The sequence below is a fragment of the Enterococcus sp. C53 genome (assembly GCF_040887425.1).
GTDB classification, from domain to species: Bacteria; Bacillota; Bacilli; order Lactobacillales; family Enterococcaceae; genus Enterococcus_B; species Enterococcus_B hirae.
In genome coordinates this window covers 1-57,671 of sequence record NZ_JBFOFT010000009.1, presented here as the reverse complement: position 1 = coordinate 57,671, position 57,671 = coordinate 1, and the positions used below count along the sequence as shown (strand labels likewise).

The 57,671-nt window shown below is 37.6% G+C and carries 45 protein-coding genes, 6 tRNA genes, 1 pseudogene, 1 riboswitch and 1 other annotated feature (1 of these 54 running past the window's edge); of the genes and pseudogenes, 7 read left to right on the top strand and 45 right to left on the bottom strand.

From position 1 onward, the window contains the following. The 11 genes from AB3I42_RS11275 to AB3I42_RS11225 all read right to left on the bottom strand — a co-directional run. On the bottom strand, window positions 1–865 hold the 5' portion of the coding sequence (locus tag AB3I42_RS11275; protein WP_081123429.1) for an ABC transporter substrate-binding protein. The gene continues 590 nt to the left of window position 1, outside the view; 865 of the gene's 1,455 nt are visible here — the first part of the coding sequence; it begins with the start codon at window positions 863–865; its stop codon lies beyond the left edge, outside the window. 37 nt (window positions 866–902) lie between these two features. Beyond that, window positions 903–1,823, bottom strand: coding sequence for a carbohydrate ABC transporter permease (locus tag AB3I42_RS11270; protein ID WP_010721014.1), 921 nt, complete (start codon window positions 1,821–1,823; stop codon window positions 903–905). A 13-nt stretch (window positions 1,824–1,836) separates the two neighbouring features. Next, window positions 1,837–2,784: a sugar ABC transporter permease gene (locus tag AB3I42_RS11265; protein ID WP_010721015.1), complete on the bottom strand. Its 948-nt coding sequence runs from the start codon at window positions 2,782–2,784 to the stop codon at window positions 1,837–1,839. A gap of 801 nt (window positions 2,785–3,585) precedes the next feature. Then, entirely contained in the window at window positions 3,586–3,867 is a 282-nt protein-coding gene (locus tag AB3I42_RS11260) for a hypothetical protein (RefSeq protein ID WP_368022504.1), read from the bottom strand. Between the two features lie 62 nt (window positions 3,868–3,929). After that, window positions 3,930–5,036 carry a DeoR family transcriptional regulator gene (locus tag AB3I42_RS11255; RefSeq protein ID WP_258924869.1) on the bottom strand — a complete coding sequence of 369 codons (1,107 nt, stop codon included), beginning with the start codon at window positions 5,034–5,036 and terminating at the stop codon, window positions 3,930–3,932. An 87-nt stretch (window positions 5,037–5,123) separates the two neighbouring features. Continuing rightward, window positions 5,124–5,534: a hypothetical protein gene (locus AB3I42_RS11250; RefSeq protein ID WP_010736990.1), complete on the bottom strand. Its 411-nt coding sequence runs from the start codon at window positions 5,532–5,534 to the stop codon at window positions 5,124–5,126. Window positions 5,535–5,602: 68 nt separating this feature from the next. Further along, complete coding sequence (locus AB3I42_RS11245; protein WP_368022503.1) at window positions 5,603–6,727, bottom strand: BspA family leucine-rich repeat surface protein; 1,125 nt, start codon at window positions 6,725–6,727, stop codon at window positions 5,603–5,605. Between the two features lie 249 nt (window positions 6,728–6,976). Continuing rightward, a complete protein-coding gene (locus AB3I42_RS11240; RefSeq protein ID WP_368022502.1) occupies window positions 6,977–7,453 on the bottom strand; it encodes a hypothetical protein in 477 nt (158 codons plus the stop codon). 234 nt (window positions 7,454–7,687) lie between these two features. Then, a complete protein-coding gene (locus tag AB3I42_RS11235) occupies window positions 7,688–8,131 on the bottom strand; it encodes an LPXTG cell wall anchor domain-containing protein (RefSeq protein WP_368022501.1) in 444 nt (147 codons plus the stop codon). A gap of 98 nt (window positions 8,132–8,229) precedes the next feature. Beyond that, entirely contained in the window at window positions 8,230–9,177 is a 948-nt protein-coding gene (locus tag AB3I42_RS11230; RefSeq protein ID WP_181914665.1) for a DUF916 and DUF3324 domain-containing protein, read from the bottom strand. 310 nt (window positions 9,178–9,487) lie between these two features. Further along, the gene (locus AB3I42_RS11225) at window positions 9,488–9,616 is read right to left on the bottom strand and encodes a hypothetical protein (RefSeq protein ID WP_368022500.1); all 129 of its coding nucleotides are present in this window, start codon (window positions 9,614–9,616) and stop codon (window positions 9,488–9,490) included. A 746-nt stretch (window positions 9,617–10,362) separates the two neighbouring features. On the opposite strand from AB3I42_RS11225, the pseudogene AB3I42_RS11220 reads away from it, so the two are divergent. Further along, window positions 10,363–10,505 (top strand): annotated as a pseudogene (locus AB3I42_RS11220) (ISL3 family transposase); the annotation flags it as partial. 104 nt (window positions 10,506–10,609) lie between these two features. Here the strand turns inward: AB3I42_RS11220 and AB3I42_RS11215 are convergent. The 8 genes from AB3I42_RS11215 to AB3I42_RS11180 form a co-directional block, all read right to left on the bottom strand. Next, window positions 10,610–11,425 (bottom strand): MurR/RpiR family transcriptional regulator, encoded by an 816-nt coding sequence (locus AB3I42_RS11215; protein WP_010736985.1) that lies wholly within the window; start codon window positions 11,423–11,425, stop codon window positions 10,610–10,612. Further along, entirely contained in the window at window positions 11,403–12,320 is a 918-nt protein-coding gene (locus AB3I42_RS11210; RefSeq protein WP_010736984.1) for an N-acetylglucosamine kinase, read from the bottom strand. The genes AB3I42_RS11215 and AB3I42_RS11210 overlap by 23 nt, the downstream gene beginning before the upstream one ends. A gap of 53 nt (window positions 12,321–12,373) precedes the next feature. Further along, the gene (locus tag AB3I42_RS11205; RefSeq protein ID WP_223603559.1) at window positions 12,374–12,703 is read right to left on the bottom strand and encodes a PTS lactose/cellobiose transporter subunit IIA; all 330 of its coding nucleotides are present in this window, start codon (window positions 12,701–12,703) and stop codon (window positions 12,374–12,376) included. A gap of 284 nt (window positions 12,704–12,987) precedes the next feature. Further along, window positions 12,988–14,247 carry a PTS sugar transporter subunit IIC gene (locus AB3I42_RS11200; RefSeq protein ID WP_010736981.1) on the bottom strand — a complete coding sequence of 420 codons (1,260 nt, stop codon included), beginning with the start codon at window positions 14,245–14,247 and terminating at the stop codon, window positions 12,988–12,990. A 25-nt stretch (window positions 14,248–14,272) separates the two neighbouring features. Continuing rightward, on the bottom strand, window positions 14,273–14,578 hold the full coding sequence (locus AB3I42_RS11195) for a PTS sugar transporter subunit IIB (RefSeq protein ID WP_010736980.1): 306 nt from the start codon (window positions 14,576–14,578) through the stop codon (window positions 14,273–14,275). 16 nt (window positions 14,579–14,594) lie between these two features. After that, on the bottom strand, window positions 14,595–16,016 hold the full coding sequence (locus AB3I42_RS11190) for a glycoside hydrolase family 1 protein (RefSeq protein ID WP_034686410.1): 1,422 nt from the start codon (window positions 16,014–16,016) through the stop codon (window positions 14,595–14,597). 518 nt (window positions 16,017–16,534) lie between these two features. After that, window positions 16,535–17,260, bottom strand: a complete 726-nt coding sequence (locus AB3I42_RS11185; protein WP_010736978.1) for a pseudouridine synthase — start codon at window positions 17,258–17,260, stop codon at window positions 16,535–16,537. A gap of 83 nt (window positions 17,261–17,343) precedes the next feature. Next, complete coding sequence (locus tag AB3I42_RS11180) at window positions 17,344–18,990, bottom strand: polysaccharide biosynthesis protein (protein WP_010736977.1); 1,647 nt, start codon at window positions 18,988–18,990, stop codon at window positions 17,344–17,346. Window positions 18,991–19,231: 241 nt separating this feature from the next. Here AB3I42_RS11180 and AB3I42_RS11175 point away from each other — a divergent pair, with 241 nt between their 5' ends. Together AB3I42_RS11175 and AB3I42_RS11170 are read left to right on the top strand one after the other, a co-directional pair. Beyond that, entirely contained in the window at window positions 19,232–19,825 is a 594-nt protein-coding gene (locus tag AB3I42_RS11175) for a YitT family protein (RefSeq protein ID WP_010736976.1), read from the top strand. A 278-nt stretch (window positions 19,826–20,103) separates the two neighbouring features. Continuing rightward, the gene (locus tag AB3I42_RS11170) at window positions 20,104–21,606 is read left to right on the top strand and encodes a UDP-N-acetylmuramoyl-L-alanyl-D-glutamate--L-lysine ligase (RefSeq protein WP_034700494.1); all 1,503 of its coding nucleotides are present in this window, start codon (window positions 20,104–20,106) and stop codon (window positions 21,604–21,606) included. A 157-nt stretch (window positions 21,607–21,763) separates the two neighbouring features. On the opposite strand, the gene celB is transcribed toward AB3I42_RS11170, so the two are convergent. The 8 genes from celB to AB3I42_RS11130 all read right to left on the bottom strand — a co-directional run bounded on the left by celB (window position 21,764) and on the right by AB3I42_RS11130 (window position 36,121). Then, entirely contained in the window at window positions 21,764–23,107 is a 1,344-nt protein-coding gene (gene celB, locus AB3I42_RS11165; RefSeq protein ID WP_010721020.1) for a PTS cellobiose transporter subunit IIC, read from the bottom strand. After that, entirely contained in the window at window positions 23,107–23,625 is a 519-nt protein-coding gene (locus AB3I42_RS11160) for a hypothetical protein (RefSeq protein WP_010736974.1), read from the bottom strand. The genes celB and AB3I42_RS11160 overlap by 1 nt, the downstream gene beginning before the upstream one ends. 14 nt (window positions 23,626–23,639) lie before the next feature. Beyond that, the gene (locus AB3I42_RS11155) at window positions 23,640–23,966 is read right to left on the bottom strand and encodes a PTS cellobiose transporter subunit IIA (RefSeq protein WP_010721022.1); all 327 of its coding nucleotides are present in this window, start codon (window positions 23,964–23,966) and stop codon (window positions 23,640–23,642) included. A gap of 12 nt (window positions 23,967–23,978) precedes the next feature. Then, on the bottom strand, window positions 23,979–25,958 hold the full coding sequence (locus AB3I42_RS11150) for a transcription antiterminator (RefSeq protein ID WP_306690501.1): 1,980 nt from the start codon (window positions 25,956–25,958) through the stop codon (window positions 23,979–23,981). Window positions 25,959–25,974: 16 nt separating this feature from the next. Next, the gene (locus AB3I42_RS11145; protein WP_010736972.1) at window positions 25,975–26,289 is read right to left on the bottom strand and encodes a PTS cellobiose transporter subunit IIB; all 315 of its coding nucleotides are present in this window, start codon (window positions 26,287–26,289) and stop codon (window positions 25,975–25,977) included. Between the two features lie 221 nt (window positions 26,290–26,510). Beyond that, a complete protein-coding gene (locus AB3I42_RS11140) occupies window positions 26,511–30,200 on the bottom strand; it encodes a hypothetical protein (protein ID WP_368022499.1) in 3,690 nt (1,229 codons plus the stop codon). A 1,070-nt stretch (window positions 30,201–31,270) separates the two neighbouring features. Continuing rightward, entirely contained in the window at window positions 31,271–33,685 is a 2,415-nt protein-coding gene (leuS, locus tag AB3I42_RS11135) for a leucine--tRNA ligase (RefSeq protein ID WP_034868000.1), read from the bottom strand. A 125-nt stretch (window positions 33,686–33,810) separates the two neighbouring features. Then, window positions 33,811–34,021: a binding site (T-box leader), on the bottom strand. 99 nt (window positions 34,022–34,120) lie between these two features. Further along, entirely contained in the window at window positions 34,121–36,121 is a 2,001-nt protein-coding gene (locus tag AB3I42_RS11130; RefSeq protein ID WP_368022498.1) for a muramidase-2, read from the bottom strand. Window positions 36,122–36,502: 381 nt separating this feature from the next. On the opposite strand from AB3I42_RS11130, the gene AB3I42_RS11125 reads away from it, so the two are divergent. The 3 genes from AB3I42_RS11125 to AB3I42_RS11115 all read left to right on the top strand — a co-directional run bounded on the left by AB3I42_RS11125 (window position 36,503) and on the right by AB3I42_RS11115 (window position 38,925). Next, complete coding sequence (locus AB3I42_RS11125; protein ID WP_010721028.1) at window positions 36,503–37,153, top strand: phosphatase PAP2 family protein; 651 nt, start codon at window positions 36,503–36,505, stop codon at window positions 37,151–37,153. Window positions 37,154–37,399: 246 nt separating this feature from the next. Further along, complete coding sequence (locus tag AB3I42_RS11120) at window positions 37,400–38,356, top strand: TIGR01212 family radical SAM protein (RefSeq protein ID WP_010736968.1); 957 nt, start codon at window positions 37,400–37,402, stop codon at window positions 38,354–38,356. Beyond that, complete coding sequence (locus AB3I42_RS11115; protein WP_010736967.1) at window positions 38,356–38,925, top strand: class I SAM-dependent methyltransferase; 570 nt, start codon at window positions 38,356–38,358, stop codon at window positions 38,923–38,925. The genes AB3I42_RS11120 and AB3I42_RS11115 overlap by 1 nt, the downstream gene beginning before the upstream one ends. A 180-nt stretch (window positions 38,926–39,105) precedes the next feature. On the opposite strand, the gene AB3I42_RS11110 is transcribed toward AB3I42_RS11115, so the two are convergent. From AB3I42_RS11110 to AB3I42_RS11075, 8 genes are all read right to left on the bottom strand, one after another. Further along, window positions 39,106–39,324, bottom strand: coding sequence for a hypothetical protein (locus AB3I42_RS11110; protein WP_368022497.1), 219 nt, complete (start codon window positions 39,322–39,324; stop codon window positions 39,106–39,108). Then, a complete protein-coding gene (locus tag AB3I42_RS11105; protein WP_242623580.1) occupies window positions 39,321–39,935 on the bottom strand; it encodes a class C sortase in 615 nt (204 codons plus the stop codon). The genes AB3I42_RS11110 and AB3I42_RS11105 overlap by 4 nt, the downstream gene beginning before the upstream one ends. Window positions 39,936–39,961: 26 nt before the next feature. Continuing rightward, window positions 39,962–41,476 (bottom strand): SpaH/EbpB family LPXTG-anchored major pilin, encoded by a 1,515-nt coding sequence (locus AB3I42_RS11100; protein WP_218656969.1) that lies wholly within the window; start codon window positions 41,474–41,476, stop codon window positions 39,962–39,964. Further along, window positions 41,469–42,746 carry a pilin N-terminal domain-containing protein gene (locus AB3I42_RS11095; protein WP_104325246.1) on the bottom strand — a complete coding sequence of 426 codons (1,278 nt, stop codon included), beginning with the start codon at window positions 42,744–42,746 and terminating at the stop codon, window positions 41,469–41,471. The genes AB3I42_RS11100 and AB3I42_RS11095 overlap by 8 nt, the downstream gene beginning before the upstream one ends. Window positions 42,747–42,813: 67 nt before the next feature. Beyond that, a complete protein-coding gene (locus AB3I42_RS11090) occupies window positions 42,814–43,152 on the bottom strand; it encodes a hypothetical protein (protein WP_258924871.1) in 339 nt (112 codons plus the stop codon). 36 nt (window positions 43,153–43,188) lie between these two features. Continuing rightward, on the bottom strand, window positions 43,189–47,622 hold the full coding sequence (locus AB3I42_RS11085; protein WP_368022496.1) for a prealbumin-like fold domain-containing protein: 4,434 nt from the start codon (window positions 47,620–47,622) through the stop codon (window positions 43,189–43,191). A 235-nt stretch (window positions 47,623–47,857) separates the two neighbouring features. Then, window positions 47,858–49,627: an ABC transporter ATP-binding protein gene (locus AB3I42_RS11080; RefSeq protein WP_010736962.1), complete on the bottom strand. Its 1,770-nt coding sequence runs from the start codon at window positions 49,625–49,627 to the stop codon at window positions 47,858–47,860. Between the two features lie 2 nt (window positions 49,628–49,629). Continuing rightward, window positions 49,630–51,342: an ABC transporter ATP-binding protein gene (locus AB3I42_RS11075; protein ID WP_034868009.1), complete on the bottom strand. Its 1,713-nt coding sequence runs from the start codon at window positions 51,340–51,342 to the stop codon at window positions 49,630–49,632. Between the two features lie 117 nt (window positions 51,343–51,459). Between AB3I42_RS11075 and AB3I42_RS11070 the strand changes: the two genes are divergently transcribed. Next, the gene (locus AB3I42_RS11070) at window positions 51,460–52,116 is read left to right on the top strand and encodes a TetR family transcriptional regulator (protein WP_010736960.1); all 657 of its coding nucleotides are present in this window, start codon (window positions 51,460–51,462) and stop codon (window positions 52,114–52,116) included. A gap of 154 nt (window positions 52,117–52,270) precedes the next feature. Here AB3I42_RS11070 and AB3I42_RS11065 read toward each other — a convergent pair whose 3' ends face one another. From AB3I42_RS11065 to AB3I42_RS11020, 10 genes are all read right to left on the bottom strand, one after another. Beyond that, entirely contained in the window at window positions 52,271–52,816 is a 546-nt protein-coding gene (locus AB3I42_RS11065) for an acyl-CoA thioesterase (RefSeq protein WP_010736958.1), read from the bottom strand. A 131-nt stretch (window positions 52,817–52,947) separates the two neighbouring features. After that, window positions 52,948–53,736: an alpha/beta hydrolase family protein gene (locus tag AB3I42_RS11060; protein ID WP_010736957.1), complete on the bottom strand. Its 789-nt coding sequence runs from the start codon at window positions 53,734–53,736 to the stop codon at window positions 52,948–52,950. Between the two features lie 154 nt (window positions 53,737–53,890). After that, on the bottom strand, window positions 53,891–55,366 hold the full coding sequence (locus AB3I42_RS11055) for an MDR family MFS transporter (protein ID WP_010736956.1): 1,476 nt from the start codon (window positions 55,364–55,366) through the stop codon (window positions 53,891–53,893). 168 nt (window positions 55,367–55,534) lie between these two features. Then, window positions 55,535–56,728 carry a methionine adenosyltransferase gene (metK, locus tag AB3I42_RS11050; protein ID WP_034868017.1) on the bottom strand — a complete coding sequence of 398 codons (1,194 nt, stop codon included), beginning with the start codon at window positions 56,726–56,728 and terminating at the stop codon, window positions 55,535–55,537. Then, window positions 56,726–56,804, bottom strand: a riboswitch (SMK box riboswitch). Its footprint overlaps the gene before it by 3 nt. A gap of 342 nt (window positions 56,805–57,146) precedes the next feature. Then, window positions 57,147–57,218: transfer RNA gene (locus AB3I42_RS11045), tRNA-Glu, on the bottom strand. A gap of 12 nt (window positions 57,219–57,230) precedes the next feature. Then, window positions 57,231–57,304, bottom strand: a tRNA-Ile gene (locus tag AB3I42_RS11040). Window positions 57,305–57,319: 15 nt separating this feature from the next. After that, window positions 57,320–57,390: transfer RNA gene (locus AB3I42_RS11035), tRNA-Gly, on the bottom strand. 4 nt (window positions 57,391–57,394) lie between these two features. Beyond that, window positions 57,395–57,467: transfer RNA gene (locus tag AB3I42_RS11030), tRNA-Phe, on the bottom strand. Between the two features lie 3 nt (window positions 57,468–57,470). Beyond that, window positions 57,471–57,544: transfer RNA gene (locus AB3I42_RS11025), tRNA-Asp, on the bottom strand. A gap of 43 nt (window positions 57,545–57,587) precedes the next feature. After that, a tRNA-Met gene (locus AB3I42_RS11020) sits at window positions 57,588–57,661 on the bottom strand. Window positions 57,662–57,671 lie beyond the last annotated feature (10 nt).

Genomic DNA, 57,671 nt, shown 5'->3' with positions numbered 1-57,671 from the left:
TATCGCCATAATCGTATGGTCCTTGCGTTTCGCCACGCATTAACCAAGTATTCCCTTCAAGTGGGTAATCTTTATTACTAGTAGCAGCATCGCTAGGAATCAATCCTTGTTTATACCAGCTGTGCATCGTACGTAATAATTCGATAAACGTTTTGTTGTCGTATTGATTGATGATCTTAGTGTCATCGCCGTTCAAATCAACCGCAAATGGTAATGTATTCCCTAATGGATAATCGAAATCTCCTTGGACCTTAAATCCTTGTCCAATCGCAAAAGCAGCTGTATTTGGGTCTTTTTTATGGAATTCTTGTAACACTTTTTCCGCATCCTGATAAGATTCGATCCCATCAATCGATAAATTGTATTTATCTAATAACGGCTTGTTGAAAGTCAACACTTGTTGGGCAAACACATTGCCATTCACTGGAAAGGCATACAATTTTCCGTTAACTAAATTTCCTTTGATATACGCTTCATCTAAAGAATCATACGCTTCTTTCGCATATTTTGGTGCTAATTCTGTCAAATCAGTAAATGCACCCTTTTGCGCATTTGATACATAGTTGTTGGCAAAGGCAATATCGTAGTTTTCACCAGAAGAGATAATGACATTCATTTTCTTCTCGTAATCGCCCCAACCGATGTAGTTGATATTGACTTTGACTCCGATTTTATCTTCGATCCGTTTATTTGCAATGTCCATTAACTGATCGAAATTCTCTGGTTTATCACCGATTTGATACATTTGAAGGGTTGTTGAATCACTTGCTTCAGCTTTTTCTTTTGTCCCCGATCCGCAGGCTGCCAATGTTCCAACCATCATTGCAGAAACGCCAGTAAAGGCTAATTTCTTCCATAACTTCATTTTTCTTCCTCCTAAATTGTTTTATATTTTTATTGCATTACTCTTTTACTCCACCAATCGTTAATCCTTTAACAAAATGTTTCTGGAAGAATGGATAGCTGATCGCAATCGGTAAAGTAGAAATCACGACGATCGCCATTCGAGCTGATTCTCCCGGAACAGAAGCAAGTCCGCCTGTCAATTGACTGCCCGCTCCTGAATTTTGTGTCAAATATTGAATATTGCTTTGGATCTTCATCAATAAATATTGCAAAGGAACCAGTTTATCATCTTGAATGTAAAGCAACGCATTAAACCAATCATTCCAATACCCTAAGGCAGCAAACAAACTGATCGTTGCAATCCCTGGAATTGCCAGCGGTAAAACGATTTGCACAAAGATTCGCAGCTCACTAGCCCCATCAATTCTTGCAGATTCAATGATCGAATCTGAAACCGAGCGTTTGAAGAACGTTCGCATCACGATGATATTGAACGGGCTGACCGCCATTGGCAAAATCAATGCCCAGATCGTATCTTTTAACTGCAAGAGATTCGTCATTACTAAATAGTTCGCAACCATCCCTGGTGAGAACAACATCGTGATCAAACAAAATACGGTAAAGAAGCGCCGAAATGGGAAGTTTGATCGTGAAATCGCATAAGCGTATAAAGAAGTCGCTGTACTATTGATCAAAGTCCCTAGAACAGTGACAAGGATCGTCACAAATAAAGCTTGGAAAATCTTGTCTTGCATTTGACCGAATAAGTAAGTATACCCAAATGTACTAAATTCTTTTGGCCAAAAACTGTAGCCATATTGTGTCAAAGCGGATTCTTTCGTAAAAGAAATCGCAATCACGAATAGAAACGGTAAGATGCAAGAAAGAGCAAACAATGCGATCAACAAGTTAGAGAAAAAATTGGTTGTTTTGTTAAATGAACGAATTTGTACTCGTTCGACTTTCTTTTTTTTCATTTCTTTTTCCTCCCTAGAACAATGCTGATTCGCTGTCGAAACGACGAGCAATCGTATTTGTGATCATCAATAGAACAAACCCGACAACGGATTGATACAATCCCGCTGCAGCTGTCATTCCAAAGTCACCAGTAGAGGTCAAGCCATTATAAATGTAAGTATCCAATACTTGTGTGACATCATAAAGTGCCCCGGAATTTCTCGGGATATTGTAGAATAAACCAAAGTCTGCTCGGAAAATATTCCCGACAGCTAGAATCGTTAAGATCGTCATCAACGGAATCAATTGTGGAATCGTCACATGTTTGATTTGTTGCCATTTGCTGGCACCATCCACCATCGCTGCTTCATAATAAGTAGGATCGATCCCCATAACAGAAGCAAAATAAATGATACTGTTATAGCCAATCCCTTTCCACGTACCGATAAAGACAAGAATAAACGGCCAATACTTCGGTTCGTTATACCAGTTGATCGCTTCTCCACCATGCCCAGTGATCCACTGATTAAAGATTCCTTTGTCAGGACTCAAGAAGGCATAAACAAAATACCCAATGATGACCCATGATAGAAAGTAAGGAAGTAACGACATTGTTTGGTAAACTTTTACCAGTCGTTTATTCCGTAATTCACTCATAATGATGGCAAAAACAACGGAAATCAATAAATTCAAAAGAATAAAAGTAACATTATATAAAATGGTGTTTTTAGTGATCAAGAAAGCTTGATCAGAAGTAAATAAGAAGCGGAAATTTTCCCAACCAACCCAAGGGCTTTCTCTTAAACTAGCTAAAAACCCGTCAGCAGAAATATGGAAGTTTTTAAATGCTACTACGTTTGCTAATACTGGGATATAAAAGAAAAAAATCATCCATAGCATCCCCGGCACAGCCATTAGTACTAAAGCTTTGTAGCGCCATAGATTAGCAAAAAAATGATTTAACCCCTTTCTTTTTTTCATCGTAAAACTCCTTTCGTGTCATTCACAAGCCAATTATAGCGCTTACAACAAAAGGAATAAATAAACAAATTATAGATAAAATGATACAAAATATAGATAACAAAATTAGGCAGAGGTTCAATTTTAGCGATCAATTTTTTCAAAAAATCGTTGGCTAATGGCAGTAATTTCTAAATAAACACGGATGAAATGAGCATAAAAAAGGGTGTTAGGTATAGAAAAACCGATAAATAAGTCGAACATGCAAAAAAAACAGCCGCTCATTAGAATGAAAATCACTGATATTCTAGTAGGTACTTAAGTTGCTACTGTACAAGTTATATTCGTTTTGAGATAGACAATACTCACGATTAGTTGAACAGGAGTTTTGAACAGACGATCAATCCTATACTGCTTCTATTCACTCTTTTGTTAACAGCAACTATGTTGCTTTATATAAACTAAAGTGATGTGGCTGTAATATAAATAAGAAGGGTCAAAAACTTAAAAGTTTTTGACCCTTGACATTGTTGCGTACACCATTTTGTTTATAAAATCCATCAACCTTTTCTTAATAAATTCATACGACCCTTACTATTCGAACAAGTAAAGAAAATGTTGGAAATATCATAACTCCTATGACTAGATACCATAAATCCATGATTAGATTCCCCAATGTAAACGGTACAATTATACCTGTGAATAAAATAAATGCTACTATTATTAGATTTAAAAAGTAGAAGCAACTCGCAGTATATAAGACCGTGTGATTTCTTAGTACTCAGTTTCTATAAACCAATGGTGGGGAAATCATAAATTAATTTAACGGATTAGATTTAAACTTTCTGTCAATATTACTTTTAAATCCTCTCCAACGGAATAACGGGAGATAGGAAAAAGATTGGGAAGATCTAATTCAGTTTCGGCCAATACCGAGCGATCACAGATAATTATATGAGGATTTCTTTTTATATATTCTGGTAATTGATCCACAGAATAATATAGATACGAATCGATCATATTGTAATCCAGATTAAGCCAGTGAATAAGTAATTCCCGATAAATGATATGTGCCTCTTCACTTTCTGCCACAACAAAGTACACTCTCTTTTGTTTCTCTCTAAAAATAAGACTCGAAGACACTTGTGCAGTGAACCACTCAATTGCTACATCACTAAAAATAAAAGGCGGTTCTGGCCATACCTCTTCTTTCCATTGAATAAAAATTTTTTTATTCTTGGTAAAAGTTGCAATTGTTCTTCACTTAGATAATGATGACGATACAACAAAAAATGTTGTAAGCTATTCCAAGTGGAATAACAAAAAGTAATGAGTGGACGTTCAAAAATAATTTGTGAAAATAAGTTATTTTTGAATTCCTCTTCAAAATGAAAGACCAAACTTTGGACTTCACGAATATTTTCAATGACATGTTCTCGTTCATACTGGTAATTGAGTTGAATTGTCATAAAGCTATCAGAATTTAGTGAGATGTTTTTATAAATAGTAGTCAAAAAAAGCAATTCATTGTTATCTAAATCATATTCTTTAAAAAACAATTTTACATTTGTTTGAATTTTCTTAAACGTTAAGCTTTCTTCTAATTTGTATTTTATTGAACTTTTCTGTACTGGATGGTCTTCGTATCTTGTGATGGTTAGATAAACAGCTAACGTCAAAAACGTGTATTCACGATCATTTTTCTCATAACAATTCGCTAAATCAAAAAATAACTTTTCTACAAATTCTTGTGATTGCTTCATTTTTTCTTTATCTAATGTATGACAATTAAGAGGTTTTCTAGCCAATACCGTTAATGTCACTAGTCTAAAGGTTATTTCATCATTTAACCAAGCTTTATTTTCATCTAAAAGACCTATCTCTATAAAATATTGTTCAACATTTTTTTTTAGCTGAAAAGCCTTTGTCACTGAAACAAATTCATTTTCTACTATAGTTAAATAATTAGTTTCATCAGTCAAATAAAGTAGACATACATTTAAAAATTTCGAATAACTATAAATTTGTTTGATTAAATCATATCTTGTATAGATGGTATCAAACCAGACGGTCATGTGTGTTTTAGTGATTTCGTAGCTTACAATGTAATCTTCTAACTGGAAGACCAATCTATCAAAATCTCTTTTTATCGTATTGAAACTAACATCCAAGCGTTTTGCTACATCTGAAATCACTAATTTTTTACACTCGTATAGGTATTCTGTTAATTTCACCTGCCGCATAATTTCTTTCTCAATATAATTTTCGATCATACCAATCCTGCCCCCAATCACTACTTTCATTATAAGTTTTTTTCTCAAAGAATAGCATTAAACTGCCTTTCTCTTCTCCAAAAGAAATCAATTTTCCGTATTTGAAACTGTTTTAATATAAAATTGTGGTAAAATCCCTATATTTTGAAAATCTTTTGCATAATATTGAATATCCTCGATATACTCTCTATAAGTATATTCTGATTCTCGCTCTAAATAGGCAGCCAATGTCTGTTGATCGGAAAAATCACTATACGTCACCACCCCAATAACATTAATGATTTCGGCTTCTGTTTTTAAAAGATATAAAATACTTTCGATGCCTTTCGATTTCGAATATTGGATCTTCTGTAGACATTCTTGCTTTAAGGAATCAATTTTTTCCAATGCTAGTGTAATATTTTGTTTTACTTCTTTATTATTTTCGTCGTTATATTCTCGTTTTCTTAGTGCTAGAATTAACTGTTCAATTTCTTTTATATCCATCCATTTGTCCATAAGCTATCACCTCACTTACTAGATGAAACAAGCAAAGTAATTACTTACTTTGCTTGTAGGTATTACAATTATGGTGCTTTCACTAAATTCCAATTAACTTGTCCTGCATACTGATTCGCTTGTACCTGTGCCACTTCTGGGATCACTAATTCGGCATCCCCTAAAGCAAAATCGTAAACACCAGATGGTACGTTTTGGTTCACTTGCATGACGCAAACTTCAGCACCCGTTCCAATCTGAAGGTTGGCTGTACCAGTAACCTCTGAAATTGGTGTGAAATCTGACTCTTGTACGGGTGATTGGCCATTATTATTATTCTTATATACTTGCCCATTGGTATTTTTTGATTTAATATAACTCCCTTCAATTCCTGGTGTATTCCAAACCAACTGCGCATTCAACTGCCAAGTTGAACCAGAGTTTTGATCCTTGACTCCAATATGAAATCCGGAACCATTTTCTAATGGAATACTTTGTTGTCCACTTTCTTGGAGTTGCGTGGTAGGTATATTAAAGGACTTTGGAAGATAAGCTAAAGCTAAATTTTCTTTGCTATCAGGATTTGGTTTGATACTTTCCCCTGGTACATTCGGCTCTGTTACTTTTTTCCATGTTGGTTTATAGGTCGAATTAGTAATTGCAAATAAATCTTTTCCTGGGGCTATAGTCCATGGGTTAGTGAAGTTGACTTCCCAGCCAGCAAATTCATAGCCAGCTCGTAGGGGTTGATTTTCTTGCATCCATCTATTTATCGCATCCAGTGATCCTTGCTTAGAATCAACTGCAACTGTATTGAAATATTTTTTAATTCCTGTTGTTCCATCAGGATATTGCCCGTCGCCACTACTTATATTTAATAACGCTGGCGTTTGAGTAAATTTATACTCATTAAGTAAATGTGGATCATCTGTAACAACCAAGAATCTGCCGCCTGCATAGGTAGTACCAGAAAACATATGTGTAGTATTTGCTCCATTTGTTCTGAGATTCGGAATATATAGAACTTCTAAGCTCGAACCAGCGAACATGTTAGACATGTCCTTTACGGATGATGTATCCCAAGTCGATATTCCAATTTCTTTTATATAGTTTAAGTCTGAAAAAGCATTATTCATATTTGTAACATTCGATACATCTAAATTATTTAAATCTAAAACCTTAAGATATCTCCTGTTACTGCAGATCTTTTCCATTGAATCTCCTGCATATTTTACTTTAGAACCATTTGAACTAACTCTTAAGATATTAGTACTGTTATCAGTAAATGCTGCTGCTCTGTTAATAGCAATCTTCTCAATAAACACCTCTGTACATTGAGCATACTTCATTGGATCTAATGCTTGTAGATCTTCCAAAGTAGGAATTACTCTCTTAGCTCTAGTTATGTTTACTGGTCCTACATATTTATTAATTGTAGCTGTAGACCCTGTTACTGTAATATCTCAATCCGCTAATACAATTTCTGGATCAGCTGTTCCTGTTGCTGTTGCTGTTGCTTTTTCATTTCCCGTTTCTTTAGTTTTAGAAGAATCGGTTTGCGCCTTTTCTTCTGCTTGTTTCTCTGTTGTATCACTCGTTTCTGAAGACGAGCTAGATTCTGTTTCACTTGTCTCAATCGTTTCTGCTTCCTTTTGCTCCGTTTCTTCATTCTCAGAAGAAGCAGTCAGATTTTCAGAAGTAGTTTGGGAAGATGCTCCTTCTGGGGATATTTCTTGGTCTTCCTCCAGACCATTTTCCTCACTTTGAACTGTTTTCAGTGGATCCAATGGATTTAGGACTAAATCCTTTTCTTCTGAGTAATTCTGAGTTACTTGAGTATCCGATGGGTTTGTTGCTTGTGCACACACATTTGTTGTGATCAAACATAGGTTACTAGCTAAAATTGCAGAACATAGTCCAACAACTTTTGTTGCTTTCATGTAATACAGACTCCCTTCTTTCTTATAATTGGTTATTAAGGATAAATACATATATGATAGATAAAACCGCTACACTCAATGAACTGATCAAACCACAATAGTTTATATATATATATACATTTAACTTAGATGGTTCTACTTCACTTGCTTGTTTATAATGAATCAAGAAATAACGAATCTGAATCATTAAAAAGACAACAGCCATAATTAGCAAACAAATAGGCAATACATACATTATTCTTCCTTCTCCTTTCTTCGTTTTGGTTTACAAATATAAAACAAGAAGATTGACACAATCAGTCCTATACCACCGCAGAGCAACCAATTATTTTTAACGGCTCCAGTTTCCGGTAAAAATGATGTTTTTAAAAAATGATTTTCTCCTTTTCCTTGGTCGAGTGAACTAGTGCCTTTGCCTGCTATAGTGAGTGAAGAATCTGCTGTATTCTCGCTTCTATCATTACTCAGATCATTGGTTGTATTATTTGTTGTATCATTCGTTGTATTATTTGTTTCGTCACTCACTGTTTCTCCAGGTAATTTATCTGGCATGATTTTTTTGTATAAAGTAATCTTAAGATCTGTCTCTGTTTGCTCTTGTGCCTCTGCTTCTACTCCTGTTGAAGTACCAGGAATTAGCATTGAGCCGAGAAATAAGCTACACATTAAACCAGTCAATATACATTTCTTTTTTATTCTTTTCCTCCTTTAACAAATAAAATATATAAAGTACTAATCAATGAGGTGATCACCATGATCCACAAACTCCATATTAACTAGGACGGAATTTGAACCTTAAAGGTAGATTCCTTGTTGATTATTTTTGTTTGCTCCTCTGAAATAGTAAATTTTTGTGTAAATTCCCAAGTATTTTTCTCTGAAATCACACGACCTTTAAAAATATAGTCTCCAGGCTTGAGCTCTTCCTTTTTCCAATCAAATTGGAAAGGGTAGACAGAGTAAGGAGCCATTCGAACATTTTCTGTTTTGTGTGTTTGTACAACTTTTTCGCCCTCTGCTTGAAGAATTTCTCCTTCTACTGTTGATTTTTCAAGAATATAAGGATTTGGATTCACAATATCTGATTGAACCACTTTTTTTCCTGCAACTAATTTAGCCTCTACGTTTTCTAATGTTAAATCCACTCCCTCATTGACACTCATAACCGGATCTGCTTCTTGGTTGGTTAATACCACACCTAGTGTGTAACTATAAGTATTTTCCACTGACAATTGTTTATTTGAAGTATCTTTATTAGTTAAGTCTGATACTACAATTCCACCAAGAATGATCCCTTCTTGTTCTTTTTCCGGCATTTTTAAATCTAATGTCGCAATTGCTTCCCCATTAGCTGGTACCTTCACTTCCTCTTCTTGTGGTTTCAAAAGAGACGTCAAAGGAGTGTTTAACGTCTTATGGTCAGCTAACTTTCCTGTGTAATCAATCAAACCATTCGCATTCGTATTTCCATTGGTTACTTTCACATGTAGTGTTTTTTCAGCATCCGATTGGTTGATCAATTTCACTTTTAATTGATCAACTGCCCCAGGTTCTTCTCTCAAATAGAAATAACTAACATTAGGATCGATTTGGTGTTCATTCGCAACACCTTCAATCGTATATCCACCATTTGCTTGCGCTGTCTCATCTGCTTTTACGTTTATACCTAGCCAACTACTTACACAAACCAATAACGTGAAAAAAATAATCTTACTTTTTTTCATCTATCTACTCTATCCTTTCTATTTATTTTTCTATATACTTAAATACCTAAAAAATTTTCCCAATTAAAGTTGCTCTTTTCATTACGTGTGTTTAATGTATTTTTCTCACTTTCCAACTAAGGTCGATCATTTGATTAATAGCACTAACTATAGTCCCAGAGCGTATAAAACGAGAAGTTGAACATGCTACTTGTTTCTTCATTTATCCTCTCCTTATTCATTGGCTTATATCCTAAAGAAACAAGGTTTTAGTATAAAACCTTGTTTCCTTAGGAATAAAACCATATCGTTTTATTCCTAATAAGCTAAATTAAGGATTTGGAGCAATAGTTAAGTTCCAATCAATTGTTCCTGTATAGCTACCAGCCAGTACTACACTGGCATTTGGAATATTAATTTTAAAGTTCTCTACAGAGTAATCATATATTCCATCTTTCATACTACCTTCTTTAGTTTCCATAATAGTTGTAGCTGTGTTACTAATTGTTAAATCCTTTGCAGTGGTAGTAACTACATCGTTAGCAATAGTAGAAAGGTTTCCTTTACCATCATTTTCTTGAACAGTGCCGTTGGTACCTTTAATTGTGACACCTGTAAAATCACTCGCATGTTGATTTTATAAGTTTTTTTCTACAAATCAATCGAAAAAATACAAAACAAACCTTAGGTGAACGCCCTCTTTTCCCCCAAAAAAAGTAAATAAACAGTTTTTTTGTTTGTTTTGTTTTTCAAATATTAAGCAAAAAAAAAAAACTAAAAATAAAAACCACAATAGAAAATTCTATTTAAATAAAGGGAGTAATCTATAAAACATACTTATTCAATTGATTTAATCAAGTCTTCTGCGGTATTTTATTTCTCTTCATTTTTATCGAATAATGGTTTTTATGGTCGTTTGTTTAATCACATTCAATACCTTTTTGGATCTTAACTAGGAAATCGACTATGATGACGGTACCATTTTTTGTTAAGTACATGATTCTTAATGAATAGAGAGTAATTATCGACCACTTGTTTAAAAAATTATTGACTGTTCTCTCTATAAGTATCTCTATTATTAATATAGGCTATACTTTTTGATATTCGTGCAATTCGCAACATCTTTTTTAAGATTCAAAAAATAGAAAAGACACCTTGAACTCCTTTAGAATTAATTTCGCGAACCAATTCATAAGAGGATTCAAGATGTCTTATACTAAGTTTATCAAAGATAGCTAAATACCCCAGACCCAACTATCCATTTTTAGAAAAATTGTTTAACCAAAGAAAAATATAAAGGACATATTTGCTTGATTTATAAAGATGTTCTTCAGTACAAGCCAGAAGAATAGCCACATTCTCCAACATATGGGAAGTACTTTTTTAAACTACCGAATGAAGGAAAACAATGCACTGCTTATGTTTTTTTGAAATATGAAGCTTTTGATTATCTTCATATAGTATTTACACTTCTAGAATATTTCAAATAGAAGAAATAGACGATATCAATGGTCAACAGTTGTAGTAATAACGAATGCGTAGCGCCACTTCCATAATGGCCATTTTCTATATTGTCTGTACGAGAAGTTTGAAGCACATATTGCACTGCCTTCTCTAAATCTGACCCACCCAACTGAGTCATTCCAATTGTTGTTATATCATTCTTTCTGGCTTCTCTAATCAATTGTAAGACTTCTCTGTTTTTCCCTGAATGAGAAATCCCCCAAAAAACGATCTTGTTATACTCTAAATCATTTTTTATTTGTTCCAAAATCAATGATTTGTCTTTTTCAAAGATAACCATTTTCCCAATTTTCAACCACTTTTGTCGTATATCTTCTGCAGCTATTCCAGAAGTTCCTACGCCAAATACATAAATCTTGTCTGCATCATAAATTTCTTTGACAATTCTGTTAATAGTTTTTTCATCTAATAGTTCCCCTATAGAATCCACAACCAACTTGTCATTAATTAATATTTTATTTTTAGTAACTTCAAATGATTCATCAAACGAAATATAATTGTATTCATTTCTAACTTGTTTTTCAATTGAACGAGAAACAGCTAATTTAAAATCAGAATATTTTTTATAACCTATTTTTCTTGAAAAACGAATAACAGTAGCTGGGCTTGTTTCTGATAGATCTGCTAATTTTTGAGCAGTCATGTGTGGAATATCACCAAGATTAGCTAATATGTAACTAGCTAATTTCTCTTCAGTCATGGACAACTCATTTTGAACATTCTCAATGTTTTTTATAAGACTCATTTTTTTCTCCTTTGTTTCTTCTATAGTAATAATACACAGCCTTCGTATTAAAATCTTGGGATATAGGCAACACTCTAATATTTTTTTGTGCTAGTCTTCCTATCAATGATTCTCTAATGAATTCATTTTTTTCTAACACAGAACCGGCAAAAGCAATTTCCATATTTTCTTGTTTCGCTTTCATTTTATGAATCAAACTATCTAACAATAAATTTAATGCTTCTATAGAATCTGTCAAAATTTTGGATTTTACATCCCCATCTTTCGCATACATGGCAACAAACAAGGCTGCGTCTGCAATTTCTTTTTTGCTTTTTTCATAAAATCGACTAATAGCTTTCATTGAATCTTTTTCACCAATATATTCCAAAAATTCTAAAGAAAAATCAGTTAGTTCCAATCCAGCATCTAATTCATTTACTAATTGTTTGTAACAAGCCAAACCAATAGAATAAGCACTTCCCTCATCTCCTAAAAGATGCCCCCACCCACCTACTCGATAAAAAGTAGCATGCTGCAAACCATAGCCAACTGATCCCGTTCCTGAAATGATCAGTCCGCCATCATTTCCTTTTAGTTTATTAATTAGTGCCAATTTCGCATCACTCATTACAATGAATGGACAGTTATATAATGCTTTTAATTTGTTTTCAATATCATTTTGAAGCCCACTTGTTTCTATTCCTGCAATCCCCACAAGAATCATTTTAACTTCATTATGATATTTAGTTAATAAAAAATTTAACCCTTGTTGAATAATCGACCACGCATACTCTTTTTGGACAACAATATTTGCTGCATCCAAGTTAAAATCTTTAACCAAAACACCATTTACATCGTACATACTAAATTTTGTTTTTGTTCCGCCAGCATCTACCCCAATGAGATATTCCATACCTACACTCCTCATAAAAAGAGGACTTTATAACTAAGCCCTCTTTTAACGTATTAATTATTTTCATTAATTTGCTTTTGCATTTTGATTAATCGCTCAATCAATGCTTGTTCACTCATAACCGTCATTAATTGATCTTGGGCATGAATCAATAGTAAACTAATTTCGCCTTTACCCGCCAGATTATCTTGAATCAATTGAGTTTGAATATTATGTGCTATATTCATCTCCTCTTTTGCCTTGTTTAACAAATTATCTATTTCGTCATATTTTTTATTCTCTGCACATTCTAACGCTTCAAACAACGATCCGCGTGCATTCCCACTATGAACAATCAAATCAAAAATGATTGTTTCTAATTCTTCCATATTTTTCACATCCATTAATATTTAATTCTGTTAATAAAGACGATAAATAAATAGATTACAAATCATAAACATTACTACAAATGTAAGAAAAGTAAAATAAATATACCGCTTCCATTTAAACGGTTCTTTTTTTTCAAAGTATAAAATGATCATTGGAAATACAAAGCTTATTGCTAAAATATTTCCCCAAAATAAAAGTTTTTTTGAATTATAAATAGTACTAAAATAAATAAGAATGATGTTTATGATTAATAAACACAAAACATAAACAAAAGCATTTAAAAAACGGGATTTATCTCTCATTCTTCTTCCAACTCAAGTTGTAATTGTTTTTTGTCATAAATTTTAAAGAACGGATAATAAATAAAAGTTGATATCAAAATATTTATAATCACTAACACAATCGCACGCCAATCTCCGCCAGTTGCTAAAAAAGCGCCAATTGGTGCAGGTAATGTCCATGGTGGTTGTACGTACATCAAATGAATAAATTCTAATTTAAACGCAAACCACGTTACAATAGTCATAATTACTGGTGATAAAACAAACGGAATAAAGAATAGTGGATTAAGCATGATCGGGAATCCAAATATAACTGGTTCATTGATATTAAAAATACTTGGGATCAAGCATGCTCGACTAATTGACTTCGTATATTTGGCACGGCCAAATATAATAGCGCAAATAATCAATCCTAAAGTAGCTCCCGATCCGCCAATCCAAATAAACCATTGAAAAAATGTTTCTGGAGCAATATGTGTAGGTGTCTGATGGTTCGCCACTTTTTCAGCATTTTCAGTAAAATATTGTAACCAAATTGGACGCGCCACAGAACCAACGATTGAATCTCCATGAATCCCAAACAGCCACAAAAATGTTACTAACAAGACTGGAACTAACACACCTAAAAAGGTATCCCCTGCTTTAACTAAAGGAGAAAATAAAACTTGTATTACTTGTTCCAAGTTGATTTTAAACACTACATTAATTGTACCAATGACAGCAATTACAATGGCAGCTGGAATAACTGCTTCAAAAGAATGCGCCACCGAACTAGGAACTTGTTCAGGCATCTTAAACATCACATTTTTTTCTTTACAAAAACGTAAAACTTCCACTGCAAAAATTGCTAAAATCATACATGGAAAAATTCCAACTGAACCTAAAGATTCCATGGGTAACATTAGCCCTTCATCAAATTGAACTGGCATAATGCTTAATAAAAAAGCAGCTACTGATAATTGCCCCCCTGTCAATGGATCCAAGTCATAACTTTTAGCCAAATTATAACCTATACCAAAACAGATATATAAAGACATAATCCAAAAAGTCATTCGATAAGGAATTAATATTTCACTAATGTGTTCGGCTGCCCATTGATGAATTCCCCAGGTTTCTGGAACTGGCGGAAAAGCAATAATTAAAAAGAAACTTCCTACGATAATGAATGGTATCGCCGAGACAACGCCATCCCGCAAAGCTCGTAAATGACGTTGCTCTGAAATTTTTGACATAGGCAATGCCACTTTTTCCTCTAAAACTTCAAAAAAACGGTTCATATTCTGTCTACAACCTTTCTTTTAATTAGTTTTGTTCAATTAAAGCTAATAAATGTTTTCCTCCCAGTGGACTATAATCTCTAGGTTGAATCAATTCAATTGGCAAATTCATTTCATCTGCTACCTCTTTAAATAATTTAAATCGGTGTTTCACTTGCGGGGCAACTAAAATGATGTCCCATTTCTTTGATTTCATTGCATGCTCTGCTTCGCCACTTCCAACTGCGGAACTTTCTAATTCAACATTATTTTTTTCTGCTTCCTTTTCTAAAGCTTTTTCTACAATCGCACTAGACATTCCACCAGAGCAAATAAATAAAACGTGTTTCATAACAATTACCTCCAACTTAAATTTTATTTGTTTGTTTCTTTATAAAATCTTGATACCAATAAAAACTGTCTTTCTTGTATCGACGGTATGTTCCGTTTCCTTCATTATCCCCATCAACATAAATTACCCCATACCGCTTATCCATTTCACAACTACCAGCAGAAACAATATCAATGATGCCCCAAGCAATATATGCACGAATATCCACTTTGTCTTCTTTTTCTGCCTTAATGATCTCGTTAAAATGAGAATCAAAATAATTGATTCGATATAAATCATGAACTTGTTCTTTTTCCAATACATCCTTCGCGCCAAAACCATTTTCAGCAATAATGACAGGACAATTATAGCGATCATAAACTTTATTCAAGGTTGTACGTAACCCTATTGCATCAATCTGCCATCCCCACTCACTAGCTTGAAGATAAGGATTTTTAGTTGTAATAACTAAATTACCAGCAGTTTTCTCCACTTCTTCTGTAGTGACAACACTTGAAGAATAATAAGAAAATGAAATAAACTCACAAGGAAATTCACTCAATACTTTTTTATCGTCTTTAGTTATATTCAAGTTAACCTTATTTTTTTCAAAAAAATCGTCCATGTAATAAGGATATTTCCCTTTCATTAGCACATCACTACAAAACCATTGATTAACTTGTTCTTCCTTCACTAATTTGAAATTATCTTCTGGTTTTGGCGTAAATGGGTAATAACAAAAACATGAAATCATTGCACCAAACTCCCCAGATACCTTCAATTTTTTTGCTAACTGGATCGTTTTCGCATTCGCAACAAACTGATGATGCAAAGATTCAAAAACTTTTTGCATATCATAGCCTTCACTTTCCGGCTTAATTAAACCGGTTCCATTATATGGGCTAAAGTAACCAGCATTTATCTCATTAAAAGGTAACCAATAATCAACATAACTCCCCCAACGCTCAAATACAAAATTCGCAAAATTCAAATAGTAGCGAATCATATTTCTATTCGTCCATCCACCATAATTTTCGACCAGATACAAAGGTACAGCATAATGATTCATTGTTAGAAAAATTTTAATATTATTCTGTTTACAAAATTCAAAAATCTGATCGTAGTACTGAACGCCCTCCATATCTGGTTTTTCTTCAATTCCTTTTGGAAATAGCCTTGCCCAACTTAATGAAAAACGATAAATTTGAATACCTAATTCTTTCAATAAGTTTAAATCTTCTTCTACATACTCATAACCTTTCGTTCCAACTCTAAATGGATAATACAGCTTACTTTCTTCATCTTTCGATTCTTGAATCACTTGTTTGGTTAATAATCTCGTCTGCATAGTTGCATTACTATTTCTTGGCAAATATGGTCTACAATCTTGAGTATCGATTCCTTTTTTTTTGTCAAAACCTCCTTCATATTGACTTGCCGCAGTAGCTCCTCCCCACATGATCACTTTTGTAACCCCTTTCTTTTAGCGGTAAAAAAAAATTATAATTCTAATCACAAATACTAGACGACCAATTAAACATAGAATCATAATTACATAGCTAATCATACATCCCACGAATTTTTATTTCAACATTTTTATAAAAAATAAGATTTTTTATTCCAAAAAGAACAGCCGTTAAAATTCTATTTTACTAGTACAATAATCAAATTTCTCTCTTAATCCATCGATTCAATAACATTAAATAATAATAAAAAAACTAATACAAAAGCTATTAACTTTATTGGTTCTATACTTTTTAATGAAAGTGCAGATCGCCAACATCTTTTATATGATGGAAAAATATAGAAAAGACACCTTGAACTCCTTTAGAATTAATTTCGCGAACTAATTCATAGGAGGTTTCAAGATGTCTTTTACTTAGCTTATCAAAGATACCCTAACTATCATTTTATCATTTGACAATGAGCCTAAAAACAGGCTAGCTGGCTTTTGTTTCTTCATTGTATTTTGTTTGATTACATTTCCTTTCCCTCTAACTGCTTGACTTCTTCAGCTGTCATTGGTCGATACTCGCCGAGTGCTAAGTCTTCTGGGAGCAGGAAGTTCCCCATTCGGATTCTTTTAAGATAAGTGACTTCTTTTCCTACGGCTTTGACCATCCGTTTGACTTGATGGAATTTTCCTTCATGTAGGATCAAGTGAATCACTGATGTTTCATCTTCCGAATTGACTGAAACAATCGATAACTGAGCAGGTCTGGTTTCTTCGCCACCATCAATCGTCAATCCTTGACTAAATGCCTGTACATCAGCTTCGGTCATGATACCGTTAACTTCAGCGAAGTACTCTTTTTCGACGTGTTTTTTTGGGGAAAGTAAACGGTGCGCCAAGCCGCCATCATTTGTCACAACCAATAAGCCTTCTGTATCTTTATCTAAACGCCCGACTGGAAAAAGGTCTTCCCGATAAGAAGTATCATCGAATAGATCAAGCACTGTTTGATCGTAGTTGTCTTGAGTGGCTGAAATTACTCCAGCTGGTTTATTGAGGATATAATAAAAATCTTTTTGGTAAATGAACTGTTCGCCTTCATAAGTCACTTGATCCTTCCATTCATCTACTTGGAATTTGTCACTTTTAATGGTTTGATCGTTCACTTTGATGTGCCCTTTTTTGATCAGTGCCTTGACTTCTTTGCGACTGCCTAATCCGACATCCGCTAAAAATTTGTCTAATCGCATGCTTTTCCTCCATTTGATTGAAAAAAGAAGTTAAGGGATAATAGGGAACATTATTCCTAACTTCTTTTTTCAAATTTTATTTACTACTTGATTCTTAATCGATGGCGTAATCGAACCATACTTGGTCCTAAAAGACGTTCAGCTAATCGAATTTTTAACGCTAAGTATGCGTACACCGTACCGCCAACACCAGCTACAAATAAAATCAAGAACAATGACTGAATTTTACTATCTTGATTGAGGAATAAACCGAAAACAGATTTCGTGACCCCAGCTGCTGCCAGCATGATCAGTGTCAAAATAAAAATCAATAGTGTTCTCCGCCAAACAAAACTTGGTTTGAAACGTGCCACTTGACGCATCTTTTTTAAAATCAACGTGCAAGAAACAGCAAAACCGATCATCGTCGCAAATAATGGACCATAGACTTCAAACAGACGGATCGCTGGATATTGCAAGATCACCTTCACGACAAAACCGATTGCAAGATAACGGATCGCTGCGGCATTTTCAAACATCCCTTGAAGCATATTGGAAACTAACATATATAGACCAAGGAACAGCCCCACAAAACTGGCTTGGATCAACACGTGACTTCCTAGTTTATCAGGTGCATAAAACAACGTATTTAAAGGATAGGCTAGCAAGATCACGCCAAAGGTAGCAGGAAACATAAAGAACGAAAACAATTGTAAATTGCCACTTGTCAGTTTCGCTAAACCACGGTGATCTTTGATCGTCACTGCTTCGGTGATCAACGGCAACCCAGTAGAAGCGATGGAAGTAGCAAGCGCAATCACGACCATCGTCAATTTATCTGGGTTTGCACTGAAAATTGAAAAGAGATCCAATAACTGATCTTTGGAATATTCAGTCGTTGCTGACATGATTTTAATAAAGGTAAACTGATCTACTAATTTAAAGATCGTCACTCCTGACCCAACAATAATAAACGGAATCGCTTCTTTGATCGTATCTAGTAACAATTCTTTTGTCGCTACGTTGACTTGGTTATGACTATACTGGACACGTGCCGCTGAATACGCCTGTTGTTTTTTCAAAAAATACAACAAAACCAAAATACTTGCTAACATTCCGATAAATGCAGCAAAAGTCGACTGAGTAACTGCTGTGACATAATCGCCTTTCATGACTTTCATAATAATAAAGGTCGCAAGCAACATGTAAAAGATCCGTGCGACTTGTTCCACGATTTGGGAAAGTGCATACGGCATCATTTCTTGGTTTCCTTGGAAATACCCTCGTATAACACTCATACAAGGAAAAACAAGTACCGCGATACTGAGTGATCGCATCGTTGGAATCAATTCTGCTCCGCCACCAGAAGCATGTGCGAGCCAAGGCGAAGCCACATACATAAATAATGAAAATAAGAGTCCTAGTACACCCATCATCTGTAATGCTCGAATAAATAAACGCCGAGAAGTCCCATATTCATTTAATGAATTGTAGCGAGCGGTTTGCTTGGCGATCGCCGCCGGAATCCCAGCTGTCGAAATCAGTAGGAACAAAGCATAAATATTGTAGCCCATATTGAATAATCCATTAGCAGCTTTCGCATTCTCCCCCATCCAAGCGTACCAAGGGATAATGTAGATCGCACCGAGTAACCGGGAAATGATATTACTAGCTGTCATCCAAGCAGAGCCACGAGCCATTTTTTCTTGAGGTGTTAAATTTTCCATTGCTGGTTTTCGTTGATTAGTCATCGATCAGATTCCAACTTTCTTCAAAACATTACTAACAGTTTAATAGTAAAAAGGGAAACTGGCAATCTTTTTTGTGTGATTTTTCTGTAAATTCAACATTTTTAAGATAACGTTTTCTTTCTAGCTATCATAAAGTTCCTCCTCAATAATGTTCGTTATTATTTAACATTTATAATTACTAACGAGTTGTTTTTTTCTTATGCTATACTAGTTCTATAATTAGCGAACGGAGGATGCGCTTATGCTGAAAGAATTGAAAAAAACACCGATCATTTTACTAGGTGTCGTTTTTATTGCCATTGGTTTGAATTGGTTTTTACTGCCACATGACATTGCTTCAGCAGGAGTCGGAGCGATCGGACATTTAGTTGAGACTGCCTTTTTGATTCCACGATCCATCACGGTTTGGTCAGTGAATGTCATCATGCTGCTATTAGCTATACTCTTATTAGGAAAAATGATCTTCATTAAAGCAGTATTTGGTAGTTTGCTCTTTCCACTTGTGTTAGATGTGATTCCTAAAACACCGATTTTTTATTCTCATCTTCTTTCGTTGATCATGGGAAGTCTACTTTTTAGTACGGGTGTCTATACGCTTTATACAGTTGGTGCATCAAACGGTGGCGTGACAATCCCACCAATCATCCTCCAAAAGTTCTTCCGTATCCCGGTTTCTAAAGGATTACTCTTAACGAATCTAATCATTGTTTGGTTGAATTATCTTGTGTTTGGATTACGGGAAACCCTCTATGTCTTATTTTCTATCGTTTTAAGTTCACTATTCTTAAAGCTATTGGGACGGATCTATCCGATCACAAATGATCTAGAGGCGTGATGCTCTCACTGTTGATTCAAGAATTACGTGCAAAAAAATCAAGAACTGTTCTGTTGGAACAATGTGTTATGCATTCGTTTCGGATAGGTCAGTAATGCTAGACAAGTAACAAGCAATTTTTATATAAAAAAGAGAAAAAGCTCAACACGTTCGGTCGTTTTGAGTTTTTTTCTCTTTCCTATTCTCTTTTGAGATAGCTGATTCCCTTTTTAGCAACTCTTTTGAAGTATGCTATAATAAATCAGAACCCAATGAATAATAAAGTGAGGGATGATTCAATGAGCTTCTCTTTAGAAGATATCCGTAAATTATTGATCAAAGAAAATTTATTAAAAGAATTTGTTTCTGTTCAAGGTTGGCATTTAGATGCTCCTGAGCAATTTGTATTCAAAAAGTTAAGTTATGACTCACGCCAAGTAGATCATGAGACGTTGTTTTTTTGTAAAGGTCTGAATTTCAAAGAAGAGTATTTAACAAGTGCGATCTCGAATGGTTTGAGCTACTACGTCGCTGAACAGCCTTACGAAAATACAGCAACTGGTATCATCGTGACTGATATTCGCAAAGCGATGGCGATCCTTTCCATGGCTTTTTATCAGTATCCCCAAAAACAATTGCAAGTGATCGGCTACACTGGAACTAAGGGAAAAACGACAGCAGCCTATTTTACCAAAGCCATTTTAGATCATGCGACAAACAACAAAACAGCGTTGCTTTCAACAATGAACACGACTTTAGATGGACAAACTTTTTTTAAATCCCATTTAACAACGCCTGAATCGTTAGACTTGTATCGCATGATGGCGGAAGCGGTAAAAAACGGTATGACACACTTAGTGATGGAAGTTTCCTCACAGGCTTACAAAACACAACGGGTATATGGTTTAACGCTAGATGTAGGAATCTTCCTGAACATCTCTCCTGATCATATCAGCCCCATTGAACATCCAACTTTTGATGATTATTTCTATTGCAAACGTCAACTGATTTTAAATTCTAAAACTGTGATTTTAGATCATGAAAGTGATCATTTCGATCTTTTACAGGAAACGGCTGAGTTAGCAAACGTCCCTTACATCACTTATGGACGTTCTGCCGAATCTGATTATGAAGTAAAAAGTTTAACTTCAGGGAACCATGCCTTTCACTTGATCAAACACAACGGAAAACTTGATATCGAAGCAGACTATGAGATCCAATTAGCCGGTGATTTCAACCAAGAAAATGCAGCAAGTGCTATCATTGCGGCTGCGTTGACTGGCGCTTCCATCGAGGATGCCCAAAAAGGACTCAAAGCAGCACGTGTGCCTGGACGGATGGATCAGTTGATCCAAAAAAATGGCAGTCATGTTTATGTCGATTATGCACATAATTATCTCAGTTTAAAAACATTATTAGAATTTGCCAAAAAAGAACATCCGAAGGGTCGGGTCATCGTTGTTCTAGGTAGCCCCGGAAACAAAGCAGTTTCTCGCCGTCAGGATTTCGGAAAAGTATTATCAGAAACGGCTGACGTCGTCTTTTTAACAGCGGATGATCCAGCGTTTGAAGATCCACAAAAAATCGCTGAAGAAATCAATGCAGCTATCACTAATGCTGAGCTTGAGGTTCACTATGAAATGGATCGTCCAGAAGCGATCAGACAAGCATTAGCGATCAGCAATCCTGAAGATTCCGTTGTAGTCGCTGGAAAAGGAGTCGATCCTTATCAAAAAATCAATGGGATAGATGTTCCTTATAAAGGCGATTATGAAGTCGTCAAAGAACTGATTGAAGACTGAGTATTTCAATGAATACCACTTATTTACAATAAAAAATACGAGATGCGAAACGTATTGAAGCGACCTCCAAAAATTAGATTTTTTGAAGGTCGCTTCACATTTATCGTAGTTTTCTATCTTTGTTTTTATTGAATTAATTGAAGCAAATCACATGGCTTTATTCCGCAGCTAATTCGGCTGCTTTTTCTCTTTCTTCAGTCAATAGTTTATTGTCATAGTATTTGATGAATGGTAACCAAATGAAGAACGCTAAAATTGCACATAATACTGCTAAAACAGCCGCCTTCCAGTCTCCCCCACTACCGACAAATGCGCCCACACCAACTGGCGAAGGCCAAGGCATTTGCGCCAGCATTGGCTTAACGATCTCGAAGCGAATGGCAAAATAAGCTAGTGAAGCCGATGCCATCGGTGCTAGGAAAAATGGAACAGCCAGATACGGATTATAAACAATTGGCATCCCAAAAATAATTGGCTCATTGATATTAAAGATACCTGGAACTAGTGAAGCTTTCCCTAGTACTTTTAATTGATCGGATTTAGCCAAAAAGGCAATGAAGAAGATCAATCCTAATGTGGCCCCTGATCCTCCTACTGTTACATAGGAATTATTAAATTCGCCAGCAAGCGGGAAATTCGCTCCCTGTGCATTTGCTGCCATGTTCGCTAATACGATCGGTGTCAAGAAAGAAGTAATGATATTGGCGCCGTGGATACCCACGATCCATAGTGCATGGATCAAGAAATAGATCACCATGATCCCTAACCATGTGTTCGTTAATTGAGTAACAAACCCGAATGGGATCGCAATCATTTTGAAGATATCTGTTCCTAATACAACCAACAGACCATTAACAAGCATCACGACGAAGCCAATCACAAATGTAGGGATCAAAGCTGTAAAGGAACGAGAAACACCTGGAGGTACTACATCAGGCATCTTGATGACCCAATTCCGTTTGACACAGATGCAATATAATTCAACAGCTATATATGACATGATGATTGCTGTAAAGATACCGGAAGTGCCTAGCCGCTCGACAAATGAGCCCATCCGAATCCCGTTCACAACAGTTTCCGTATCTGAGATACTAGCGATCAAGCTTACTTTCCCATCGGATAACACTAATTCCGGAATACACATGAAGAAAGCAAATACCGCAAGCAGCGAACCAGTTAAAGGATTGACATTCAACCCTTGTTCATCTCGTTCGATTGAAGTCAGTTCATAAGCAAAAACAATAGCAAAATAAATGGATAAAATCCCCATGGTCATCGTGTTGATGATCATGTACAAATCACTGACTTTAAAAAATGTAGCGTTGAAAAACCCTTCAAGAAATGGAAATGGTAAAGGTAAGATATTCAAAACCAAAAACATCGACCCGACAATCGTAAATGGAATCGAAGCCATCCCTGCTGCCATTACCGCCCGAACGATTTTCATTTGTGCAATTTTTCCCATCGGTCCCATCAAATACTTTTCCAAAAATTTAAACATTAGTTACTCCCCTTCCCTAATTGTGAAATCTTTTCATATTGTTTAACACGTTGATATTGACGGTCTTGATTACGTTCAATTTTTTCTAAGCGGAACCAGCAAAAGCCACAAACAAAGATACCGCTTACAAATAATGCGAGTAAAAATAGCTTGGTGCTATGATCATTAGACATAAATGGAAAAAATGAGCGATACCATGGGGTAAGTAGTAAGCCACTGATTCCTACGTTCATCATTCCTTGAATCTTAAAATAATTGCTCGTCCAAGGTGCTCGGTTCGTGTGCGTACGATAAAGTATGACTTGTTCACCGATAGCAGGAACGATCAAAGCCAGCAAGCTAAGCGGCAGTAGCCAGGCACTGCTTCTTGCGATTAATAGTAGTACTAGCCAATTAAGATTGATGAAAAAGAAAAAGGCTGTCAAATAACGAATCACAAGATAACGATTGAAGTACATGATTTTCAAACTAAATTGTTTCTTTTCTAAAGCTAATTGTTGCTTCTTAGTTTCATCCACCTTAATCTCCTCTTTCAAGCTTTTTGTTGATACAAATAACTCATTTCATTTGCGACTTCTAAAAGGGTCATTGTTGTCATTAAATGATCTTGGGCATGGACCATGATGATCTCCATCTCGATTTTTTGCCCACTTGCATATTCTTTTAGCAAGTTTGTCTGGGCTTTATGCGCTTCTAAAATAGCTTCATTTGCTTTATCTAATTGTTGACTTGCTTCCGCTTTTTCTCCTTGCCGTAGAAGTTTGAAGGCTTCATGAATCAATGTTCGGGCATTTCCACTATGCAAAATAATATCAAAAGCGATGACTTGTAATTCTTCACTCGTCATATTTCCAGTCACACGTATTCCTCCTTATTCAATCACCTCGTCAAAATGATTGCTAAAATTTTCAAACGTTGGTTCAATTAAAATTTGTTGTTGCAAATCTGTGCGATCAATTAATTGCACAATTGCTTTTGTCACTATAGTAATTTCTTCGTTTTCAATAAAAGATGGTGACACGAGAAAAACAAATTTGATCTGTTGGTAATCATCCCAAAACATCCCCTCCGGAATCACTGCGACTGCAATTTTTGTCGTGACCCCTACTGGAATAGCTGGATGTGGGACTGCAACGGTTTCACTGAAGACAATCTGTCCCATTTTCTCTCGCTTGCTGATTTGTGCCATCATTTCAAGGGTATAATCTTTTACTTCGTCTTTTTCTAAAAGCGAGAGTAGGTCTAAAATCACCGTCTCTTTAGTTGGTCTTTCAGAATAGACTTTGTACCATCTTTCAGAAAGCTGGCCATGATAATCCTGTCTTTTTTTCGGAGAATCTGTGCAAATAGTTTTTATTCTTTTTGACGGACAAGGTTGTAAGTCCGCAATCGTCTGTCGAATTTTTTGGCTATCTAGTGGATTCAAAAAGACACTCACATGTAATACGGGGATCTTAAAAATCATCGTTGATAAATCGATTGATGAAATAATCATATCTACGCCCATCAAAGTCATTTCATTGATCTCGTAATAACCTTTGACATTGGTCACTAAGAGCATTTCGCCAAACTCAGCAAGCACACGATTCTTCAACAATTGCGCACTTCCATAACCAGTTGCACAAATGATCAATACCCGTATTTTTTTCGCTGTTCTGACTTTTTCTAAAGCTGCCATGATGTGTAAGGTAAGATACGCCCATTCATCTTCATTGATCGTGAATTGTCGTAACATAGGCATTTGACTAAATATTCTTTTCGTCTGTTCAAAGGCGACCATATTTTCTTTTTTTATATCCTCAGTCAACGGATTCTCTAAAGTAATCCCTTGCCGTAGACGAACCACCATTGGCGTCAAATGATTAAGCAAACCATTTTTTAATTGTTGATCCTCAATCAGTGAATCGCCAAAAAAGTCGGCAAGCTGCTCAATCACTCTTGCTAATTCCTCGTAAAGCAGCTCATCATTTATTTTTTCGATGGGATTAGACTTAGCAACCAAATGCAATGTCAGATAATGAATTTCCGCTTCTGGAAAAGGTACTTTTGTCACACGATTCATTCGTTGAACGATCTTTTTTGCTACTTGATATTCACGGCGATCCACTAACTCTTCACTAAAATCTAAAGCTTCAATGGGGAATCCTTCGTTGATTCGCTTGATCGTCAATGCTAGGTGTAATGCTAGATTTTGCATGATAAAATCAGAAACTTTTAAATTTGCTTCTCGGATCTCATCTAAAATAATGATTAAAACCTCTTCAAAATTGAATTCATTGAAAAAGTGACTGTTCACTAAATAATCTTTTAAAGAATTAGCTGCTTGATCACCAAAAAACGTGTCCATAATAAAATGGCGCTTGTTTTGCTCTGATCCTTCGATCCACATTCCTTGTCGTGGTTTAGAACAAATTTTTAACGCATAGGGCTCAATTTTTGCCTTTATCTCATTTAGATCATTGGATAAACTAGAACGGCTGATAAAGAGTTCCGACTCTAATTCATCCATAAAAATGGCTTCATCTTCTAGCAATAACTTATTTAACAGATATTTTTGACGATCTTCAGTTTCAAAAAATTCCATTTCAGACATGCCTTGATCAGCTGCGATATTTTGATGTTTTAAAAAAAATGCAAATGCCAAAGGCTTTAAGATCGCCAACTGATATCCTTGTCCTTGTTTGGCAATAATTTTTGCTCCGTTTTTTTCAATTTTCTCTTTGATATCAACCATGTATTTACGGATTGTTCGATCAGATAAAGACAATTCAGAAGCAAGCTCATGACTAGTGATATATTTTTTTTGATAGTTGATCAATAGCCCTAACAATGCTTTTTCGATCTGTTTCATCTTTATCCACTCCTAGTTAGATATTTTCTTCAATCAATTCCGCTAATTTCTGAATACCTGTGGGAATCGGAACATACGCTTGAAAGGGGATACTAACCACAGGTTTATCAACCGTTTTTCCTAGTTTAACAAACTTATCTAAAAACATCGTGGTTTGAGGACTAATGAGAAATAAATCAAAGTCGCTTGACTTGATCATTTTATCGCCTTCTGTCGCAGATACCGCATCGACTTCGATTTCTTCCCCCTTTTGTTTGAATAGATCCGTGGTCTTAGAAGCCATCATAGAAGATGACATCCCTGCTGCACAAATAATCAATGCTTTTTTCATTTTATTTGCTCCTTCCTTTTCGTTCTATTTAAAGTATAGATTGTAAACGTTTTCTTTACAAAAGAAATACTTCCGTATCGATTAGGAAGAAAAAAACATACAAAAAAAGAAACTGAGCTAAAACTTGCCTCAGTTTCTTTTTTAGTTGGTTAAAAAATTCTTTCTGTTTGTTTTCGGAACTATCCGATGCTTTCACGATCTCTTTTGAATAGGTCTATATCTCATGGTGTTTTAAAATGCAACTGCATCAAGTAACTAGGTCTGATTGGAGCATCTAAGGTTTCCGACAAGATGTTATCACCTGCTGTTCCAAAGAAAGAGAACTCATAAGCATTCTGTTCACTTGTTAAAGTGACAAGTTCAACGGTTTCTGATAGATTTTGACCATTTGATACTAAAACTACCTCTTGTTCATGATCCGTATTTTGCAAACCTAATGTCAGTTCAGTTAATCGTTCGGTTTCTTCAAGACTAGTCATGGCATCCACATAAACGGATACCGGACGGTTGGAATTATTTTTGATCTCATAATTTGGTGAAGCGATACCAGCTAGAATATCCTCCTGTACAAAACTCATACGTGCAGGAATGGTGACATCGATGTATTGTGCGTTAGATGTAATCGTCAATATTCCGTCTAGTTCTGTTTTATTGCCAAATTCATCAATCAATTTCAGCGTAAATCGATGATCGTCTGCAGGCAACTCAGAAAATTCTAAGCCGTTCTCGAAAGTTAACTCAAGTCGGATATTTTCTGGTAAGGACCAATTGTCAGTTGGATCGCCATCTAACAACTCTCGTAAATTCGGCATTTCACTTCCTTGCTCATAGACAAGTGAATCTCTTAGCTTTCCTTCTGGAGGTGTTGTATCCTCGATCAATAGATTTATAGGTGAAAAGTGTTGTTGGTTTCCTGCTTCGTCTGTTAGAACAGAGGCTACAACATACGCAGTAGCTGAAGGCACTTTCCCAGCAATTTCAAACTTTCCTCCTTGAAGATCCTCCAGCCCAATCGTAATCTTTTCTGGTAAACTCCAATTATCTTGTAAAGTCCCTTCTTTAATCACACTCATTAACTCTTCTCGGCTAAGACTGCCTGTACGTCTTGCTTCAAATGAAACACTCCGTTCAAACTCTGCTGTCGGTGCCTTCGTATCTACTACTGTATATTTAGTAGTAAGTTCTTGCGTGTGATTCGTTGTTTTGTTTTTGACAGCAACTGTTACTTCTCCAGTTGCTCCAGGTGCCCATTCTTTCGGTCCATTAGTCAGACGATACTCATAATCATCGGTATCTTTTGGTCGTTTATCAAACCATGATTCTAGAATCGTCCGAGATAATTCTTGGCTTCGTTGTGCTTCAACAACCACTTCAGACTTTATTTCAAACCGTTCACCGATGTACAACTTACCCTTAAGTTCTCTAGCATTTCCTCTTTCATCCGTCAAGGTTAACGTAAACTCGTGCGCCCCTTCAGGTAATTCTGAAAACTGCTTGCCGTCCTTGAAGCTTAACGCAAGTTTGATATTTTCTGGTAGCGACCAGTTGTCGGTGGGTTCGCCATCTAATAACTCTCGTAAATCTGGCTCTTTACTGCCTTTTTCAAAAAACAGTGACTCCTTAAGCTTGCCCTCTGGTGCTTGCGTGTCAACGACTGAAATATTTTTCATGTATCGACTCGTATTTCCTGCTTCATCTGTTAAGGTAATAAAAATATTACTGTACATACTTGGTGCCTTTCCAACAAGTTCAAACGGTTCATTTGCGGATCCGATGTTAGTCAATCCGATCGTAATCTTTTCTGGTAAACTCCAATTATCTTGCAGATCACTCTCAATCAACAGTTCTCGTAGTTCTGCTTGCGTGAGCGCACCTGTACGCCTTGCTTCAAACACGATCTCTTTTTTAAGTGTTGCGGTGGGTGCTTTAGTGTCTACGACGGAGTATTTCGTTTTATATTCTTTTGTTTCATTCGTTGCTTTATTTGTGACAGCGACTGTTGCTTGTCCGTTAGTGTCTGGTGCCCATTCTGCCGGTCCGGAAGACAGACGATAGTCATAACTGTCAGGATTGTTTGGTAATTGTTCAAACCAGCTTTTGAGAATTTCAGTTGATAGCTCTTTGGCTCTTTGTGCTTGGACAACCACTTCCGATTTGATTTTAAACGCATCACCGACGTGTAACGTACCTTTGAGCTCTTTAGTATTTCCAGCCTCATCCGTCAAGGTTAGCGTAAATTTATGCTCTCCCCTAGGTAATTCCGAGACTTGCTTGCCGCCATCAACAGCCAACGAAAGACTGATTTTTTCTGGCAAGGACCAATTGTCGGTTGGATCACCCTCTAGTAAATCTCTTAAATCTTTCAGTTCCATTCCTTGTTCAATCACGATTTTGTCTTTTAGTTTCCCATCAGGAGGCGTAGTATCAACCACTTGGATACGATAACCACTTCCCGTAGCAGCATTCCCTGCTTGGTCGGTCACACGTACCTTGACAATTTCAACACCTGGTTGAGTCCCAGCAATCTCCCAAGGAACGTTGGAACCGTTATAATCAAATAACTCAATCTGGAGATCCTCCGGTTTACTCCAGTTATCTTCTAGTTTTTCAAATATACTCCTTAGTTCTTCATCAGTGAGACTCCCTTTTCGTCTAGCCTCCAATGGTGCATCCCTGATTACTGTGTATTTTGGTGCAGTAGTATCTACAACAGTATAGTTAGTCGTAAATTCTTGCGTGTTATTCGTTGTTTTATTTTTGACAATAACTGTAGCTTTTCCAGTTGCTCCAGGTGCCCATTCTGCCGGTCCGGAAGACAGACTATAGTCATAATTCCCTGAATTCTCCGATATCGTAGAAAACCACGATTTTAGGATGCTCGTAGATAGTTCTTTTCCTCTTTGTGCTTCAACGGTCACTTCATTTTTGATCTCAAATTCAGGTTGCTCTTTCTTCACTGTAATCGTTCCCAGCAAAGCATTGACATACGAAACATCTTCGATCGGGATCGAGTCTAAAACAGAGTATTGGGAGGCTACAGCCGTCGTCCCTAGTTTCACGTCTCCGTTAAGTACTAATCGATCTTCTTTTGCACTGGTCGATGCCAGCCTAGTGATCGTGACGGTAAAAGATGCGGCATAAGAAGAAATACTCGGCTTCGTAACCGTCACTTGGTACCCATTGACACTTTGATCAGATGGAATCGTTAACGTATACGTTCCGCGGTAAGATGAATGATTCCCATAATACATCGTATCGTATGGATAATCATCCGTTGTGGTTAGATTACTTGCTATCCAAGAAATCCAACCATGATCTTTATCTTGAGTGACCTTCTCATAGGTAGGCACATTCACAGTAAAGGAAGTCTTCGAACCAACGGCAGCTCCCAACATAATAGTGCGATTAATCTGTGTCGCTAACGTTTTCTCAATATAACTTTTTTTCCCATTTGCTATCAGATCAGGTCGATATTTATCTAGGTTTGGTAAACTATTCTTCCTTAACTCAGCACTTTGTCGAAGGACTGGTGGTACAGGATCTTCCCATGGAATCACAGGTTCCGTTACTTCAGTTGGCTGTTCAGTTGGTGTTTCAGTTGGTACTTCTTCCGCTTCTTGTTCTTCAACGATCGGTACTTCCTCAACTACAGGTGCTTCTTCTACGATTTCCTCTGTATTTTCTTCTACTGGCTCTTCTACCTCGATTGACTCTTCTGTTGAGTCGTTTGCAGCTGTTTCAGGTGAAACAGGTTCTTGCATCACTGGTTGTTCCCCTTGATTTTGTAAATCCTGTACAAACTCCGTATCTAGTTCTGGTGGTGCTTCCTCAGCAAAAACGGTTAATGGATAAAGACAATTTTGGAACAACAACAAAGAGGTTGTTATCGTTCGCAAATACTTGCTTTTCAAATTTTCTGTCCTCCTCTCTTACTAATACACTCACTCTTTTTCCTTGCTCAAATTCTCTAAAAGGAAAGATTAAATAAACAAAATTTTTATTATTTCTTATGAACATTCCTAGTGTGAACGTTCCTAATATTTGTAAAAGGTTACTTTTTTGCTCATGAGATGATAGTTTATTTGACTATTAACATAACAAAAATCACTATGTAAAGAAAAATTTTTCATTTTAATCTTACGTATACTCACCTCCAAAAACATATGAAACACCTACACTAAAATTATCTACGATTATCCACTTAGAACAAAACCTTTTTTTACCGATAGAATGGTAATTTTTAACAGATTTGTGGTTGTTTCATCGGCCTGTCATTTTTCTAAAATAAAAAAAAACAAAATAGCGTAATACTATAGCTTGGTATTAAAAAAAAGAAAACATGCTAACTAAATAAAAATAACAATGTTTTAAAAAAATGTGTCATTTGTTTACGTTCAAAAGTTATCACGATGCAAATATTGTGAGACATAAGCAATTTTAATAAAACACTTTTTGTTTTTTTCACTTCTGTAACTAACAAAAAATAACTGTTCATCTTGGATAGTCATTCACAAAAAAAAACGTCAGCAAACTTCCACTCGGTGAATGTTTCTAACTCTTCAATTGATATTTTCTTTGTTTTAGTTTCTCTTCACTTTATTTTTCTATAAAAGAGTTTGAGAGGAAGCGACCCAAGACAAATAAATAGTATTTAAGCATCTGCTCGGAGCTATCCGCCTCTTTCACGATCTTATCCACGGTGTTTCAAGCTCTAACGGAAAATAAGCCGAAGAAAGAGGTTGAGCCAACACATGGCTCAACCTCTTTTCCGGCTTATTTCTCAGAGCTAGACACTTTTGTCATAATCTCTTTTTTGTTTATTCAGTTATAAACTTGCTGAACTGATTGCGACTTATAAAACATCTTAAAATACTGAAACAGCCAAAATTGTTTTTAATGATCTGTTCTTCATTCTGAAAGTGGCTCTGGGTTTCATCGAAAGCTCCTTCAACAATCTCTTATAATTCACTTGTTCCTGCTTTTAATTAGCCACGATATTTACTAATTTATTTGGTACAACGATCACTTTACGAACAGTTTTGCCAGCAATGTTTTCTTTGATCGTTTCATTGTTCATCGCTATTTTTTCAAGTTCATCTTTTGGTAAGTCACGTGAAACATTAGCTTTTCCTCGGACCTTACCATTGATTTGGAAGACAACTTCGATTTCATCTTCGACTAAAGCTGACTCATCATAAGTTGGCCAAGCTGCGTAAGAAATCCCTTCCTCATTTCCTAAGATTGCCCATAGTTCTTCACCCATGTGTGGTGCGATCGGTGCCAACAATTGAACAAATCCTTCGATATATTCATAAGGTAGTGCATCCACTTTATACGCTTCATTGACAAACACCATTAATTGAGAGATGGCTGTATTGAAGTGAAGATTTTCGTAATCTTCCGTAACTTTTTTGACGGTTTGATGATACACTTTATCTAATTTCCCATCATTTAAAGTGGTGATTCGATCACGCATCTTATTGTTTTCATCCACGATCAAACGCCAAACACGATCTAAGAATTTGCGGCTTCCTTCTAGTCCATTTTCACTCCAAGCAATCGATGCGTCTAATGGTCCCATAAACATTTCGTATAATCGTAATGTATCTGCGCCATATTTGGCCACGACATCATCTGGATTAACGACATTGCCACGTGATTTAGACATTTTTTCGTTGTTTTCTCCCAAGATCATTCCTTGGTTGTATAATTTTTGGAATGGTTCCTTTGTAGGTACAACACCGATATCATATAAGAATTTGTGCCAGAAACGAGCGTACAGCAAGTGAAGAACGGCATGTTCTGCTCCCCCAATGTAGATGTCTACTGGCAACCAGCGTTCTAATTTCTCATAGTTCGCTAATTCTGTTTTATTATGTGGATCGATATAACGTAAATAATACCAAGAACTTCCAGCCCATTGTGGCATCGTATTGGTTTCACGGCGACCTTTTTTGCCAGTCACAGGATCGACAACATTCACCCATTCTTCGATGTTAGCCAGTGGCGATTCTCCTGTTCCACTTGGTTTGATATTAGTCGTTTTAGGCAAACGTAATGGCAGCTCTTCTTCTGGTAAAGCTGTGACTGTACCATCTTCCCAATGAATGATCGGAATTGGTTCCCCCCAGTAACGTTGACGTGAGAATAACCAGTCACGTAAACGATAGCTGACCTCTTTTTTCCCACAACTATTTTCTTCTAACCATTCATTCATTTTAGCAATGGCTTCTGCTTTATTCATGCCATTCAAAAATTCAGAGTTGATATGAGGACCATCTTCCGTATAAGCAGCCTCTTCAATATTTCCTCCTTCGATCACGGGAAGAATTTCTAAATCAAAGGTTTTTGCAAATTCATAATCACGTTCATCGTGAGCAGGTACAGCCATGATTGCTCCAGTACCATAAGAAGCTAACACATAGTCAGCGATCCAGATCGGGATCTCTTTTCCATTAACTGGATTGATTGCATAAGCTCCAGTAAAGACACCCGTTTTTTCTTTTGCTAGATCTGTACGTTTCAAATCTGATTTTTTAGCTGTCTCTTCGATGTATGCTTCAACTGCTGCTTTTTGTTCTGGCGTCGTGATTTCTTGCACCAAGTCTAATTCAGGAGCTAAAACAGAGTACGTTGCGCCAAACAGTGTATCTGGTCGTGTGGTAAAAATCGTGTACGTTTTATCTGTTCCAGCAACTTTAAATTCAACATTTGCTCCTACTGAACGACCGATCCAGTTGCGTTGCATTTCTTTGATGCTATCTGGCCAATCTACTAAATCAAGATCATCAAGTAAACGATCTGCGTATGCAGTGATCTTCAGCATCCACTGACGCATTGGTTTGCGGACGACATCGTAGCCGCCACGTTCACTTTTTCCATCGATCACTTCTTCATTAGAGATCACCGTACCAAGTTCAGGTACCCAGTTAACTGCTACTTCTGCTTCATATGCCAAACCTTTTTCGTATAATTTTGTAAAGATCCATTGTGTCCATTTGTAATATTCTGGATCAGTTGTGTTGACTTCACGATTCCAGTCATAACTAAACCCTAAAGAATTGATTTGACGACGAAATGTTTCAATGTTTTTTTGTGTAAATTCAGCTGGATCATTTCCTGTATCTAATGCGTACTGTTCGGCTGGTAGTCCGAACGCATCCCATCCCATCGGATGCAAGACATTGAATCCTTGACTGCGTTTAAAACGAGATAAGATATCTGTTGCTGTATAGCCTTCCGGATGTCCAACATGCAATCCTTGACCTGATGGGTATGGAAACATATCCAACGCATAGAACTTTGGTTTTTCAGGATCATCATGGGTATTGAAGGTATTGTTTTTTGCCCAGTATTTTTGCCATTTCTTTTCGATTTCTTTATGGTTATAACTCATTTTCTATCCCCCTGATCTATTTGTACTTCCACATCAATCTGTCGAAGTTTAGTGAAGTCTAGCCTCACCTTTTTGTTTTTTTCATCTGAAGAAAACAAAAAAGTCCTATAAAAAGATTGCTCTTTTTATAGGACGTAATCTACGTGGTACCACCTAATTTTGCCTTTTCACAAAGGCCTCAAACGTTGTAACGGTCGTCACCGCTCCTACTTACTCTGTTTGTGATTTCAGTAGGCGCAACTCAAAGGCGAGTTCAAAAGCGTCCGTACACATTTCCACCAACCATGTGCTCTCTAAAACTTTCGACTTTTTACTACTTCCTTTTCAGGCGTTGATTTTTATTTACTCAAAAGTGTAGATTCATAGTAACAAATAAATGCTACAAGTTCAAATATTATTTCACACATTTACTGATTTCCTGCCATGTGTCATTACTTATTTTTTGACGATCAACTGTTGTCCCGGATAAATAAAGTTATTCTTGATATTATTCCATTCGATCAATTGATTCATGGTGATTCCATGACTATCGGCAACGCCCCATACTGATTCGCCTGCTTTGACGGTATAGGTTTTTTCATCTGATTTCGCTGGCGTTGATTGTACAGTGCCTTTTTTAACGATGACTTCTTGTCCTGGATAAATAAAATTGTTTTTGATGTTGTTCCATTCAATCAACTGATCCATCGTAATATGGTGTTTATTGGCAACGCCCCACACCGATTCGCCTGCTTTGACAGTATACTTCGTATCACCCGTTGAAGAAGCCGTTGGAGTTGTAGAAGCTGGCGTTGAAGCTGTTGGTTTGGTTGTTGCTGTTGCGCTTGCTTTACTGCTTCCACCTTTGACGATCAATTTCTGTCCTGGATAAATGAAGTTATTCTTAATATTGTTCCATTCAATCAACTGGTTCATGGAAATCCCATTTTTATTTGCAACACCCCATACTGATTCGCCTGCCTTGACAGTATAAGTCGCTTGCCCTGTCGCAGTTGAGCTGGTATTGCTTGATGCGGTGTTCTTGTTATTAGCTGTCGAAGTGGACGCATTACTTGAAGATGAACCACCTTTGACAATCAATTTTTGCCCTGGGTAAATAAAATTATTTTTAATATTGTTCCATTGAATCAGTTGGTTCATGGAAATTCCAAATTTATTCGAAACACTCCAAACCGATTCGCCTGCTTTGACAGTATAAGTACTTCCAGAAGTAGTACTTCCTGTATTTGCCGTATTACTAGATGTATTACCTGTCGATGTATTAGAAGTAGAACCGCTTGCTGAAGAACTACCTTTTGAAACAACCAACTGTTGACCTGGATAAATAAAGTTATTCTTGATGTTATTCCATTCGATCAGTTGGTTCATCGAAATCCCATGATCATTCGCAATTTTCCAAACAGAATCGCCTGATTTAACCGTATATTTTGCACCAGTTGCTTGTCCCGTACTGCCAGAAGTATTCGTGTTGCCAGAAGTATTTCCAGAAGAAGCATTATTACCAGTGTTAGTGGTTGAAGAACCTGCAGATTGGCCACCTTTGATCGTTAATTTTTGTCCTGGATAGATAAAATTATTTTTGATATTATTCCATTCGATTAACTGCGCCATCGTGATTCCAAATGAATGAGAGATTCCCCAAACGGAGTCTCCTGATTTGACGGTATAAGTCGTACCAGTCGTAGTTGCAGAACCGCCTGAGTTCCCACTAGTACTTCCAGAATTGGATGTATTTCCCGTATTCCCGCCATTTCCAATCGTTGCACCGCCTCCAGCGTTGCCGCTAGCTGGTGTATCGTATTTGGTCAATCCATAGGTTGTAATAATATTGTTTAGTTTTCCAGCATACCCTGGATCAGTTGCATAACGACCTGTCAAACAAGCAGTAGCATCAGTATAAGATTTAGTATTGCTTTTCCAAGTACCTGCATAATAATAGCCATTACCAAAAGAGGTATTTCTTAAAACATAGGCATTGTCATTAAATGACTCTGCAAAAGAAGGGTACTGACGGAAAGGTTCTTTTTTAGATACCCATTTATTGTTAAGATATTCGAGTGTATCCATATAAACAGTTTGACCTTGATAACTTCCTTTAATCCCAAATAGATTATAGTAAGGTGCTTGTGACAAGGCACTACTTCCCCAACCACTTTCGACGACTGCTTGAGCAATCATGACTGAGGCATATAAATCGTTGGCTTGAGCAATTGGTTGTGCATACGTAGCAATCTCAGCAATAAACGCTGCTGTATTGATTCTGGCACCGAATTGTGTGGGGGTTTGATCAGCATCTACTTGTACAGGCTGAATCAATGGCGCTGCCACAGAACAGCCGACCATCGCCGTACCGACAAGTGCAGCACTACGTTTTACTTTACGAAAACGTTTGGTTTCATTTAAACGTCTACGTTCTTTTCTTGCAATGTTTTCCATCTTCTATCCTCCAACTTCTATATACAATTTCTATACTATTATAATAATTATAACTTCTCTTAATCTTTATTAAAAGTTATTTAAGTGTGTGACTGCTTATTGTAATCAGACTGTAACCTTTCGTAATGTTCAACACTGAGAAAAAAATAGCACCTTTCCCCGCTTGATTTTAACGACTTTTAACAAATAATCGATTTAAACTTTCCCAGTCAAAGTATGTCAGTTATATTACTTGAAAATGTCTAGGAGATTACAAAGTGATTTACAAATAAAATACCTTTTTTATTTTTTGATTAAGTGCTCGATTCTATAAATAATTATGGATATTATTTATAGAGCGAATAATGCTATAATGAGTCATTGTTGAAAAGGAGGATATTTATGAAGCAACGTACAACTTTTCATGTAGCTGGAGCTTGTTTTTTACTGCTCTTTTTAGTCTTAGGCTACATTGTCAAATACCGTATTTCTTTACTGGCGGGATTTGATCAATCAATAACAGAAATGATCCGCGCTCCCTACCCCCATTGGAATGCTTATCAGCTGTTTATGACAAAATTTGGCAATCCACTCACGGTCATCTTAGTCTTCTTGCTGGTTTCATTTTTGTTATGGTGGAAGAAAAAAAGACCTGAAATGATTTGGTTAGCGGTTAATTTTATTGCCATTGCTGGGATCATCAATCCTGTGATCAAACTATTCGTGATGCGCGTTCGCCCAACCCTTGAACACCTTGTGGTAGAGCACAGTTACAGTTTTCCTAGTGGTCATGCAGCTGGTAGTATGATTTTATATGGTACACTGATTTTTCTAATTCCTGTCATTATTCAAAAAAAGGTCTTTCGTCCATTGATTCAAATACTTCTAGCGTTTATTATAGTAAGTGTTGGGATTAGCCGTATTTATTTAGGCGTTCATTTTCCAAGTGATATTCTAGGTGGCTTTTTACTTAGCCTCTCGTGGTTATGCTTCACGTATCCAATTTATCGAACCCAAAAAGAAAAATGGCTAAACACGCAGAAAACGTCTTGATCTCACACAAGTATTTTTTAGTGAGAACTTTTGTTACAAATCATCCAAATCAATAAAAAATTGTGGAGAGACAGTTAACTTTTTTCTTTGATGATTAGTTAATCTGTCTCTTTACTTGATTCTAAGAACGATTCTCGTTATAAAGTGCTTAGATTTTGCGTCATTCATCAGGTATAATGATCTGAATCGTTCAATACGAGTAGAAGAAAGTGATGAATTTAGCACCATTAAGAAAGAAGGATAACAATGGAATTTACATATTCAGATGGAAATAAACGCTACCACTCATGGAATTATGCGTTAAGAAATGAATTTGGCGGGAAAATTTTCAAAGTGCCAATCGATGGAGGATTTGACTGCCCCAATCGTGATGGTACAGTGGCTCACGGGGGCTGTACTTTTTGTAGTGTTTCTGGATCAGGTGATATGATCGTCGCTCCCGAAGACCCATTACCTATTCAGTTCCATAAAGAAATCGATATGATGCATCAAAAATGGCCAGGGGTAACCCAATATATCGTTTATTTCCAAAATTTCACGAATACTCATGCACCTGTAGAAATCATTCGCGAGCGTTTTGAACAAGTGATCAACCTTCCTGGTGTTGTCGGGTTGTCGATTGGTACTCGCCCAGACTGCTTACCAGATGCGGTCGTGGATTATCTCGCAGAACTAAATGAACGGCTTTATCTGTGGGTCGAATTAGGATTACAAACGACTTTTGAAGAAACCTCTACACTGATCAATCGCGCACATGACTACCAAACTTACCTTGATGGTGTGAATAAATTACGAAAACATGGCATTCGTGTCTGCACTCACTTAATCAACGGTTTACCTGGTGAAACATTAGAAATGATGCGTGAAAATGTCCGACGTACGATCCTTGATTCAGATATCCAAGGAATCAAGCTTCACTTAATGCACTTGATGCGCAAAACAAGGATGCTTCGTGATTACCATGAAGGTCGTTTGCAACTGATGACCCGTCCTGATTATGTCAATGTGATTTGTGATCAATTGGAAATGATCCCTCAAGAAATCATTATCCATCGGCTTACCGGTGATGCCCCTTGGGATTCGTTGATCGGACCAATGTGGAGTTTGAAAAAGTGGGAAGTCTTGAATGCGATAGATGAAGAATTGGTTCGTCGCAATAGTTATCAAGGAAAATTTGATGTTCGTAAAGGAGTGCGTTGCTAATGTTACAAACTGCTTTACACTTTAGCCATACGTTATTAACAGAAATCCTGCAACCAGGTGACCATGCTATTGATGCCACCATGGGTAATGGCTACGATACGCTTTTTATGGCTGAATTGGTCGGGAAGACCGGACATGTTTACAGTTTTGATATCCAACCTGCTGCCTTGCAATCCACGAAAGAAAAACTCGCTGAACAAGCATTGACCGATCGAGTCTCTCTTTATTTACAAGGTCATGAGACACTGGGGAATGTTGTGGCTCCAGAGCAACCAATCAAAGCAGGGATTTTCAATCTAGGTTATCTTCCTAAGAGTGATAAAGCAATCATCACTTTACCTGAAACAACGAAAATCGCAATGGAAGAGATACTGAAACGTTTAGCCCCTCGAGGACGCATGATTATCGTCGTCTACTATGGTCATGAAGGTGGGAAATCAGAACTGGATATGGTACAACAGTTTTGTCAAAGGCTCCCTCAAGATCAGTATAATGTTTTAAACTATCAATTTATTAATCAAAAAAACAATCCACCGATTTTGTATTGTGTGGAGAAGAAAAAATGTTGAAATAATTGGCTTTGTTCAATTACTCCATTCGCTTCTTTATGGCTCATCAATGTTTTTTGGACAGTTTTGTTAATTGACGAATATAAAAAAGCCCATAACTAGAAAGTTTTCACTAAGCTTTCTATGGTTATGGACTTTTTATCATTTTGGGTTTCTGCAAGTAAACAAGCATCTCTTTTTCTATTCTATTGGTTTTTCACGTATGACTCGCAGAATGAACAGGGATAGACTTCCTACAAAGAGCAATAAAATGAGTAAGATCATGAGATTGAGCCACCATTGTCTTTGTTCTGCGTCGGCTTCTTTTTGGGCTAGTTCTTCTGTATAAGGCATTCGATGTCCTCTGACTAATAATCGATGGGAATTGATCATATACGGTGTACAGGTAACTAAAGTCACACGAGATCTTCCTCTGGATAAATTTTTAGAGAGCTAACATCATCAGGTGTCACAATAGTGATGTCATTCACTTCATAGGCCAACTTTTCTTCTGCATAGGTGATAATGAAAATATCTTCCAACTCCAGTTGATCAAGATCCGTAAAAAGTTTTCTTTCAGGAATCCCACTATGGGCTGAGATCACACTATGGTTATTTTTACCACCAGTAGGGTAGGACGTCCCTTCCAAAACACCAGCACCATATTGGAGGATCGTCGGGCTTGCATGGTCAAACAACGGAACACTGACCCTAATCTTAGGGATTTGGATCGAACCAATCAAGTGATTCGCTAAATAATTAGCGAGGTCCGCTTCTTTCCGACCAGTATAGGTTGGGAGCGTGATCGCTCCCATGCCTCTTTCTGCTAGTTCTTGATTATACTTTTTGGCTCTTTCTCGTGCCTGTTGCTGTTCTGCTTTTGTTTTTTGAGACTCATTGATGCGATAATGATCAACGAGTTGGTTGAAGGCATTGACATAAAAAGGATAACTCGCAATTAACCCACCTGTTAAAAAAAGGAGATACATCACGATCCGAAGCCACTTTTTTGGTCGCTGTTTTTGGGACATTGGATATTCCCTCCTTCAAAACCTGTTTACATTGGCTTTTTTTTCGTTTGTCGGTACACCACATAAGCTGCTAAGAGAATCAGTCCCCCGATCAGCAGGAAAATATAGATACCCATACCACCGGTTTCCGGTAAAAGCCCTTGAGGTTGGTTTTCAATCGTGACTAAAAGTGTCTCTGAAGCAGTTGAATCAATTTCAAAAGTGGTATAAGGATCTAAAATGACGTAACCACTTGGAGCCGTCACCTCTTCCAACGTGTAGGTTCCCGCTTTAAAGCCCCGAATATCAAAATAGCCATCTGGTCCTGAGGTTATTTCTGTCCCGACATCATCCCAACCAATCAAGACATTCTCTTCATTCAGACGTGCGTACAATACTTGACCATCAGAATCTTTAAAAATCCGAAAGACCGCCCCACTTAATGGATTACCATCATGACTATTGATCTTTCTAAATTGATGCTCATTCGTCTTGACTTTTGGTCCATCTAAGATCGTAGGATCCGAGCCAAAATCGATTGTGGCGGTATTATCAGATAGTTGAGTGATTACATCACCCGTGAGCGACATGTCATAAGAAATCGTGAGCGTTTTTCCTTGTAATAATTCAACCACTTCCTCATTGTCAATGTGGAAAGTAATCGTAAACCCACCATTCGGAGTAGCTGTATCAATCGTAAAATAACTACTAGGTACCGCTACACCATCAATCAATACTTCGATTGAATCAGGGGTCGTTAGTCGCAACCCATTAGTTGGTGTATCCGTGATTTCAAAAAATGCTTTGTTACCTAAGTCACGGGGAACAGCAACCGTCAACAGATAATTTAAGATGTCATCTGTTCCAACATCATAGTAGGTTACTTGATTCCCCTCTTGAGTGATTGTTACTTCATTAAACCGACCGCTATCTACTAAAGTTTTCGAATGTTCTTTCAAAATATTTTTAGGATAGAGGTGGATCTCTGTTAGTTCTCCATCACCAGCATAGACTGGCAAAGCCAAAAGTAGTGGGTATGCCATTTCATATATATTCGCTGGTGATTCTTCTTCGACAAAGAGATAAACAGCATCTCTACCTTGGGCATCTTTTCGAGGTAATTGGTCAAAGACCGCAATCCCCTGTCTGTTTGGATCGGTCTCGCCACTTGCTGTTGCTGTCACTTGAGTCTGCGAAGGGCCACTGGCATAATCAGGGGCTCTTTTATATAGAGCCGCATCAGACTGGATTCTTTCCAAGGCTTCTCGTGCTGTTTTCCCATCCTCTCTGATAGAACGAAAATATTGTTCTGTGACATCATAGACAGAAAATGTCACTCCGTCTAACGGATCACCGCCAAAGTTTTCCATTAGTTCACCAGTATTTTGTTGATAAGCTTCTTTCGGGATCTCATCCTGCCAAACACGTTTATGAAGCGTGACATTCACATGCTCTGGGGCTGCTGCTACTGGAAGACTCATTCCTAAAAGACTGAATGCCGAAAACAACAACGTAGCAAGCATCACGAATATCCTGAATTTATTCTTTTTACTTTCAGTCATCTTCTTCCCTCCTAGTTTTGTTCATGTACTTCCTTAACAAGTAAGCCAGTAATAACAACGCAATGCCTAAAATAGCTAGCGCTTGTCTCATTTCTGCAGTACGTGGTAACAGACGATTAAATAGCTGTTCCGTCCCTGTCGCTGTCCCTCCTTGTCCACTCCCATCATCTGTTGGCAGATCATCGTCCTTTTGAGACTCTCCTGCTCGTGAAATATTATAGATTCTAGGTCCTTTCTCTACCGATTCGTCCTGTTCATCAGAAAAAGGTTCCGACATTTTTTGTTCATTAAGGGTCATGAATAAAAACTCACCTGATTCATTTTTCCAAGTATTTGGGATAAATAATGGAATCTGCCGATTTTCTTCACTGATCTCATACCCCGGAAGAGTTTGCAATTCTTCAAAATAGTATTCACCACCGATCAAAAAATGGTCTGCTATCTTGACACGCCCTGCAGCATCAGAGATGAAGGTTGCGATTGCTTCATCATTTAAGGGATCATCACTTTGTTTCCACACATCCCCTAACGCCTCCTGATTTTGTGCTAAATAGATTTTTTCCCCAGCTTCGTTATAACGAAACAGGGAAAAAATCACACCTTCGAGAGGTTCGGTCTGCTCACTGTCTTCTTCTTTGCCATATTTGTAAAAATACGGTTGTCGAAAATACCCAGCATTTTTAGGATAAAGATGAATCTGAGTCAGCTCTACTTCATTTAATGGGTCCATTAGAGGCAAGCCAATCATTATCGGTGCAGCATTTGTCACATTGAAATAACTAGTTTGCTGGGAATGATCCTCAACGATCAGATAAATTCCATAGTGGCCGTTGTGCTTTCTGGGAACATCGACCACACCCACTCCTTCGCCAAATTCAGCATGAGTCTGCGTTAGGACAGGACTACCTGTCACTTCTTCTAATTGCTGCTCTGCAATAAATTGTTCGATTTGGATCGGGTTCATCTGTCCCAAGCGTTTAGCTAAAGCTTGCGCATCTTCTTGTGCTTGAAGATAGTAATCCGTCAAATGATAGACATGAAACGTGGCGCCATTATAAGGAACACTCAGACCAAGGCCATTTAAGTTAGCCAATTCATCTTCTGTCAATTGTCTGCCATTTGATGGAGAGGTCTGTGGATCTGTGATCGACTCATCTACAAGGACTCTCTTGTGTAAGATAAACGTCACAGTCTCAGGATCAGTAGCATAGCCTCTATATGGGAAGAACCCGGTTACTAACAGCAGACCTAGCAACAGCCATTGAAACATTCTTTTTTTTCTGCATATCCTCTACTCCTTTCTCATTTGCTGAAATGCCATCAGACCGTCCTAATTACTATTTGCTATTTCGCTTACTTCTCAAGCGATAGAACAACCAACCTAGTAATAAAACAATGGTAGTGAGGGCTGCAATTAGAAAGAAGCGAAGTCCAGGTCCACCTGTCATTGGCAATAAGCCAGACGTTTCCGTATTCATGATTGGTACGACTTCCATTTCGTCCAAGTTTTGGACAGCTTCATGTGGTTGTAACAAAATGTAATCTGTATCAGCTAGCCTAAATCGTTCAGAAAGGTCACTACCTTCGTGATCCGTGATACTTATTTCTCTAATGTAATAATGATAAGCTTGACCATCTGGAGTAAATTTCTCCAAGCGGTTACTGATCCATTTCAACCCTTCACCTGTATCTCCTGGCGTTAAGAGAATCGTTTAGATTTTCTGCTTTTCCCCTTCTTCGACACTTCTAAATAACTCAAAGGTAATGTAGTTAATGCTCGAGTAATCTAAATCGCTGAATTCAAATTGTTTCTCAAATCCCACATAGACACGTTCAGGGGTACTTTCAGGTGTCGTGCTATTTTTCAGGGTGATTTGCCAATTATGATTAGCATCTTTCACGATCTTATTGAGATTATCAACTTGATCGCCTTCTTCCCCACTACTTAAATCAAAATATGGTTGCAGGTTTTTTCCTGTTTTGGTATTGATGATGCTGGTTTCTTTTACGATATATCGATAATCCTCACCTAAATCGGCTAACTCTTCGACCAACACTTTAAACTCATTCTCCTGATTTAAAGTGAAAGTCATGGGTGTGAATGAAGCATCCAAGCGCCACTCATCGCTTTGTTCATGCCGTTGTTCCCTTAATAAATTGACCGTAATTTCATAATCTTCTTTGATCTCCTCTGGTACTGCCGCATTAGGCGTGGTAAAATCCCAATTTTTTTCGATCGTGAAAGGCTTTGGTCGGTTTTCAACAGTCAACTTGAACTGACCATTGTCTAATTGGATCGTTGCTCGTTCTTGTGTCACTGGAATCCCTTGTTCATCGGTGAAAAAAATTTCCTCTTCTCTACTAGTCGTTCCTGATGCCTGTACCTTGAAATAAATGGGCTCTGGTAGTACAGCAAACGGACCTGCTGGTGGAGTAATCTCTGTCAGACGATAGATTCCGTTCGTCAATCCATAAGCCTCTTCTTCATGAACACCACCGATCTGAGTAGGATTATCTACCGTAAATGTCCCTAATACTCTTTCAGGAAATTGTTCTTGGAAAAAATCTTTAGATTTTTTCTCTAAACGGAATTCTGAACCTGTAAGATCATTTCCTTCGTGATCGGCTTTATAGAATTCCACGATTCGGTGGATTCCTGAAGCATAACCTTCGCCCGTCGTGATGTCCGTAATGGATTCTTCCATCACTTTTTGTTTCCCATTCAAGAAAACACCTGCACGATTATTGACAGAATCAGCGGTTGTTTGGGCAGTATATTCTACGATCAATGTTTTATCTGTCACTTCTGACTGACCAGTATTATCACCTACAACTAATTGGAAATGAGCAGTTTTTTGCGATAAATTGATCAAACCATCCGCAGCTAACTGGTCAAAGGCGGTTTCTGCCTTCACACCTGGCTCACTTAAAGCTCTTCCTGTTTGCTGACTGATCCAATGAGCTTCACTTGTATCATTTTCTGGATTTGCTTGCCATTCAAAGATTTGATAAGCACCTCGCCCATCTACGCCAATGTACTCTGGCAAATATGGGACTAAGAGTTGTTGTGGTGCCAACAGTAGAAAATCTTGTTCATCAATTAAACGGCGTATTTTTTCAAATTGCTGAGTCTGGGGATTGTATTTTCCTTCAAAAACGTTGATTCGATATTTTCCAGTATCGGGATCTAGCAGAAGCGTCGTTTCTTCTTCATGATCCATGAGATCAAAGAGATACAAATTTTGGTATTTGGCGCCACCTGGATTCACGATCACGCGGTAGGTGATATGTTCGCCGTCGTCTGCTACTTCACCCGTCTTGATCACTAAACTTTCTGTCGGTATCGTGACTTGCGTTTCTACTTCTGTCTTGCGCCCACCAGGACTTGTCAGTATCGCTATATTTTTATAAGAACCTGCTAGTAATGGATTATCAGCTAGTTCTTGAGTGGCAACATAATCGGCAATGAAGAAGATAACGATTGGTCGATGACTCTCTTTTAAGAGAACGATCCGCATCAATTGTGTTTGCGGATCATATTCTAGGCGATAATCCGTACCTTCCACTAGTCGTTCATTCCCTGCATAATCTCCTGCCGCTATTTTCCAGCGGTGTTGGTTCGTATCAGAATCAATCGGACCAGCTAGGTTGGCGGTCCCCTGAAAGACGTGAACAGAGTCTGGCTTAAACTCCCAACCAGCAAGGGTCGAAAAATCATCTTCAATGACGGTTCCTGCTGGTAATGGACCACTGGAAGGATTGAATTCTAGACGAAACAGTGTTTGGTAGCGATCAACGATTCCAGTGTAGACCGGTTGTCGACTCTCATTTGAAAAACTTTCATCTGTCCAATATTCAAACGTTCCGATATTTCCAGCATCAGCTTGTTCTGCATCTTCAGCGATTGCTTCTTCATACTTTTGCCCTGGCTGTAGGAATAACCCTTTTTTATGTCCATCGTTTATGAGGCTATAGTGCCAATTGCCAAATGTTCCATAACCAACTGAATCTTGAGAATACTGAACGTCTCCTTGTCGCCAAGTTGCTTTGGCATAGTTGAAGAACGTAATATCTGGATGGATATACGTTCCACCTAACCAAGGATAGGTCCCTTGGACTACTGGATCGCTGGAATAGTAATTACTTCTATTGAACTGAGAAGGGTCTTCATCCCAGATTTTTAAATAACCTCTACTAGATAACTGATGCTCTTTCGTTGAAAAATGAATCTTAATGGTTCGATCCGTTGTTTCATAATCTCCAATCAAGCGGATCGTAAACCCTGTTTGATAAGCACCATTCGCTTGATGTAAATAACTCCCATCCGGCAACATCAATCGTTCATCGGGTTCAGAAAGATTATGCAAAACCAACTCAAAATCAACATCCTTTTCTAATGTGTTGCCTACGTCATCTGTGATGACTAATGTCGATTCTAGTAATGAGCGAGCATAATAGATCCATTTAAAAGGACGAACATTGTTCTCATAGTAGCCGTGATAGTTATTAGGATCGAACAATCGCACGAGATCCTCTTCAAAGATGATGGAAGAATCACGGATTTCTACTTGTTCAACTAATTTATTTTCCTGATTGAACAAAATCTCCCAATGTTGGATCTGCTGAGTCTGGTCACCCCCAACTCCACGTTTTACGATCCCTGGCATGCTTGGGTTAGGAATGATTCCGCCAGCGCTACCTTCACCAAAACTTCCTTGGATCGCATGGTTGGAAAACTGGATCGTATCCGCTGAAACCTGTCCATCCGTCGTTTGTATCCTCGTTTGGTAGGTGATTCGGTAGGTGCCATTCGCATCCCCTGGTGGTGTGAGCGTCATCTCTGTGTTTTCTGCATTGAAACCGACTGTAAAGCCTTCCGCATTCGTTCCAGTGATCTGCAGTGAGTTTTGTTCAAAGGTATGGCTCGCAGCATTTGCTGGAATGACGGATAATCGATCAACGATAGGGTCTTTTTCACCATCGACGTAATAATACGTGTCGATTTGCCAAGTCACGAGTACATAGTCATACGCTTCGCGATTCCCTGTTGGTTGACCAGGCTCATCTGTCGCCCGATAAAAATCAATTTTGTCTGATCCATTTGGATTTTTAGCTATTCGTTTTGAAAAGTCTTGTTTTACGATATCAAATTCGACATCATTCGTTTCTGTCCGACCTAATTCATCACTTTCGACAATGAGTTGATTATGAACAGTTGGTTGGCTCAGATCTTTGACTCTGGTACGGATGATTAATCGATAAGCGGTTCGTTTAGGTGCTTCATTATTTCTGATCGTCCAAGTTATTTGATTGTCTTGTTGCGCTTGACTATAATCACTTGCTAACAAAGGATGGAACTGTTCAACTTCTTTCTTTTGGATACTAACTGACACAAATTCCTGGTTATCACCAAAGAAATCTGTGATTTTCACATTTGTCAACGCCCGATGTTCTTCGTTGATCAACGCTTCCCATTCAACAATTCCAGTGTCCCGATTAAAACCAATTCCCTGTTTTTCAACGATCTCTTCTCCTTTAACAATGATTGGCACTTCAACTACACCATATTCTCCCAAATCTACGATCAATTCTTCGGTAATATTATCAAAACTCGTATCAATAGAAAACGAACCCTGAATCTCACTAAAATTATAAATACGGGTATTAAATTGGATTGCTATACTACGATCCTCATTTACATAAAACGTACCAAAAGAAAATCGTCCAGTTTCATCCATCAATTCACCCGATAGACCACCTGCTGGAATCAATAATGTGTCAGGAATATTTTCAATGATCGTATAGCGTTCATTAGCCATTAGATCGCCACTAGGATAAATATCGTCATCGACCAACCACCAATTGATTTGAAGGCGGATATTCGTATCGCTTGGAACGCCTGTTTCGGGCAAATCATTCGTATACGTGCCGTCTTTTTCAGGATCGATCATCAATTGGACGCCGTTATCATTGTTCCCGTAAGCCTCACCTAATTGAAAACCTGTTGGTTGTCCAGTTACCTGGAAATGACCATTTGAGGAAGCATGGACTAGCGGCCCCATCAAAAAGAGCGGGTTGGACAAAGGAACCAAAATCGTCAAGAGCATCATCAATTGTAAGCACACCTGTCTTATTTTTACCTTCATACCCATTACCTGCCTTTTTATAGTTTTTAAGGAGCGCCTTATTTAACATGAAATATAACAGGTTTCTTGAAACAGCTTACTTCAACTTTTTCAGACAAGTCTGAAAAATAACGTTTCTTATCTCACAATAGCCAAAGTCAAAGAGATCTCTATATGCAAAAAAGACTACTTAGAAAAGAGCCATTCCCTCTTCTAAGTAGTCTATTAGTTAGCTTATTTGTTCATCAAAAACAGATTATTCAAAGACAAACTGATTATGATAAAGTTCAGCATAGAAGCCATCTTCTGCCAACAACTGATGATGATTTCCTTCTTCGATTACTTTTCCATCACGTAAAACAACAATACGATCTGCATTTAAAATCGTTTTTAACCGGTGGGCAATCACAAAGCTGGTACGTCCTTTGATTGCTTCGTCCATGGCTTTTTGGATTTTAGCTTCTGTTACTGTGTCCACGTTACTTGTTGCTTCATCTAAAATCAACAATGAAGGATTCGTAATGATCGTTCTGGCAATACTGATCAATTGTTTCTGACCGGTACTGAACAAGTTGTTTTCTTCAGATACTTCTGTTTCATACCCTTTTTCTAGATTCATGATAAAGTCATGAATATTCGCCTGCTTAGCGGCATTGATCACTTCTTCGTCTGTCGCATCAGGTTTCCCAAAGACAATATTGTCGCGAATAGTACCCGAGAATAGGACGGATTCTTGTAAAACGATTCCTACATGTTTTCGTAAAGCATCTAAATCATACTCACGGATGTCTGTCCCATCAATCGTTACTGCACCACTATTCACATCATAAAAACGATTCAATAGATTCATGATCGTTGTTTTACCTGAGCCAGTCGGTCCAACTAACGCAACCATTTCACCTTTATTTACATCAATGGATACATCATTTAACACTAATTTATCAGGGTTATAACCAAAATCAACGTGTTCCAAAGATAAGCCTTTATCGATCCCATCAAAGGATTGACCATTCGCTGGTTTCACTTCATCTTTTTCAGCAAACATCTCATTCAGTCTACGTGCTCCTGTGATCGCTAATTGGATCATGCTATAACCAGATGAAATTTGCATCAATGGTTGATAATATTGTTGGGAATACTGAACGAATGTGACTACCAATCCTAAAGCAGCCGAGCGTTCCAGATCCCCATTCAGTGCTAACCATCCACCAAAGAAAATGACGATTGCGGTATTCACTAAAGACATCCCTTGCATCATTGGGAAAAGCAATCCTGAATAAGCTTGTCCTTTAAACGTTGCTTTACGAACAGTCTCATTGTGTTCCAAGAAACCATCAATTGTCTCTTCCTGTAATCCATTGGTGATGATGACACGTTGACCACTGATTTTTTCATCCATATAGCCGTTCAATTTCCCAACTTCGTCTTGTTGTAAATCAACGTATTTTCTTGCCTTTTGGATAATCAAAACAGCAATCAAAACTGCCACTGGTGTAGAAGCAATTGTTGCCCAAGCTAACTCAACATTTTGGCGGAACATCATAATCAATATCCCAAAAAGTAAAACGATATTGGTGATTACTTGGAGCAAAGCTTGGTTCAAACTATTTTGGATATTATCTAAATCACTCGTAAATCGACTAAGAATTTCCCCATCTTGATGAGAATCAAAGAAGCGGATCGTCAATTTTTCTAGTTTATTGAATAAACCAATACGCATCCGATTCGTCGATTTACCCACTACTTGCGTAAATAAGATACTGTAAATGAAGTTTGCGGCACTCGCTAAAACATAAAACATTAATAGTTTCCAAATAATGGAAACGAAGCGACTCTTATCATCGACTCCTTGCATCAAAGCCCCAACATAGTTGGCTAGTTCTTGAAAGGCTTCTCCGATATATTGTGGTGCCTTCACTTGAAGATAAGTGGCAATGATAACTGTAACAAAAATAAAGAAAAAGGAGACCTTATACCGTTTTAAATAGTGATAGAAAAACTTACTGGCTTTTATTAAATCAGTCATGGCTACTCCTCCGTTCCTTTTTGTGTTTCGAAAATTTCTTGGTACACCCGATTGGTTGCTACTAGTTCTTCGTGTGTTCCTTCACCCACTAATCTGCCTTCATCTAACACAAGAATCCGGTCTGCTTTGACAACAGAAGCGATTTTTTGAGCGATCACAATCGTAGTAGTGCCTTTTAATTCTTTTGCTAATGCTTCACGAACCAACTTTTCAGAACGCGCATCTAATGCACTGGTACTATCATCTAAGATCAAAATCTTAGGATCACCAATGACACCTCGGGTAATAGACAACCGCTGTTTCTGTCCACCTGAAAAGTTACTACTACGTTCTTCCACAGGAGCCTCATAGCGATCCGCTAATTTTTCGATAAATTCTTGTGCTTGAGCAATCGCAGAAGCATGTTCCATATCTTTTTCAGAAGCATCTTTTTTCCCTTGACGCAAGTTTTGCGCAATCGTTCCAGAGAAAAGGATCGCTTTTTGTAAAACAAAGGATACAGTGTGACGTAAGCTTTTTTCATTGACTTGTCTTAAATCTACGCCGCCTACTTCCACTTTTCCTTCTGTTGGGTCAAACAATCGTGGAATCAACTGAGCGAGTGTCGATTTACCAGCTCCTGTTGCACCAACAATCCCCACCATTTCCCCTGGTTGGATCGAAAAACTGATGTCTTTCAATGTGTCTGCATCATCGCCAGGATAACGGAAAGAAACATGATCAAAAGTGACTGATCCAGTTAAATCCTGTTCTGGCACATCTTGGTATGTTAAATCTGGTTCTGTGTCTAAAATCTCTTTGATCCGTTTCAATGAAACTGCAGCTCTTGATGTCATCATCATCATCATTCCACCAATAATGATTGCCATCATGATCTGCATCAAATAGTTCATGAAAGAAGCCAAACCACCGATTAAGGTTGGATCATCTTTTGCTAAATCACTAACAAAAAAGATTGCGCCAACTACTGCTAAATTAGCAGCCAACATAAAGGATGGAATCATCACAGAAAACAAGGTTCCCACAATGATGTTGTGTTTCGTTAGATCTTCGCTGACTTTACTAAACTCTTTCAATTGATTGTCTTCTTGGACAAAAGATTTGACTACACGGATCCCCATAAGATTTTCTTTGGCAATACTATTGACTTTATCAATCAGTTTTTGGATGATCATAAAATGTTTACCCATTCTGGTAAATGATAAAGCTGTAATCAAGAAAACTGCTACGATCAATGCGACAATGATCCACCATAATTGCGGCATCGTCATCATTGCCAAAACAAAAGCCCCGATAAACAGAAATGGAATTCTAAAGAGCGATTGTAAAGAAATCATGACTAGGTTTTGAATTTGTGTAATATCATTTGTTAGTCGAACTACCAGATTTCCAGCAGAGAATTTTTCGATATTTCCAAATGAAAAAGTCTGGATTTTACGAAATGCTTCTTCCCGAATATCAGCACTAATCCCTTGTGCCACTTTCGCTGAAAAAATCGTATTTGAAACTCCAGCTGCCAGTCCTAATAAAGCTAAACTGATCAAGTATACACCGATCGTTTTCATCTTGTCGTTATCTTCTGTAATAATAGCTTCTAATACTTGTTGTAAAAGCTTCGGTTGCCATAATGCGGCACTTACCATAATCGCTACAGAAAACAATGAAATAAATACAGCAACTTTGTATTTTTTTGCATGTCTTAAAATTAAGCCCATTGGTTGTTATACCCCTTTTTATTAAAATTGACAGGACTTATTTAACACTGTAAAATAAGGCCGACTAACAATTTACCATGTTAAAAAAAATATTGCAATACAAGAGGTTGATTAAATTTGGAACCAAAGCTTTCCCAAGAAATGATTATCAAATCTGCTTTTGCGATTCTGGCAGAAACGCAAGAACTATCAAAACTATCTATGCGAAACCTTGCTCAAAAAGTTCAAGTAAAAGCCCCTGCGCTTTACTGGTATTTCAAAAATAAGCAAGACTTGCTCCAAAAAATGGCTGAATTCATGGAAAATGAACTAATCATTCCCGAGCCTCGTTTACCTTGGCAGGAACGTCTTGTTCAATTCATGGAAAACTACTATGACCTTTACACCCACTTTCCTTGTGGTGCAGAGCTAGAAATCAATACCGTTCCTTCTTATGCGAGTCGTTTGGAACACTTAGAAATGATGATCCAGATTCTTATCCAAGCGGGCTTTTCGATTGACCGTAGTCGTCAAGCAGTGTTTGCTCTTCATAACTTGTTGATTGGTCAACTGATGGATCAACAGCATGAACAGAATCTTCGGCACAAAATCATGACCGGTAATCACTTACTCAAAGATGCTATTCTTTCTATGAAAAGTTATGTCGAAGAAAATGCACTAGTTGGACTAAAGGCTAGTATCACCGCTCACCAGAACCAAGAAAATGAAAAACAACTCTTTCTTGATAGCGTGACGATCTATCTTCAAGGGTTGGCTGTACAAAAAGAATCGTAAACAAAAAAAGACATGAAGGCAAGTTCGCGAACTTGCCTTCATGATTTTTTTGTTTACTGTTTGAGTTGACTACGTGAATAAAACTTCCTATTCCACAAGTAATAGCCAGTTTAGCTACTAGTTTAGCCATTTCACTTATCCTAGATAAAGCGGTCTAATCATCTATTCCTTCATTTTTTAACCAAGGAAGGTCTGTTGATAATTGAGCAGCAAAAGCTCGGTAGTCTTCTCGTTCTTGTAAGCGCTGTTTGCGACGTTTTTCGTATCCTGCGCACACTAGTTTTTCTTCTGCCGTGTCAGGTATGACTTTAGGTACTGTAAATTCCGTTTCTTCATTCATATGAGACGGAACAGCGACAAATGTTGTAAAACAAGTTGCGGCTAAGTAACGCTCCCCAGTTGTCAGATTTTCCCCAATAATTTTAACGAATACTTCCATCGATTTATGATGAGTACCACTTACATAAGATTCTACACACACAGAATGGTTTTCATGCAATGGCTTCAAAAAATTCAAGCTGTCTAAAGAAGCGGTAACTGCACCTCTGCGACAATGTCTTGTCACAGAGATCGACGCAGCATCATCAATCATCGTCATCAATTTCCCACCAAATAAAAACCCAAAAGGATTAAGATCGAACGGAAAAATCCGATGTGTTTGAATGACTATCGATTCTTTACAATGCTTTATCTCTTCCAAAAAAACACCTCTTTCAAATTATTACCTTGTGATTCGTCCTATAAAAAAGCTAAGGCCAAGACAATGTCCTAGCCCTAGCGATCGTCCTGAAAAATAGTCTCAAAAGCTAAGAAAGATCAAGGATTCTTCACCTATTTTTCTTCAAATAACCATTCCAAAGCACGTTGAATCCACTGGTCCCAAAATACCCAGTTATGTTCGCCAGGACCATGTTCGAAGGTTACGCCAATCCCATTTGCTTTCAATGAATCAGTCATTTCTTGATTTGCTTGATAAAGAAAATCTGATTCCCCACATGCCAAGTAGATACGAGGTGCTGTTTTGTCACTCTTTACTAATTCTTCTAATAAATACTGAGGATCATTAACTGAACCTTTGATCTGATCTAACGGTCCAAATACGCCCTCCCAGAATTTTGCCTTTCGAATCATCAATAAATCATCCATCCGATTGCCTACTGAAATGGCTCCTGATAAAGAAATGATTGCAGCAAAATTTTCTGGTTTTGCCAGCCCAAGTTTCAAAGCACCATAGCCACCCATTGATAATCCAGCAGCATAAGTCTTTTCTCTTTTTGTCGTTAATTGTGGAAACAGTTCATGACAGATTTCGGGAAGCTCTTCTGAAATAAACGTCCAGTATTTCATATCATAGGCCGTGTCGGTATACCAACCTAGATCAGTAGAAGGCATAATGACCGCTAATCCATGGTCTGCGACATATCTTTCAATCGACGTCCGACGCTCCCAGACACTATGATTTCCTCCCATTCCGTGCAGAAGGTATAAGACAGGAACATCTGTTGTCGCTTGTTGTGAACTCGTACCGATCACTTTATTTGTTGTTTGTGGAAGGATTACATTCAGGTTTACTTCCATCTCTAAAACATTCGAATAAATATTTGCTTGAATAAATGCCACGTTGAAACATCCTCTCTAAGGTGTGAAAAATAGTGTTTTTGACCTGACCAATAATGACAAATTTTGATAAAACAACTATTCTAACACCGGTTATCGTTGTGAAATAATTGGTCAAACGACCTCACAAAGTAACATTTAGTACTACTTTCTTGTACTAATACTCTCTTATTCTATCACTTTTTTCACGAACGACAAATGTCAATGCAAAAGCGATCACTACTAGTAATAGCCCCACAAAATAGACTTGATGCAATCCTTCATATAAAATCTTCCGTAAAGGCGTGATCAACTCTGACGCAATGTTTTTAGCTGTTTGTGGGTTGACTAGCTTATTCATGATATCTGCATCATTCGTCAAATTAGTCGCATTCAGCTCCCGTTGTGTTACTCCATTGATCAATAAGCCAAAGACTGCAACCATCACAGTTTGTCCAATCGTCCGCACCAATGTATTGAACGAGGTAGCTACCCCTAGTTGATCTCGAGACACACTATTTTGGGCACTAACAGTTGAGGTAGTCATGGTGATTCCTAGTCCTACACCAATGACCGTTGAAATAGCAAAGAACCATAAAAAATTACTTTCAAATGGCATTAACCAGAGCCAGGCACCGCCTAGAGAGGCAATCAATAGACCAATTCGCAATACCCAATTCGTTGCCATTTGAGTCATCCACTTACTTGCTAAGAAAGAACCGACCATCCAAACGAGAGAAAGCGGTGCTAAGACTAATCCCCCTACTGCAGCATTTAGCCCCAATACCCCTTGCATCCACATCGGGATATACACATCGATGCCCATTAAGAACCCACTGGCTAAAGCTGCTGCTAGATTCACGACCACAAATAGTGGATTAGCAAAAAGATGCAACATGATCACAGGGTCTTTGGCTCTTCTTTCTGCTGCAATAAATAAAAATAATAGAAGAAGACTTCCGATCAAAAGCCCGATCACTACTGGAGTAAATCCTTGATCCCCTAACAATTGAAATCCAAGAAGTAAAGCAACCAACATCGCCATCAAACTAAAGCTCCCGAATAGATCCATCGGTTTTGACTCATGTTCTCTCTGTGGTTCGTTCAAATAAAGCCAGATCAAAACCATCAATAAAAGCCCGATCGGTACATTAATAAAAAAGATCCAATGCCAACTGATCGTTTCTACAATAAAACCTCCAGCTAATGGTCCAAAAACACTAGCAATTCCCCAAGCCGAACTGTTCAAACCTAAAACTTTTGCTCTTTTTTCAATCGTATATAAATCGCCAATGATCGTTAACGCCACTGGCATCATTGCTCCAGCGCCCATTCCTTGAACAGCACGAGCAGCAATCAACCCCATCATGGTTTGAGAAAGTCCACAAAATAAAGAACCAATAATAAATAATAGCGTTCCAAAGATAAAAATAGGTTTTCTCCCCACTTTATCTGCAAGTTTGCCATAGATCGGTGTCAGCATCGCATTCGTTAGTAAATAAATCGAAAATACCCAATTCATGATCTCCATACCGTGAAGAGAGCCGACGATCGTAGGCATCGCAGTGGTCACGATCGTTCCTTCAATTGCTGTCATGAAAGTTGCAATAAACACACTGATCGTTACTAATTTGACGTTTGTTTCTCTTTTCATCTTATTCCTCCTTTTTTTATTGTTGCCAAATAAATTTTAGCCAAAAAAAATAGGCTTTATCATTTATCAAAAACACGAATCAAAAACGACCATGGATTTCTCTTCAGTCGTTTGGATAAAAAAAACTGGAATGATCCCATAAAGAGAACCATTCCAGCCATCAAAAAGCTATTTTGCTAAGCTTGCTTTAATTGCATCAACTTTATCTGTTTTTTCCCATGGCAATTCGATATCCGTACGACCGAAATGACCATAAGCTGCTGTTTGACGATAAATTGGACGACGTAAATCAAGCATTTCAATAATACCTGCAGGTCGTAGATCAAAGTTTTCTCTCACAGCGGCAATCAAGTCTTCTTCTGGAACAGTTGACGTACCAAAAGTATTGATTGAAATAGATACAGGTTGTGCAACACCGATCGCATAGGCTAACTGAACTTCAGCTTTTCTTGCCAAACCAGCTGCTACAATGTTTTTCGCAATGTAACGAGCGGCATAACTTGCTGAACGGTCAACCTTAGTAGCATCTTTCCCAGAAAATGCTCCACCACCATGGCGAGCATAGCCGCCATATGTGTCAACGATGATTTTTCTTCCCGTCAACCCAGCATCTCCTTGAGGTCCCCCAATAACAAAGCGACCAGTAGGATTGATGTAGTATTTTGTGTTGTCATCAAGTAATTCAGCTGGAATAACTTCTTTTATTACTTTTTCAATGACGTCATGACGAATTGTTTCATTGTCCACTGCATCATCATGTTGTGTTGAAATAACGATGGTATCCACTCGTTCTGGCTGACCATTGTCATCATATTCAACTGTTACTTGTGATTTTGCATCTGGACGTAGATAAGTTAATTCATTGGATTTACGTAAATCAGCTAAACGACGAACTAGACGATGGCTTAATGCAATTGGTAAAGGCATTAATTCAGGTGTTTCATCGACTGCAAAACCAAACATCAATCCTTGGTCTCCAGCACCGATCTCATCCAATACATCTCTCTTCGCTTCGTCACGAATCTCAAGTGCTTCATCAACACCTTGAGCGATATCTGGTGATTGTTCATCAATTGCAGCTAATACAGCTACTGTATCTCCATCAAAGCCAAATTTTGCTCGTGTGTAGCCAATCTCTTTGATCGTTTGACGTACCACTTTTTGAATATCCACGTAGGCAGTGGTTGAGATTTCTCCAAATACCAATACAAGACCAGTGGTAACAGATGTTTCACAAGCCACACGTGCATTTGGATCCTTTGCTAAAATTGCATCCAAGATCGCATCACTGATTTGATCAGCAACTTTATCTGGATGTCCTTCAGAAACAGATTCTGAGGTAAATAAATGTCTTTCTCCCATAGTGATTCCCCCTAGTTAAATTCGGTTACAAGGCATCTCCGCCGATGACGGATCCTCTCGGGAACTTGCAACGAACCAAGTATAGCAGATATTTGAAATTTACGCTTGTTTTTTTAACGTAATTACTTAAAAATTTGAATAGTTCACTGATTATGCTAGTTATTTCCTTTATCCCAGGTAATCATTTCGCTTCACTATGCTACATGTTTAAAGAATAGCAATAAAAAAGGTTCAAAGTTTAGGAGCATAAGTGTACAACAAATCCTTTGCAGCAGAATCAAATTTTTTTCATTCTATTTCTGATCACCTATAGAATCAAATAAAAAGACCTAAAACAATCATCGCCTACGATAACTATCTTAAGTCTTTTGAAATCATTCTTACAAATAAAAAAAGATACTTTAGAAAGTATCTTTAATGACCCGTACGGGATTCGAACCCGTGTTACCGCCGTGAAAGGGCGGTGTCTTAACCGCTTGACCAACGGGCCAGGTGAAACTAATGGGCCTAAATGGACTCGAACCATCGACCTCACGCTTATCAGGCGTGCGCTCTAACCAGCTGAGCTATAGGCCCATAAAAAAAACTAAAAGCGGGTGACGAGAATCGAACTCGCGACAACAGCTTGGAAGGCTGTGGTTTTACCACTAAACTACACCCGCATTATGGCGCGGGACAGAATCGAACTGCCGACACATGGAGCTTCAATCCATTGCTCTACCAACTGAGCTACCGAGCCAAACGGTCTGGACGGGACTCGAACCCGCGACCTCCTGCGTGACAGGCAGGCATTCTAACCAGCTGAACTACCAGACCATATTTAGTTTCTTATTTGGTGACTTTGAAAAATCAAAGTCAATTGCGGGAGCAGGATTTGAACCTACGACCTTCGGGTTATGAGCCCGACGAGCTACCAGACTGCTCCATCCCGCGATAATATAAT

Excerpts from the sequence above, each read along its gene's own strand:
- AB3I42_RS11270 (WP_010721014.1), bottom strand. The coding sequence starts at position 1,823 with ATGAAAAAAAAGAAAGTCGAACGAGTACAAATTCGTTCATTTAACAAA.
- AB3I42_RS11265 (WP_010721015.1), bottom strand. The coding sequence starts at position 2,784 with ATGAAAAAAAGAAAGGGGTTAAATCATTTTTTTGCTAATCTATGGCGC.
- AB3I42_RS11255 (WP_258924869.1), bottom strand. The coding sequence starts at position 5,036 with ATGATCGAAAATTATATTGAGAAAGAAATTATGCGGCAGGTGAAATTA.
- AB3I42_RS11250 (WP_010736990.1), bottom strand. The coding sequence starts at position 5,534 with ATGGACAAATGGATGGATATAAAAGAAATTGAACAGTTAATTCTAGCA.
- AB3I42_RS11245 (WP_368022503.1), bottom strand. The coding sequence starts at position 6,727 with ATGGAAAAGATCTGCAGTAACAGGAGATATCTTAAGGTTTTAGATTTA.
- AB3I42_RS11240 (WP_368022502.1), bottom strand. The coding sequence starts at position 7,453 with ATGAAAGCAACAAAAGTTGTTGGACTATGTTCTGCAATTTTAGCTAGT.
- AB3I42_RS11230 (WP_181914665.1), bottom strand. The coding sequence starts at position 9,177 with ATGAAAAAAAGTAAGATTATTTTTTTCACGTTATTGGTTTGTGTAAGT.
- AB3I42_RS11225 (WP_368022500.1), bottom strand. The coding sequence starts at position 9,616 with ATGAAAGATGGAATATATGATTACTCTGTAGAGAACTTTAAAATTAAT.
- AB3I42_RS11215 (WP_010736985.1), bottom strand. The coding sequence starts at position 11,425 with ATGAGTCTTATAAAAAACATTGAGAATGTTCAAAATGAGTTGTCCATG.
- AB3I42_RS11210 (WP_010736984.1), bottom strand. The coding sequence starts at position 12,320 with ATGGAATATCTCATTGGGGTAGATGCTGGCGGAACAAAAACAAAATTT.
- AB3I42_RS11205 (WP_223603559.1), bottom strand. The coding sequence starts at position 12,703 with ATGGATGTGAAAAATATGGAAGAATTAGAAACAATCATTTTTGATTTG.
- AB3I42_RS11200 (WP_010736981.1), bottom strand. The coding sequence starts at position 14,247 with ATGAACCGTTTTTTTGAAGTTTTAGAGGAAAAAGTGGCATTGCCTATG.
- AB3I42_RS11195 (WP_010736980.1), bottom strand. The coding sequence starts at position 14,578 with ATGAAACACGTTTTATTTATTTGCTCTGGTGGAATGTCTAGTGCGATT.
- AB3I42_RS11190 (WP_034686410.1), bottom strand. The coding sequence starts at position 16,016 with ATGTGGGGAGGAGCTACTGCGGCAAGTCAATATGAAGGAGGTTTTGAC.
- AB3I42_RS11185 (WP_010736978.1), bottom strand. The coding sequence starts at position 17,260 with ATGCGATTAGACAAATTTTTAGCGGATGTCGGATTAGGCAGTCGCAAA.
- AB3I42_RS11180 (WP_010736977.1), bottom strand. The coding sequence starts at position 18,990 with ATGACTAATCAACGAAAACCAGCAATGGAAAATTTAACACCTCAAGAA.
- AB3I42_RS11175 (WP_010736976.1), top strand. The coding sequence starts at position 19,232 with ATGCTGAAAGAATTGAAAAAAACACCGATCATTTTACTAGGTGTCGTT.
- AB3I42_RS11170 (WP_034700494.1), top strand. The coding sequence starts at position 20,104 with ATGAGCTTCTCTTTAGAAGATATCCGTAAATTATTGATCAAAGAAAAT.
- celB (WP_010721020.1), bottom strand. The coding sequence starts at position 23,107 with ATGTTTAAATTTTTGGAAAAGTATTTGATGGGACCGATGGGAAAAATT.
- AB3I42_RS11150 (WP_306690501.1), bottom strand. The coding sequence starts at position 25,958 with ATGAAACAGATCGAAAAAGCATTGTTAGGGCTATTGATCAACTATCAA.
- AB3I42_RS11145 (WP_010736972.1), bottom strand. The coding sequence starts at position 26,289 with ATGAAAAAAGCATTGATTATTTGTGCAGCAGGGATGTCATCTTCTATG.
- leuS (WP_034868000.1), bottom strand. The coding sequence starts at position 33,685 with ATGAGTTATAACCATAAAGAAATCGAAAAGAAATGGCAAAAATACTGG.
- AB3I42_RS11130 (WP_368022498.1), bottom strand. The coding sequence starts at position 36,121 with ATGGAAAACATTGCAAGAAAAGAACGTAGACGTTTAAATGAAACCAAA.
- AB3I42_RS11125 (WP_010721028.1), top strand. The coding sequence starts at position 36,503 with ATGAAGCAACGTACAACTTTTCATGTAGCTGGAGCTTGTTTTTTACTG.
- AB3I42_RS11120 (WP_010736968.1), top strand. The coding sequence starts at position 37,400 with ATGGAATTTACATATTCAGATGGAAATAAACGCTACCACTCATGGAAT.
- AB3I42_RS11115 (WP_010736967.1), top strand. The coding sequence starts at position 38,356 with ATGTTACAAACTGCTTTACACTTTAGCCATACGTTATTAACAGAAATC.
- AB3I42_RS11105 (WP_242623580.1), bottom strand. The coding sequence starts at position 39,935 with ATGTCCCAAAAACAGCGACCAAAAAAGTGGCTTCGGATCGTGATGTAT.
- AB3I42_RS11100 (WP_218656969.1), bottom strand. The coding sequence starts at position 41,476 with ATGACTGAAAGTAAAAAGAATAAATTCAGGATATTCGTGATGCTTGCT.
- AB3I42_RS11095 (WP_104325246.1), bottom strand. The coding sequence starts at position 42,746 with ATGTTTCAATGGCTGTTGCTAGGTCTGCTGTTAGTAACCGGGTTCTTC.
- AB3I42_RS11085 (WP_368022496.1), bottom strand. The coding sequence starts at position 47,622 with ATGAAGGTAAAAATAAGACAGGTGTGCTTACAATTGATGATGCTCTTG.
- AB3I42_RS11080 (WP_010736962.1), bottom strand. The coding sequence starts at position 49,627 with ATGACTGATTTAATAAAAGCCAGTAAGTTTTTCTATCACTATTTAAAA.
- AB3I42_RS11075 (WP_034868009.1), bottom strand. The coding sequence starts at position 51,342 with ATGGGCTTAATTTTAAGACATGCAAAAAAATACAAAGTTGCTGTATTT.
- AB3I42_RS11055 (WP_010736956.1), bottom strand. The coding sequence starts at position 55,366 with ATGAAAAGAGAAACAAACGTCAAATTAGTAACGATCAGTGTGTTTATT.
- metK (WP_034868017.1), bottom strand. The coding sequence starts at position 56,728 with ATGGGAGAAAGACATTTATTTACCTCAGAATCTGTTTCTGAAGGACAT.